This window comes from Bifidobacterium sp. LH_449 (assembly GCF_056356755.1).
On sequence record NZ_JBKEUV010000004.1, the window covers coordinates 173,015 to 230,685 of the forward strand.

Annotated in this window: 38 protein-coding genes and 1 tRNA gene (2 of these 39 running past the window's edge); 21 read left to right on the forward strand and 18 right to left on the reverse strand. The window is 61.4% G+C overall.

The window, feature by feature from the left end; genetic code table 11:
• The 5 genes from trxB to AC1AX7_RS05035 all read right to left on the reverse strand — a co-directional run.
• A protein-coding gene (gene trxB / locus AC1AX7_RS05015) for a thioredoxin-disulfide reductase (RefSeq protein ID WP_476508988.1) crosses the window boundary here: on the reverse strand, window positions 1–605 show its 5' portion. The gene continues 337 nt to the left of window position 1, outside the view; only the first 605 of its 942 coding nucleotides appear in the window; it begins with the start codon at window positions 603–605; its stop codon lies beyond the left edge, outside the window.
• 106 nt (window positions 606–711) lie between these two features.
• A complete protein-coding gene (locus AC1AX7_RS05020; RefSeq protein WP_476508989.1) occupies window positions 712–2,751 on the reverse strand; it encodes a protein kinase family protein in 2,040 nt (679 codons plus the stop codon).
• Window positions 2,752–2,811: 60 nt separating this feature from the next.
• A complete protein-coding gene (gene murJ, locus AC1AX7_RS05025; protein ID WP_476508990.1) occupies window positions 2,812–4,539 on the reverse strand; it encodes a murein biosynthesis integral membrane protein MurJ in 1,728 nt (575 codons plus the stop codon).
• Window positions 4,536–6,761, reverse strand: a complete 2,226-nt coding sequence (locus AC1AX7_RS05030) for a DUF6049 family protein (RefSeq protein WP_476508991.1) — start codon at window positions 6,759–6,761, stop codon at window positions 4,536–4,538. The genes murJ and AC1AX7_RS05030 overlap by 4 nt, the downstream gene beginning before the upstream one ends.
• Entirely contained in the window at window positions 6,719–7,432 is a 714-nt protein-coding gene (locus tag AC1AX7_RS05035; protein ID WP_476508992.1) for an NUDIX hydrolase, read from the reverse strand. The genes AC1AX7_RS05030 and AC1AX7_RS05035 overlap by 43 nt, the downstream gene beginning before the upstream one ends.
• Before the next feature lie 84 nt (window positions 7,433–7,516).
• Here AC1AX7_RS05035 and AC1AX7_RS05040 point away from each other — a divergent pair, with 84 nt between their 5' ends.
• Window positions 7,517–8,938 carry a CCA tRNA nucleotidyltransferase gene (locus tag AC1AX7_RS05040; protein WP_476508993.1) on the forward strand — a complete coding sequence of 474 codons (1,422 nt, stop codon included), beginning with the start codon at window positions 7,517–7,519 and terminating at the stop codon, window positions 8,936–8,938.
• Between the two features lie 64 nt (window positions 8,939–9,002).
• Here AC1AX7_RS05040 and AC1AX7_RS05045 read toward each other — a convergent pair whose 3' ends face one another.
• The 7 genes from AC1AX7_RS05045 to AC1AX7_RS05075 all read right to left on the reverse strand — a co-directional run bounded on the left by AC1AX7_RS05045 (window position 9,003) and on the right by AC1AX7_RS05075 (window position 16,858).
• A complete protein-coding gene (locus AC1AX7_RS05045; protein WP_476508994.1) occupies window positions 9,003–9,671 on the reverse strand; it encodes a LytR C-terminal domain-containing protein in 669 nt (222 codons plus the stop codon).
• A 70-nt stretch (window positions 9,672–9,741) separates the two neighbouring features.
• A complete protein-coding gene (locus AC1AX7_RS05050) occupies window positions 9,742–10,656 on the reverse strand; it encodes a 4-(cytidine 5'-diphospho)-2-C-methyl-D-erythritol kinase (RefSeq protein WP_476508995.1) in 915 nt (304 codons plus the stop codon).
• Window positions 10,657–10,664: 8 nt separating this feature from the next.
• Entirely contained in the window at window positions 10,665–11,588 is a 924-nt protein-coding gene (gene rsmA / locus AC1AX7_RS05055) for a 16S rRNA (adenine(1518)-N(6)/adenine(1519)-N(6))-dimethyltransferase RsmA (protein ID WP_476508996.1), read from the reverse strand.
• A 77-nt stretch (window positions 11,589–11,665) separates the two neighbouring features.
• Complete coding sequence (locus AC1AX7_RS05060; RefSeq protein WP_476508997.1) at window positions 11,666–13,168, reverse strand: aggregation-promoting factor C-terminal-like domain-containing protein; 1,503 nt, start codon at window positions 13,166–13,168, stop codon at window positions 11,666–11,668.
• 352 nt (window positions 13,169–13,520) lie between these two features.
• A tRNA-Thr gene (locus tag AC1AX7_RS05065) sits at window positions 13,521–13,594 on the reverse strand.
• Window positions 13,595–13,756: 162 nt separating this feature from the next.
• Window positions 13,757–14,734 carry a DsbA family protein gene (locus tag AC1AX7_RS05070; RefSeq protein ID WP_476508998.1) on the reverse strand — a complete coding sequence of 326 codons (978 nt, stop codon included), beginning with the start codon at window positions 14,732–14,734 and terminating at the stop codon, window positions 13,757–13,759.
• A gap of 165 nt (window positions 14,735–14,899) precedes the next feature.
• Window positions 14,900–16,858 (reverse strand): serine/threonine-protein kinase, encoded by a 1,959-nt coding sequence (locus tag AC1AX7_RS05075; RefSeq protein WP_476508999.1) that lies wholly within the window; start codon window positions 16,856–16,858, stop codon window positions 14,900–14,902.
• Window positions 16,859–17,157: 299 nt separating this feature from the next.
• Between AC1AX7_RS05075 and AC1AX7_RS05080 the strand changes: the two genes are divergently transcribed.
• From AC1AX7_RS05080 to AC1AX7_RS05100, 5 genes are all read left to right on the forward strand, one after another.
• Window positions 17,158–20,049: a glycoside hydrolase family 3 N-terminal domain-containing protein gene (locus tag AC1AX7_RS05080; RefSeq protein ID WP_476509000.1), complete on the forward strand. Its 2,892-nt coding sequence runs from the start codon at window positions 17,158–17,160 to the stop codon at window positions 20,047–20,049.
• A 466-nt stretch (window positions 20,050–20,515) separates the two neighbouring features.
• Entirely contained in the window at window positions 20,516–23,389 is a 2,874-nt protein-coding gene (locus tag AC1AX7_RS05085; RefSeq protein ID WP_476509001.1) for a glycoside hydrolase family 3 C-terminal domain-containing protein, read from the forward strand.
• Between the two features lie 309 nt (window positions 23,390–23,698).
• A complete protein-coding gene (locus AC1AX7_RS05090; protein ID WP_476509002.1) occupies window positions 23,699–24,868 on the forward strand; it encodes a CTP synthase in 1,170 nt (389 codons plus the stop codon).
• 485 nt (window positions 24,869–25,353) lie between these two features.
• Window positions 25,354–27,780: a beta-glucosidase GluB gene (gene gluB, locus AC1AX7_RS05095; protein WP_476509003.1), complete on the forward strand. Its 2,427-nt coding sequence runs from the start codon at window positions 25,354–25,356 to the stop codon at window positions 27,778–27,780.
• Window positions 27,777–28,433, forward strand: coding sequence for a hypothetical protein (locus AC1AX7_RS05100; RefSeq protein ID WP_476509004.1), 657 nt, complete (start codon window positions 27,777–27,779; stop codon window positions 28,431–28,433). The genes gluB and AC1AX7_RS05100 overlap by 4 nt, the downstream gene beginning before the upstream one ends.
• A gap of 141 nt (window positions 28,434–28,574) precedes the next feature.
• Here the strand turns inward: AC1AX7_RS05100 and AC1AX7_RS05105 are convergent, their stop codons facing one another.
• A complete protein-coding gene (locus AC1AX7_RS05105; protein WP_476509005.1) occupies window positions 28,575–29,927 on the reverse strand; it encodes a GHKL domain-containing protein in 1,353 nt (450 codons plus the stop codon).
• Window positions 29,924–30,640, reverse strand: coding sequence for a LytR/AlgR family response regulator transcription factor (locus AC1AX7_RS05110; RefSeq protein ID WP_476509006.1), 717 nt, complete (start codon window positions 30,638–30,640; stop codon window positions 29,924–29,926). Before AC1AX7_RS05110 ends, AC1AX7_RS05105 begins: the two co-directional genes overlap by 4 nt.
• A 414-nt stretch (window positions 30,641–31,054) precedes the next feature.
• Here AC1AX7_RS05110 and AC1AX7_RS05115 point away from each other — a divergent pair, with 414 nt between their 5' ends.
• From AC1AX7_RS05115 to AC1AX7_RS05125, 3 genes are all read left to right on the forward strand, one after another.
• Complete coding sequence (locus AC1AX7_RS05115) at window positions 31,055–32,182, forward strand: ABC transporter ATP-binding protein (RefSeq protein ID WP_476509007.1); 1,128 nt, start codon at window positions 31,055–31,057, stop codon at window positions 32,180–32,182.
• Between the two features lie 253 nt (window positions 32,183–32,435).
• Window positions 32,436–33,851: a DUF4032 domain-containing protein gene (locus AC1AX7_RS05120; RefSeq protein ID WP_476509045.1), complete on the forward strand. Its 1,416-nt coding sequence runs from the start codon at window positions 32,436–32,438 to the stop codon at window positions 33,849–33,851.
• Between the two features lie 1,129 nt (window positions 33,852–34,980).
• On the forward strand, window positions 34,981–36,327 hold the full coding sequence (locus AC1AX7_RS05125) for an ATP-binding protein (protein ID WP_476509008.1): 1,347 nt from the start codon (window positions 34,981–34,983) through the stop codon (window positions 36,325–36,327).
• Window positions 36,328–36,434: 107 nt separating this feature from the next.
• On the opposite strand, the gene rlmB is transcribed toward AC1AX7_RS05125, so the two are convergent.
• A complete protein-coding gene (rlmB, locus tag AC1AX7_RS05130) occupies window positions 36,435–37,424 on the reverse strand; it encodes a 23S rRNA (guanosine(2251)-2'-O)-methyltransferase RlmB (RefSeq protein WP_476509009.1) in 990 nt (329 codons plus the stop codon).
• Window positions 37,425–37,655: 231 nt separating this feature from the next.
• Here rlmB and AC1AX7_RS05135 point away from each other — a divergent pair, with 231 nt between their 5' ends.
• From AC1AX7_RS05135 to AC1AX7_RS05150, 4 genes are all read left to right on the forward strand, one after another.
• A complete protein-coding gene (locus AC1AX7_RS05135; protein ID WP_476509010.1) occupies window positions 37,656–40,640 on the forward strand; it encodes a cation-translocating P-type ATPase in 2,985 nt (994 codons plus the stop codon).
• A gap of 715 nt (window positions 40,641–41,355) precedes the next feature.
• On the forward strand, window positions 41,356–41,937 hold the full coding sequence (gene dcd, locus AC1AX7_RS05140; protein ID WP_476509011.1) for a dCTP deaminase: 582 nt from the start codon (window positions 41,356–41,358) through the stop codon (window positions 41,935–41,937).
• A gap of 91 nt (window positions 41,938–42,028) precedes the next feature.
• Window positions 42,029–42,880 (forward strand): hypothetical protein, encoded by an 852-nt coding sequence (locus AC1AX7_RS05145; protein WP_476509012.1) that lies wholly within the window; start codon window positions 42,029–42,031, stop codon window positions 42,878–42,880.
• Window positions 42,881–42,914: 34 nt separating this feature from the next.
• Window positions 42,915–43,667 (forward strand): alpha/beta hydrolase, encoded by a 753-nt coding sequence (locus AC1AX7_RS05150; protein ID WP_476509013.1) that lies wholly within the window; start codon window positions 42,915–42,917, stop codon window positions 43,665–43,667.
• A 38-nt stretch (window positions 43,668–43,705) separates the two neighbouring features.
• Here the strand turns inward: AC1AX7_RS05150 and AC1AX7_RS05155 are convergent, their stop codons facing one another.
• The gene (locus tag AC1AX7_RS05155; protein ID WP_476509014.1) at window positions 43,706–45,772 is read right to left on the reverse strand and encodes a cation:proton antiporter; all 2,067 of its coding nucleotides are present in this window, start codon (window positions 45,770–45,772) and stop codon (window positions 43,706–43,708) included.
• A gap of 67 nt (window positions 45,773–45,839) precedes the next feature.
• Here AC1AX7_RS05155 and AC1AX7_RS05160 point away from each other — a divergent pair, with 67 nt between their 5' ends.
• Complete coding sequence (locus tag AC1AX7_RS05160) at window positions 45,840–46,322, forward strand: nucleoside deaminase (protein ID WP_476509015.1); 483 nt, start codon at window positions 45,840–45,842, stop codon at window positions 46,320–46,322.
• A 157-nt stretch (window positions 46,323–46,479) separates the two neighbouring features.
• Window positions 46,480–48,699, forward strand: coding sequence for an alpha-galactosidase (locus AC1AX7_RS05165; RefSeq protein WP_476509016.1), 2,220 nt, complete (start codon window positions 46,480–46,482; stop codon window positions 48,697–48,699).
• 113 nt (window positions 48,700–48,812) lie between these two features.
• Here AC1AX7_RS05165 and AC1AX7_RS05170 read toward each other — a convergent pair whose 3' ends face one another.
• A complete protein-coding gene (locus AC1AX7_RS05170) occupies window positions 48,813–50,018 on the reverse strand; it encodes an ROK family protein (protein WP_476509017.1) in 1,206 nt (401 codons plus the stop codon).
• Between the two features lie 168 nt (window positions 50,019–50,186).
• Here AC1AX7_RS05170 and AC1AX7_RS05175 point away from each other — a divergent pair, with 168 nt between their 5' ends.
• The 3 genes from AC1AX7_RS05175 to AC1AX7_RS05185 are packed head-to-tail and all read left to right on the forward strand — an operon-like array spanning window position 50,187 to window position 53,299.
• On the forward strand, window positions 50,187–51,479 hold the full coding sequence (locus AC1AX7_RS05175; RefSeq protein WP_476509018.1) for an ABC transporter substrate-binding protein: 1,293 nt from the start codon (window positions 50,187–50,189) through the stop codon (window positions 51,477–51,479).
• 15 nt (window positions 51,480–51,494) lie between these two features.
• The gene (locus AC1AX7_RS05180; protein ID WP_476509019.1) at window positions 51,495–52,397 is read left to right on the forward strand and encodes a carbohydrate ABC transporter permease; all 903 of its coding nucleotides are present in this window, start codon (window positions 51,495–51,497) and stop codon (window positions 52,395–52,397) included.
• A 44-nt stretch (window positions 52,398–52,441) separates the two neighbouring features.
• Entirely contained in the window at window positions 52,442–53,299 is an 858-nt protein-coding gene (locus AC1AX7_RS05185) for a carbohydrate ABC transporter permease (protein ID WP_476509020.1), read from the forward strand.
• A gap of 143 nt (window positions 53,300–53,442) precedes the next feature.
• On the opposite strand, the gene AC1AX7_RS05190 is transcribed toward AC1AX7_RS05185, so the two are convergent.
• On the reverse strand, window positions 53,443–54,462 hold the full coding sequence (locus AC1AX7_RS05190) for a LacI family DNA-binding transcriptional regulator (protein ID WP_476509021.1): 1,020 nt from the start codon (window positions 54,460–54,462) through the stop codon (window positions 53,443–53,445).
• Between the two features lie 294 nt (window positions 54,463–54,756).
• Here AC1AX7_RS05190 and AC1AX7_RS05195 point away from each other — a divergent pair, with 294 nt between their 5' ends.
• The 3 genes from AC1AX7_RS05195 to AC1AX7_RS05205 form a co-directional block, all read left to right on the forward strand.
• A complete protein-coding gene (locus AC1AX7_RS05195) occupies window positions 54,757–56,088 on the forward strand; it encodes an ABC transporter substrate-binding protein (protein WP_476509022.1) in 1,332 nt (443 codons plus the stop codon).
• A 90-nt stretch (window positions 56,089–56,178) separates the two neighbouring features.
• On the forward strand, window positions 56,179–57,081 hold the full coding sequence (locus AC1AX7_RS05200; protein WP_476509023.1) for a carbohydrate ABC transporter permease: 903 nt from the start codon (window positions 56,179–56,181) through the stop codon (window positions 57,079–57,081).
• A gap of 4 nt (window positions 57,082–57,085) precedes the next feature.
• Window positions 57,086–57,671, forward strand: partial view of a carbohydrate ABC transporter permease gene (locus AC1AX7_RS05205; RefSeq protein WP_476509024.1) — the 5' portion only. It continues 239 nt past the right edge of the window; 586 of the gene's 825 nt are visible here — the first part of the coding sequence; it begins with the start codon at window positions 57,086–57,088; its stop codon lies off the right edge, out of view.

Sequence of the window (57,671 nt, forward strand, 5' to 3'; positions counted from 1 at the left end):
AGGAATTCGATCTTCCCGTTCGCCTTCGCACGCTCGACCATGATGCGGGAGGCGCGGAATTCGCCGCGACGATGGATCAGCGTCACCGACGAGCCGAAGCGGGACAGGAAATCCGCCTCTTCGAACGCGCTGTCGCCGCCGCCGACCACGACGATCGGCTTGTTACGGAAGAAGAAGCCGTCGCAGGTGGCGCAATAGGAGACGCCCTTGCCGGAGTATTCCGCCTCGCCTTCGACGCCGAGCTTGCGGTAGCGCGAACCGGTGGCGATGATGACGGCGCGCGTCCTGTACACGTCACCCTGATCGCAGGTGACGGTCATCGTCCCGTCCTCTTGCCGGGCGATATCCGTCACATCGTCCCATACGAGCCGTGCGCCGAACTTCTCCGCCTGACGCTGCATGTTGTCCATCAGGTCGGGACCCATAATGCCATCGGGGAAACCGGGGAAATTCTCCACTTCCGTGGTGTTCACCAGCTGTCCGCCCGGCGTCAGCGCGCCGGCGATCACTATGGGCCGGTAGCCCGCACGGCCCAGATAGATGGCCGCGGTATAACCGGCCGGGCCGGAGCCGATGATAATCGTGTCATGAATCTGTTCTGTCATGGTTCCACAATAGGGAATCACGATGACGCGTGGGGCGTTTCTTTCTCACAGCGCATACGAGGCGGGGCCCGTGCTCACCGCACAGGCCCCGCCTTGCAATGCCGCGTCAGAAGATCTCGACGGAATCGATGTAGAGCTGGTTGCCGGGCAGACTGTCCATCGGCACCCAAAGCATGACGTCCTGGGTCTCGACCACCTTGTCGAACTTGATTTCGGTGGTGCCGCTCTCGTCGAAGGTGAACTGGGCGACCTGCTCGCCTTGCGTCGGATCGTTCGTGGCGTTCACGCGGATATAGCCCTGGCCGCCGGAGGAGCGGATCTTGATGACCATGCGATACGGCTTCTGCGGCTGCGACAGGTGCATGTAGTAGCCGAAGCCATCCTGGCCGTTCGGCCTTTGCAGGAAGTTGCGGTTGTCGATCTGGAAGGCGACGGTGTTCTCCGGCTGCTTCGGTTCGGGGACGGCCTTGGCCTGCTTGTCGGCGGTGACCACCTTCGTGTCCTCGTGGGCATCGTCGCCGGAAGCTTCGTCGGACGAATCAGCGGCATCGGCATTGCCCGAGGCGTCATCGGGAGCATCGGCGGAGGAGGCGTCGGAACCGTCCTCACCGGAGGAGGACGCGGTCCCCTCGCCGAACGGCACGTCGTTGAGATTCATCTGCGGCCATGCGCTTTCGCTCTCGTCGATCTCGAAGGTGCCGTCACTGGCGGGTTGGGACAGGCTGTGCAATGCCAATGCCAACGAAACGGCCACAACGACGACCAGAACGATGATCGCGACGACCTTTGTTTTCAGGTTGCCCAGCAATCGGGCGTCGGAGACCTGCTCCGTCTGCTCCTTCCGCGCTTCGGAACGGGTGGCCTGAGGCTCGAACGAAGGCGGGGCCGGCATATTGCGTGTGGGCGAAGGCACGGAGGCCTCCGGAATCAGCCGATCCTCATGCAATTCGCGTTGCGAAGCGGTTTCCGGTTCAATGACCGAACCGTCCGGCGCGATGACGGGCAGACGATGCGTGGATTCCGCGAACGAGGAATCATCCGCCGGCGGGAAAGCCGGCTCGCCCGCCGTCAGGGGGAAGGAGAATTGGCCCGTTTCCCCGGTGCCATTGAGATTCTCCTGACTCCATACCTGCCTGCTTTCCGCCCAAATGGATTTCAATGCGCCCGGAGCGGCGTTTTCGTCGCCTGACATGGACGATTCGATATTGGTCGTCGCAATCGGGGACGTGACGGCGGCCATGCCGTATGGAGACTGGAAATCCATCACCGGCACGCGTTCCGAAGTGACGATGCCGTCAGGAAGATCGTTGACGTCGTCCGCGCGGACGGAGGCCAGCGCGGCCCCGATAATGGAGCATTCCCCATCAATGGACGGAATATCGAGATCGGCGGCGTCCAGATCCTTCACCGGAGTGAACCGGCCAAGAAGCGCATCCAATTCATCCAACGTCGCCAACGCAACCACCGAATCATCGGCGTCGCTCTCCGGCAGCGCCAATCCACGGCGGCAGATCACGCGCAGATCCATCGGCACGCTGTCGTCAATCTGATCAAGGTCGAAATCGCCGATCGCATACGATGGCTTGCGCGTCAGCATCGCATACAGCAACGCCGCCAATTGGCGGATGATATACTGCGCTTCGTTGGAGGTCTCTTCGGCATGCGTGGGGTCCAGCAGCAGCGGGCTGATCGCGGTGTCCGCCAACTGCACGCCGCTGCGCGTGATGCGCACGGTATCGGTCGTGATCGCGTGATGCAGCAAACCTTCGTCAAGCAGAATGCGCGCGCACCGCAGCGTTTCGGACATGATCGAACGCATCGCATCGAAGGTCAGCGGCCTGTGGGACCCGTCCTCGGCATAATCGGACAGGCTGATGCCGGCGTCGAGGCGTGTCACGACGACGACGGCGCCCTCATTGCGATGCACCTGCAGCACGTGCGTGAAATGGTCGTCCTGCGTCAGGGCCTTGGACGAGGCCAGCGCGAACACGGAATCCAGAACCTTGGCGTTATTGACGATGAACACCTGGCAATCGCGCGACAGCAGATAGTCGTTGGCCTTCCATGCTTGAATTCCATCCGCGTCACGCAGCGACGATACCAGAACATACCTGTTGTTGACGGTATCTCCCAATTGAGGTTTCATCGTTTCCCTTGGTCTTACGATTCGTATGTCATGCCGGTCCCACCCGGCGCTGTTGTCATTCTAACGACCGGGATGGTCCTTGGAATTCCGGCCGTTCCCGGCCGGAAGACGGCGGGCGATCATGTCGGAAAACGCCGTGAGCTCCTCGGTCCGGAGCAGCCGGAGCACAAGCATATAAACGCCTGACGTGACGATGCCGAGGATGGCGCATGAGCCCACGGCCTGCAGCCAATTCATGTGCCCGGCGTCGAAGGAGCCCGCCATGGCGGGATCAAGAATTCCCGATACATTCACATGTGCGCCCAGCAACGAGTGCACAGGCTCGCGCAGAACGACCCCGATGATCCCCGCGCACAGGGCGGCGACGACGGCTTTGGCGAAGGTGCGCAGAATGTGCAGGCCGTCCAGATGGCCTTCGAAACGTCGTCGCAGCATCGCGATCAGCGGGGGGAACGACAGGACGTAGCTCAATGTGACGGCGACGCTGAGCATCAGCACCCATTGCGTCGGCGGCAGGAGCGCCGTTCCGGCCAGCAGGATCAGCGCCTGCAGACCGACCTGCAGCGCGGTGAAGATGAACGGGCTGCGCCCGTCCTCGAAGGCGTAGAACGTGCGCTGGATGATCAGATATGAGCTGGACAGCGGCAGTATGCATGATTGCGTCATCAGCGGGAAGGAGATCAGCAGCGCTTCCTTGAGGCTGACGGACGGCAGCAGCGTCAGCGCGATTTCCGTCGGCATCACGATGAACCCCGCCGCGAAAAAGCACATGAGCAGACCCACGTTGCGCAGCGCCTCGCTCAGCGCAACGCGTGCGCCATCCAGATCATGTGCGGCCGCCGAACGTGAAATCATCGGGAAAACGGCTGTCGACACCGACACCGCGATCAGCGAATACGGCAGCATGTAAATCGTATAGGCGTTCTGGAAGGTCGCGTTGCCGGCCACGTCGAACTGCGCCAGACCATACAGCGCCTCCGCCTGCTGCGGCGCCCCCGTCGTGACGCGTGTGGTCACGATATTCGCGATCTGATCGACGATGACGATGCCGACGCTCCACGCCGCGACCGGCCCCATCGAGCGCAGTCCGATGCCGCGCACGCCCCATGTGGGGCGGAAGCGAATGCCGAGGCGGCGCATCGGAACGAACAGGACGAGCGCCTGGAACGCGACGCCCAACGTCCATGTGCCGGCGGTGAGCAGGATCTTGTCGCCGGTCCAAAAACCGATCGGCTGTTCGCCGGCGTTGCCGAACAGCGCGATGAACAGCGCGAAACCGGCGCAGCTGATGATGTTCGCGCCCACCGAACTCCACGCGTATGTGGAGAAATGGTTTTTCGCCGCCAGGATCTGTCCGAGCACGGTGTAGAGGCCGTAGAAGAAGATCTGCGGCATGCACCACAGCGTGAACGCGTTGGTCAGCGCCATCATCGACGGATCGCCGTTCACGTACAGCCGGGTCAGCAGCGGGGTCGCGCATGCCATCAGTATGGTGACGCCTGCGAGCAGCACGGTGGCGAACGTGATCAGACGGTTGAGCTTCGTCTCCGCGTCATCGTCCTGCAGCGTGCGCACGATCTGCGGTACGAGCACCGCATTGAAGATGCCGCCGGAAACGAGCGTGAAAATGACCTGCGGGATCATCGACCCGGCCTGATACGCGTTGGCGGCCATGCCGGTCGTGCCCACCGCCCATGCCAGCAGGATCGTGCGCAGCTGGCCGGTGATGCGGGACGCGGCCGTGCCTCCGGCCATGATCAAGGAATTACGTCCGATTGATGAACTCATTCGTCGGGATCCTTTTTGCGGTTGAATTGGCGCCACAGGCCGAGCACTCCCAGCAATGCCGCGAATGCGATGATGACGAAGCCGCTTTTGTCGCTGATCTGCAGCGCGCTGGTGATGGTGGTGGCCTGTGTCGCCCCGAATGCGTTGCCTTCGCGATCGACCAGCGTGGTCGTCGCGGTCGCCTTGCCCGATGCGATGACTCGGATGTCGAATGTGACCTGGGATTCGGAATTCGCCGGTATGCGGACGTCTTCAAGTCGGGAAGTGACGATCTGCGCCGAATCGGTGATGGACGACACCTGAACGCTGACGGCGAACGGCAGGTCGTTGTGCACGGTGACCGGCATATTGGCCGTTTCGCTGACGACGGACACCGTTTCGGACGGAGTGATATGCACCATGCCGTTGAGCCTGTCCGTCATCGTCTGCAATGCGCCCGTCAGGGACCGCTGCGAGTCGTCATCCGCCTCAAGCGCGGCAAACGTGAGATTCCTGACGGTGGAGGAGAGCCGTGAAGCCCACTGTTTGACGGTCGGCGCGGCATCGCCGCCCGTCGATGATCCAGCCGTTTCCTCCGTCGTGGATGCGGTTTCCGGCGAATCCTCGATGACGGCGTCACGGAAGCGTGCGATCATCGTGCCGGCATTCCGTGCATGTCGTAAAACGGCATCCACCGTCGTCCTGCGCTGCTCGTCAAGTCCGGATTGCGTGGGGACGGCCTGTAACGCGTCGGTGCCGGTCAGATAGGCATCCGTCGAGAGCAGCGTATCCATATCGGTGGTCTCAAGCCAGGACGACTGTTCGATGGTCGTCATCAGTGTGTCGACGAAAGCGGAGTCTGCGTCCGGGGACAGGCAGACCAGCAGATTGCGCGACGTATAGGGCTGTTCCATCTGATAGAACGCGCTTTGCGCGACGAATCGCGCAAGACGTCCCGCATCGGTGGTTTCGCCGTCGGCCTGCCCGCTGGTCGGCTGCGATCTCGCCAATCCCGTAAGTACGTTTTGCGCGGCAAGCACGATGACATCGCCCTTTTCCGTCGGCACGACGTATTTGCCGGTCTCCACGGTGGCGGAATCGTCGGCATCGAAATCATGCGTCGCGATGACGGTGGAATATCCTTGCGAAGCGGCCAGCGTCAAAGCATCCAGCGTCCAGTTGGCGTCGCCCTGCCACGCGTACACGTTCGACTGCGCCTGGTCGTCGCCCAAGGCTTCGCGCAGATCCGCGATCGCCGCGTCGGCGTTCCAATCCCGCTCGTCGATGCCGGCGTCGCGGAATGCGTCGTCGTCGGCATACGCGTCGTAGCCGGTGATGTCGAAATTCGCGGGCTGCATGATGCCGTCGGTCTGCGTCGGCATCGTCATCGTGGTCAGATATGCGGGGTCGCCTATGATCTGCAAGGCATCATGTCTGGCGATGACCTGCTCCAGCGTCCTATGTCGGGACGCAGCGTCCTTGCCGGGGGAGATGACGTCGGAGGCGTCGTCGCCCGCGATCTGCCTGCCGATGGCGTTCTCGTCCACGCTCCAGCCGTCGCCGGTGACCGGCATGGCGACGGTGATGTTCATGGCCGGCGTCTGCGCGGTGTTCAGTCCGGCAGGCGAACGCGTCACAAATGTATGGATTTCGTCGATCGGACCGGCGCCGTCGTTCAAAGACAGCAACACCGGTTTGGGGCCCCACGTGGTGAATGATCGGATGGCCGGCGCGTCGGCTGCGATATCGATGGAGACGGTGGTCGCCTCTCCCGGATCGAGCGGAGCGACCGCGGCCTGTCCAAGCGTGTTCGGCGTGGGGATTCGCGCGACGCCTTCGGCCCATTGCTGGATGTCGGTGCGGGAGACGAACAGGTATGACGCGTTCGCGGATACCGTGAGCGTCGCGTCATCGATGGCTGCATCGGTGATGTTGCTGACGGTGACCCGCAGATGATAGCCGGAATCGCCGGTAATGGTGGATGTCGCTTCTTCGACGCGCAGCATGTCGGTGACGCCGCCAGCGGCGTCCGATGTGTCGGCAGTGCCGACCGAGTCGTCGGCCGACGGGTTTTCGGCATAGGCCGCAGATCCCGGTGCGAACGCCATCATCAGCGCGGTGGACGCGATGATGGCGAATATCGCTCGCCATATCGGGCCGGGGGCGGAACGCCGGTGACATGTCGGTGTGACGCGATGCTTCACTGTTGTGCCTGCCTGTTCATCTTCCTTGCATAAAGCCATGCGATCTTTCGTTCGTTCGGATAGCTCAATACACTATCCAATTCGCGGAAATCCACCCAAATCGCGTCTTCCGCCTCATGATCCGGATCGCCTTCCACGGTCAGTTCGCCGCCGATCTGGCGAAGCGCGAAATGATGCACCAGCTTATGCACGCGCTGGCTGGTGCCGGTGAACCAATAGTCGATCGTGGCGATGGAATCCACTATCTCGCCTCTGATGCCCGTTTCCTCGAACACTTCACGCACTGCGGTCTGCTGCGGCGTTTCGCCTTTTTCGATATGGCCCTTCGGCAGGCACCATTCAAGATGGCCGCTGCGTGAATGCCGCGCGATGATCGCCACACGGCCGCGATCGTCGAATACCAGGCCGCCTGCTGAATATTCGCGGACCACCGGCAGGTCCTGCGCATCGAGGGATGCGAATGTGGTCGGCGCGTCGCTGCTGCGGCGTTGCGGCATAATCGCTGGCGTTGGCGTGTCGGAAGCGTTCTCCGGAGCGTTTTCCGTCCCTGGATCCGGCGGCGGCGTGGAGACGACGGTGCGCTCCATGCCATGCCGGTTTATGGAAACCGACTCGGATGTATACAGTAATTTGTCCGGTTCCAGGCCATTTTGGGTATGCGCGTCCGCAGCATGGGCAAGCATGCGTGCAAGGTCTGCGGGCGTAATCATGCATTCCACCTTACTCAACTCTGTGTGCAGGTGGGGTAACGGTATGCTGGTAAATGCATAAAACTTGTGCCGGAAAGGGTAGGCGTGAACTTCGAAGTATGGCCTGAAGCCATTGAATTAGGGCGGCTGTTCGCCGATGAGGGGTATGAATTGGCATTGGTCGGAGGGCCGGTGCGCGACTTGCTGCTGCACCGCAAGTCTCATGACCTGGATTTTTGCACATCGGCGCGTCCCGAGGAATTCGAACATATTCTGCGCCATTGGGGGCGTGACGGATTCTGGGATATGGGCCGTAAATTCGGCACGCTCGGAGCCATGCGGCGTCGCGATGACGGCACCGAAGTGCAGGTGGAGATCACCACATACCGTTCGGACGTGTATGACCCGGATTCCCGCAAGCCGGAAGTCAATTACGGCGACACGCTGGAAGGCGATCTGTCGCGTCGCGATTTCACGGTCAATGCGATGGCGCTGCGTGTGCCCGATCTGGAATTCGTCGATCCGTTCGGCGGCGCGAACGATCTGGCGAAGGGCGTGTTGCGCACGCCGGTCGATCCACGCCAGTCGTTCGACGACGATCCGCTGCGCATGATGCGTGCGGTGCGTTTCGTCGCCCAGCTGGGATTCCGCATCGAGCCGGAGACGGCGGAGGCGATCGTCGACATGGTCGACCGCATTTCGATCGTTTCCGCGGAGCGCGTGCGCGACGAACTGACGAAGCTGCTGCTGTCGGACCGCCCGCGGGCGGGCATCGAAGCGCTGGTCGATTCCGGGCTCGCCGATATCGTGTTCCCGGAGATTCCGGCGTTGCAGCTGGAAATCGACGAACACCATCGTCACAAGGACGTGTTCCAGCATACGATGACCGTCATCGATCAGGCTGTGGCGCTGGAAACCGACGAGAACGGCCCCGTGCCCGCTCCCGATCTGACGCTGCGCCTGGCGGCGCTGGTGCACGATATCGGCAAGTCGAAGACCCGGCGTTTCGAGCCGGGCGGCAAGGTCAGCTTCCATCATCATGACGCGGTCGGCGCGAAAATGACGCGCAAGCGTCTCAAGGCGCTGCATTTCGACCATCATATGGTCGAGGACGTCGCCAACCTGGTGAATCTGCACTTGCGCTTCCACGGCTATGTGGAAGAGCCGTGGACGGATGCCGCGGTACGCCGCTATGTCAAGGATGCGGGCCACCTGTATGAGCGTCTGAACCGTCTGACCCGCGCCGACGTGACCACGCAGAACCGACGCAAGGCCATGACGTTCGCCGCCGCGATGGACGAAATGGAACAGCGCGTGCGCGACCTGAAGGAGAAGGAGGATTTCGACGCCATCCGCCCGGATGTGGACGGCAACGAAATCATGGAACTGCTTGGCCTGGCCCCCGGCCCGATGGTCGGCCGGGCCTACAAGCACATGCTGGAATACCGTCTCGATAACGGCCCGGTCGAACACGACGTCGCCGTCGCCGAATTGAAGCGCTGGTATGGGGAGATCTCAGCGGCCTGACCTGATACGGATGTGGCCCGCGTCATCGATATGATGCGGGCCACATCCGTCTATAGGACGGCCGTCAGCCTTCCGCGCCCTGCGCGGCGTTGGGGTCCGTGGCCTGGTCGGCGCCGGCGCCCTGCCCGCCGGATGACGGCAGGTCGGTCATCGAATCCGCTGCGACGCAGCCTTCGATGTCCTGGATCTTCGTGCCGGCCTCCGGAACATCCTCCAGATCCTTCAGATCTTCGAAGGTGGCGCCCAGCACCACGTCGATGACGGCATCCTGGCGGTCATCCATTATCATGACCGCGTCGGTGAAGTTGCTGGCCAGCGTATACGCCTGATTGATGGTATTGACGCCGAACAGGATCTGCGTGCGCTTGACGTTCGTGCTGGTGTAGTTGCCGACTTCCTGCATGCTGAATTCACGCAGCTGCAGCGCTTCGCTGACCGCGCCGGCGAAGCCGGAGAATGCGGTGCCGTTCAGCACCCGCACCTGGATGTTGTTGTTCTTCTCATATACGGCGTCGGAGCCGTCCCCGCCTTTGACGCTGCACGGAGCCGTCTGACCGTAGTTCGGCAGCACCCGTTCCGAAGTGGGCCGGCCCAGGCCCCCCACATGGAAGAAGAACAGCGATGCGATGACGAATATCACCGCAAGCAGCGCAGACGTAAGAAGAATCACGCTTTTCTGGCGGCGTTGTACATAGCGTTTGCGAGCCGTGCGCTCATCAAAGATCTGAGTCATGCCATTCCTCCATCCGGCAAGCAATTGTTATCACCATAGCGTCAAAGGATGACGCTGTCGGATGCCGCGATCATCGGACGACCGTGACGATCGGCTTCGCCGGAGCGGCGGCCGTGATGATGCGGTCGACGCAGCGATGCTCCTTCCAGACGTCACGTATCGCGTCGGCGGCGTCATCGGTCGCGAAGGCCACCACCGAAGGGCCCGATCCGGAAACGAACGCGTGTGCGGCGCCGGCCCGCAGAGCCGCATCGATCGCCTGCCCGCTGCGAGGATGCAGCGAGACGGCGGCGCGCTGCAGATGATTGTCGTCGCCTTCGCCCGCGCCCGTCACGTCAAACGTCGCATACACCTCCGGCGTGCGCAATTCGGCCTTGTATGCGCCGACCAACACGGTCCCCGCATATCCTTGCCGGCGCAAATCCGCCACGGCATCGCCGTCGTCCGACAGCATTTCGATGCGCTCGCCGAAACCGGTGCCGCGCGCATACCCGCCGGAAAGGCAGAACGGCATGTCGGCGCCCAATGTCGCGGCGACCTCGCGCAGCCGTTCGATCGGCCAATGCAATCCCCACAATTCATTCAAGCCGAGTATCGTTGCCGCGGCATCGGCGGAGCCGCCGGCAAGACCCGCGCCGACGGGAATGCGTTTCGTGATGCTGATCGACACATCGGGATCATGCCCGCAGGCCTGTGACATGGCGAATAGCGCCAGCACGGCGTGATTGCGGCGCATGTCGCTGCGTGAGGAGGCGAGGTCGCCCAGATGCGCGCCTTCCAATTGCAGCGAAAAGCCCGCTTTTGGCGGTTTCGCTTCGACGGTGACGGTGTCGTAGACGCCGATTGCGCAATACAGCGTGTCCAATTCGTGGCGTCCGCCCCATTCCGTGCGCGCTGTGCCGACATGCAGCGTCAGATTGGTTTTCGCGGGGCAGTCGACGCTGATGATGGAAGGAAGGTCCTGCATGGTGGATTTCGCGGTCATAATGCGCCTCAGCGATCTTCGCGATCTTCGACGGCACGCGCCAACGCGACGAATTCATCGATGGTCAGCGTTTCGCCGCGTCGCGTCGCGTCGATGCCGGCCTTGTCGAAGGCTTCGGCGGGAACGGTTTTCTTCAAAGCCGCATGCAGCGTCTTGCGACGCTGTCCGAAGGCGGCGTCGATCAGCTCGAACACGCGCTTGCGCAGTCGTTCCTCCGCCTGCGCATCCAGGTCGAGGCCGGCCAGCGGGCCTTCGCCGACGGCGTGGCGTTTGAACGAGACCAGCGCGGAATCGACGTTCGGCGCCGGCCAGAACACGTTACGCCCGATGTTGCCGGCCCGCCCGGCTGTGCCGTACCAAGCCAGCTTCACGCTGGGCGTGCCGTAGATCTTGCTGCCGGGAGTGGCCGCAAGACGGTCGGCGACCTCCTTCTGCACCATCACGAGGAAGGTGTCGAGATTGCCGAAGCGTTCCAGCAGCGTCAGCAGAATCGGCGTCGCCACGTTGTACGGCAGATTCGCCACAAGCGTGAAATGCCCGTCGCCATTGAAATCGGGCAGGTTTTCGGGAGTGACGGACAGCGCGTCCATATTGACGACGCGGAAACGGTCGAGCGCTTCCGGCATGTATTCGCCGATGGTGCGTGGAAGACGTTCGGCGACCGGCGGGTCGATTTCGACCGCGGTCATATGCGCGCCGGTTTCCAGGATCGCCAATGTCAGCGAGCCCAGGCCGGGGCCGACCTCCAGCACATGATCGCCCGCGGCGACGCCGGCTTCGCGCACGATGCGACGCACCGTACCGGGGTCGATGACGAAATTCTGGCCGAATTTCTTCGTCGGGCTGATGCCCGCGTCGGCGGCGATGCGGCGGATGTCCGCCGCGCCCAACAGACGGCCTTCGCCGGCTTCGTATTCGTTGGTGTCGGTCATGTCTTCTCTTTCCTGCCGTTTCTCGTCTGCTTTGTCATGTGCTCTATGCGGGTGCGGCCATGCGGGTGCGGCTGTCCTCAGTACCAGCCGACTTCTTCGGAATGCGCCCACGCTTTGGACGGCGAACCGTAGGCCTGGGCGATGTAATTCAAGCCCCAGTCGATCTGCACGGCGGCGTCGTCACGCCACAAAGCGCCGAACGTCGCCATTTTGTTCGCCGGCAGCGACTGGGGGATGCCGTATGCGCCGGAGTATGGATTCTCCGCATACCACAGCCACGACGATTCGCGCGTCCACAATTTGACCAGATCCGTCCAATTCTGACCGGTCCAGCCGTATTGGGCCGCCGCGCCTGCGGCATACGCCTGCGCCTGCGCGGGCGTCGGACGATAGAGGCGGTACTGCGACATGTCGACGCCGCCACCGGAGGAACTGCCATTATCCGTGGCGCCGCCGCTATCGCCGGTATTGCCGTCGGCGTCGCCATTGCCGGAATCGTTCGCGTTATCGGAGCCGCCGTCTCCGGCGTCGCCTGCATCATTGGCGGCGTCACCGCTGTTGCCGGCGTCGTTATCGGCGTCGCCTGTATTGTCGGTGCCGTCGTTCGCGTCATCATCGGCGTCGCCGCCGTCGGCCTCGCCATTGTCTCCGGCGTTGGTGCTGCCGTTTCCGTCATCACCTGTACCTGTGCCGATGCCGCCGTCGGCAGCGCCGCCGCTTGGCGTCGATGCGTCCGGCCCCACCGCGATCACCTGGTCGACGGCGATCTTCGTCGTGGTTTCGCCGGTCATCTTTTCGCTTTCGATCTCGCCATCCACATAGGTGACGTCATACATCTGCTGTACTTCGCCGTTTTCGCCCTGCCGGCGGATGACGACCTGGCCGGGCGCCAGAGCGGGGTCGACGATGGTGATGGTGCCGAACGGCACGGTTTTCGTGCGCGTCTCCTGGCCGTGCGTGACGCGGCGGACGCGCAGAACGGTCCCGCCGTCGTTCTTTTCGACGCTGACGCGATCCTCCCTGTTCAGCACGATGCCTTTGGAATCGAGGATCGAGGCCGCGGGAAGCTTGCCGTTCGGCGCGATCGAGCTTTTTCCGTCGGCGATGACCGTTACCGGACCGTCTTCGTTGATGGACAGGCCGCCGGTGAGCTGGTTGTACACGTTGTCGATATTGACGGTGATGCGTGAGGCCTCGATTTCGTTCGCTTCAAAGAATCCCAGCAGCTGTTCGGCGCTGGTCGCCACCGTCCAGAACGGCACTTCCGTTCCGTCTATCGTGATCGTCGTCTGATACGCGCTTTGCACCGTCACCACCGCATGATCGGCGAGCGTTTCGCCGGATGTGGAGACGACGACGTCATGCGTTTTGACGTCGACGTTCTGTTCGTCAAGCAGCCGGTCGATGCTCATCGCATACGTGGTCACCGTATCGGTTTCGCCGTTGACGGTAAGGGCCACCGTCTTACGTGCGGTAACGCCGAACGTGATGCCCGACGCCAGCACCAGAGCGGCGGCGCATGCGGCCACGCGGACGCGGCGAAGCATGACGAACCGTTGCGGAGTCCACCTACGCGCCATGACACCTCTTTCCAGCGGTCTGATTCAACGCACGTAATTGTATCGTGCAGGTCGCCGCCGCGCCTTACGAGTCGGGAAACACAACCATACCCGCACATCAGGCGCAAGGTTTTACGGAAAGATGCCTCCGGTGCGGGAATGGACGGGGAATGAAAGTAGAAGGGGTGCGGGAGAGAAGGGGATGTCCCGCACCCCATACGGACGAAGCAGGTTGGGGAACGCTTCGTCCGGTTACCAGAAGCCATGAGTTAGGGGGGAAACGGCTTCTGGATTTTGACTTACTCGGGGTAAGACTTGCTGCATGGCGGCAACCATGTATGTATCCATCATACGCGATTGTCTACATCAGGAGAGCCTCCTGTCGGGATCGAACCGACGACCTGCCGCTTACAAGGCGGCCGCTCTGGCCATCTGAGCTAAGGAGGCGCTTGTTCCCTGTTCCTTTCATGCGGTGAAAGGAACAGGGAACAGCTTACCAGCACCTATGACAAGGCCACAAACCGAATCGGATCGGCGGTGCGGGATGCTGCTGCCCCATGCCGTTCAGGCGGTCCGATGCCATCCGGAATCGCCTGAACGGCGTCGAAATCATTCCCCGGTCATATTGGAAATCGGCTCGCCGTCGGCGCCGATGGACGGCATCACATCGGCGTCGCCGACCTCATCGGAGGACAGGCCGATCGATTCCAGCAGGCCGTCGTATATCGTCATGCCGGCGGCGGCGACCTCGTTCAGATCCCAATGCGTGCCGTTGATGGTGAGCGTCGGCGTGGTCATCGACCCCTTGTAGCTGCCGCTGGTGTTCCACAGTTCGGAGCGCTTCGGCGTGTACAGGTTGACGGCGTCAAGCCAATCCTGATATTCGCGGCCGAACGCGGCGTCCGCCACTTGCGGTGAGACGCCGGCGTCGACCATCTGCTGCTTGATCCGGTCGTCGCTTACCGGCTCATAGGCGGAGCCTTCCTCCGGCTGGAAATCCTCGGCGTACAGGTTTTCGACGAAGGTCAGCAGATGCATCGGATCGTCGTCGTGGTCGGCGAGATACAGCGCGGCATTCGCCGCGCGACTGGAATATTCGTCGGTCGACAGGCGGTCCATGAACGACATGAAATGCAGTTCCACATTGATCTGGCCGGCCTTGACCATGTCCATAAGACCCTCATCCAGCGAACGATGCACGCTGCCGCAGCCGGGGCACATGAAATCCATATACAGCGCAACGGTCGGTGCGCCTTCCACCGGCGTGCCGTAGCCGTTCCGGGAAACCAGGATGCCGCCCTTGTCGTCGGCGCGCTCCGGCTTGACGGACACATTCTGCAGCTGGTCGTAGGCCTGTTCGATGGTGACGCTGTCGGTCGCATCGTCGGGATGCGTCGCACGATACACCGAAACCGCGCCGATGATGATCAGGATGGCGACGATGGCGAGGACGATGGCGCCGATCAGCGTCTGCTGCTTGCGCTCCTTCGCCGCCCGCTCGGCCTGCGCCTTCATCGCGGCGGCTTCGGCCGCGCGACGTTCGGCACGGGATTGGCGTTTTGCTGCTTTGCCTGGATCCTGTGGCATATATGGTCCTTTCCCATACGATTCACGCTCATGATAACGGAATGCTGGCATATCCGGATCGCGGCGGTCATTCGCGGATCATGCGCCGATCGTTCGCGGACACGCGCAAACGGAGAACGATTATCGCCGGTAGGACGCGCCTCATATGGCCTTGCCGCACGGCCTTCATACGGCCTTTCCGCGAAGCCGCCCCGCGCCCAATGCCAGCAGGGTTCCGCCGGGGGCGAAAGCCGCTGCCAGCCAGCCCGCCGCGCATGATGCCGCGCGAGCCAGTCCGGTTTGGGAAAACGTGCCATCGACGGGAACGGGCAACCGCACGGTCCAGCCGAACACCCCGATATTCCATATCGCATACGGCAGATGCAGCGCGATCATGAGAACGGCGAACAGCGCGGCGCCGACGCCGGCCATGATCAGCGCGCGCGTAACCGTAATGCCGGCGGCCCGTACGATATGCCATGGCAGCGCGCCGATGCGCAGCAGCCAGTCAAAACCGTGCTTCGCGCCGTCGACGCGGCGTTCCTGCCGCGCCAGCTGCGCGTCCACATTGCATCCGTACGTCGAGACGAGCCATACCGCGATCGCGGCGCACAGAAGGCCCCAATGCAGGCCGATCGCGCCGACGGCCATCACGGGAACCGCCAGCAGCAGACGCGGCAATGTGCTGCGCGACATGTAACGGTTTCTTGCGATGATCGCGGGATTCGGCGACGCCTGTGACGCCGGCGACGGCTGCGGCGGCGTCTGGGGCGTCCCGTATTGCGGGGCCGCGATTCGAGACGCGTCATATTGCGGAGGCTCATACTGCGACGCCATATATGCCGGACGGGAAGCGGATTCGGCGGCCCCGCACGACGGCGGCAATGCGGCGGTCCGCATCACAGCCGTCTGCGGCGGCGGGGATTGCGGCATGACCGAAGTCGCCGTGCCGGGCTTGGCGTTCCCGGCAGGCAATACCGACGTCGCCGCGGACGGCAACACCGATGTCGTGTCCGACGGCGGCGCCGCTGCAACGGCCGGCATCGCGGCGGTCGCGCAGGACATGGCGATTCTTGCGGGACGCGTCGCCGGCGCATCCGATATCGTATCGGCCATGGCGGCGGCGCGACCGACGTCGCTGTCATCGGTATCGTCATCATCGACGTCGACGGCATCGTCAATATCTTCGTTCCCCCATAATCGGCGCGGATTGTCTTCCGATGCGCCGTCAAAAGGGCGCATCATCCCCTCGTCGTCCGCCGCCGGCGCGTCTTCCGTGGTCTGCCAGGCGGCGGGATCAAGCGCATCCAACGAAATCATCCGCAGCAATTCATCCGGCGTGCAGCGCTGCGCGCGATCCGGATGCAGCGCTGCACGGAACGCCGCCATCGTGCGCGGCGGCAAGCCGGCCAGATTCGCATTGCCCGAAGCGGCGCGCTCCAGCACCGCCATCATCGGCTTCGTGCCGAAAACCGGCGCGCCGGTCGCCGCGAACGCCAGCACCGACGCCAGCGACCACCAATCGGTCGTCTCGTCGGAATCCGCGCCCTCGATGATTTCCGGCGCAATGAATCCCGGCGTGCCCATCACCAGGCCGGTGCGCGTCACATGGCTTTCGCCCTCGCCCATCGCAATGCCGAAATCCACCAGCACGGGTCCACTCGCGGCCACCATCACATTCGTCGGCTTGATGTCGCGATGCACGATGCCGGCCGCATGCACCGCCTTCACCGCGGCGATCAGCTTACGGGCCAGCCGTTCCAAATCATCGCCCACATAGCGGCCGTTCGCGGCGACGTCTTCGCGCAGATTCTTGCCCTCGATCAATTCGGTGACGATGAAGGCGAGGGAATCGTCCAATTCCATATCGACGATCGAACACACGCCGGGGTGGCGCACTTTCCGCAACGCCATCGCCTCGCGGCGCAGGCGCTCGCGGGCCGTGCGATGCTCCCGTTCGTCCTGCGCATCGTCCGATGAAAGCGAATCGCGCAGGATCTTCATCGCATACGTCTGCCCGCCGTCGTCGTGCACGCGCCAAACCGAGCCCATCGCGCCAGCCCCCAAGCGCGAAACCAGCGTATAGCCGCCCACGATCTGACCGGGCTCCAAATTCAAGGCATGCATATCGCTCATGGGCTCCATCCTAGCTGTTCGCGTTCTCGGCGCGGCATCATCGCGCGCGTGGACCGCGTCATCGGATATGCAGATTATGCGAGTGAAATGACAGGCTGTGCAGAGCATGATGCGACGGAAAAAGGAATCTGCTGAAATCGAAGCAGCGACATGAGGGCGTGTATGCGCAGCGATCCTCGATGGTGAGTCTGATCAAACACCACCCTTGGCGTCGTCGGAACGGGGCAGTGTTCCGCGATGCCTGCCAGGCGGCGATAGCGAAATCGCGGTCCGTGTCGTCGAAGTATCGAGAACAAGGAGGAGAAAAGATGCTCGGCATCAATTGGAGTGACGTGCTCAATGTCATTGCCTCGCTTACCCCTCAGCTGATCGCCATCGCCGTTGTGCTGGTGCTGGCGCTTGTGCTGACTTTCGCCGTCAACAAGAAGACGGTCAAGGAAGCGGCCACTCGTAAGCTGATCCATTCCGAATCCTGGCTGGTCTTCCTGGTCGCGGTCGTCGTGTCCGTGTCCATGATGCTGTACGGCCCGCTGGCAAGCCTGCTGAACAGCGCCACCGCCACCAGGTACGAACTGAGCGAAGCCACTGTCGCCAACGCAAGCGACCTGGCCAAGGAAATCCAGTCCGAAGCCATCACGATGCTGAAGAACGAAGACGGCAATCTGCCGTTGGCCGACAAGAAGCTCAACGTGTTCGGCTGGGCCTCCACCAACCCGGTCTACGGCGGCACCGGTTCCGGTTCCATGAACGCGAACTATGAGACCACCTCGCTGCTGGCCGGCCTGAAGGAAGCCGGCGTCGAGACCAACGCCGATCTGAGCAAGCTGTACACCGACTATCGCGCCGACCGCCCGGTCGTCGCCATGGCCGAACAGGATTGGACGCTGCCGGAAGTGCCGGCCGCACAGTATTCCGATTCCCTGATCGAAGACGCCAAGGCGTTCTCCGATGAAGCCCTGATCGTCATCGCCCGCGTCGGCGGCGAAGGCGCCGACCTTCCGAAGAACATGAAGGCCGAAGGCATCACCTACACCGACAACTCCACCGACTACGCCGACTTCGAAGACGGCGAAAGCTTCCTGGAGCTCTCCCAGACCGAACGGGACATGATCGACCTGGTCACCTCCAACTTCGACAACGTCACCGTTGTCTACAACGGCGCCAACACCTTCGAACTGGGCTTCGTCGACGAGTACCCGCAGATCAAGTCCGTGCTGTGGTGCCCGCCGGCAGGCCAGACCGGCTTCTCCGCTCTGGGCGATGTGCTCGCCGGAACGACCAACCCGTCCGGCAAGACCTCCGACACCTTCGTCAAGGATCTGACCCAGCAGCCGAGCTACAACAACGCCGGCGACTTCAAGTACGAAAACATGACCGAATTCGGCACCGAGAACTTCGAGGAAGGCGAAACCTCCCCGGCGTTCGTGGACTATGTCGAAGGCATCTACGTCGGCTACAAGTTCTATGAGACCGCCGCCGACGAAGGCGCCATCGATTACGATGCCGTCGTCCAGTATCCGTTCGGCTATGGCCTGAGCTACACGACCTTCTCCCAGGAAATGGGTGATGTGACCTACGCCGACGGCACCGTCTCCTTCGACGTGACCGTGACCAACACCGGTGACGTCGCCGGCAAGGACGTTGTTGAAACCTACTTCAACCCGCCGTACACCGACGGCGGCATCGAAAAGGCTTCCGCCAACCTGGTCGCCTTCGAGAAGACCGACCTGCTGGAACCGGGCGATTCCCAGACCATCACCATCGAATTCGATGACGACGACATGGCCTCCTACGACGACCGGGACGCCAAGGCTTGGGTGCTGGAATCCGGCGACTACGAAATCTCCATCCAGTCCGATTCCCACACGACGATCGCCGACGCCACCGTCAACGTGCCGGAAACCGTCACCTATGATTCCGACGACAACACGCATGATGGCGACGCCGTCGCAGCGACCAACGCCTTCGACGACGCCCGTGGCGATGTGACCTACCTGTCCCGCGCCGACGGTTTCGCGAACTATGCCGAAGCCACCGCCGCCCCGACGAACTACACGCTGTCCGACGAGCTGAAGGCCACCTTCTTCAACGCTTCGAACTACGACCCGACCGTGTACGACAACGATTCCGACGAGATGCCGACCACCGGCGCAAACAACGGTGTTCGACTGGCGGATCTGACCGGCAAGGATTATGACGATCCGCTGTGGGATCAGCTGCTCGACCAGCTGACCTTCGAAGAGATGGACAACCTGATCGCTTTCGGCGGCTACGGCACCCAGGCCATCGACTCCATCGGCAAGGTCGCCCTGACCGACGTCGACGGTCCGGCCTCGCTGAACAACAACTTCACCGGCGTCGGCTCCATCGGCTTCCCGTCCTCCACCTCCGTGGCCTGCACCTGGAACAAGGACCTGGCCCTCCGCTTCGGTGAAGGCATCGGCGATATGGCCCATGACATGCACGTCGCCGGCTGGTATGCCCCGGCCATGAACATCCACCGCAACGCCTTCGCCGGTCGTACCTTCGAGTACTTCTCCGAAGACGCCACGCTCTCCGCGGCCATGGCCTCCCAGCAGGTCGCCGGCGCCGAGTCCAAGGGCGTGTACGCCTTCATGAAGCACTTCGCGCTGAACGATCAGGAAACCAACCGTCTGAGCATGCTCAACACCTGGTCCACCGAGCAGGCGATCCGTGAGATCTACCTGAAGCCGTTCGAGGCCTCCGTGAAGGAAGGCGGCACCGGCGCGGTCATGAGCTCCTTCAACTACATCGGCACCGAATGGGCGGGCTCCCACTCCGGACTGCTCAACACCGTTCTGCGTGACGAATGGGGCTTCCGCGGCATGGTCCTGACCGACTACTTCGGCGGCTACGGCTACATGGACGCCGATCGTGCGATCCGCGGCGGCACCGACCTGATGTTGGCCACCACCGACATCACCAACCACATCGACGACAAGTCCGCCACCTCGGTGATCGCGATGCGCACCGCCACCCACAACATCCTGTACACGGCCGCCAACAGCTGGCTGTACGCGGATGGCGAGCCGGAAGTCGCAACCCCGATCTGGCAGACCATCACCTACGTGGTGTGGGGCGTGACCGCGGTTCTCGTCATCGGTCTGGAAGCGCTGACCATCAAGCGTTACATCGGCCGCCGCAAGGCAGCCAAGGATGCCGCGAAGGTCGAAGCCTGATCCGGTAGCCCTTCCTGGCATAAGGTGATCGCCGCGGCTGCGGAAACGCCCCGGTGACTACCTTCGGCACAAGCGGGCCGGCCATCCCGATGGATGGCCGGCCCGCTTTTCGTATCCCCGCTTTCCCAGTTGTCGGTCCCCCGCGTGTCGCCGCGACAGGTTATGCATCGTGAACGACAGGTTATCGGACGGGGACTGCATATCCCGAAGCCCGCGACGCATTGCGGCGATATATGATGCATCCGCAAATCATTGGAAAATAGCGGAATTTCATATCATGTACGACAAAGGCATGCAATCGTCGCATGGCTGGTCATGCGGCCTGGGCATTACCGCGGAACGTTCTTTTCTTTGACAATGAATGGCGTCGGACGCATCCACAACAGCGTGGATACAAGTAGCGGAAGATCGCTACGGAATCCGCGCAGATGCGAATTTCAGGAAGAGGATCAAGGAAAGGATCGCCATGCTGGAAATCAACATGGATGACGTCAAGGCCGTCATCCAGTCGATTCAGCCCCAGCTCATCGTCATCGCAGTGGCGTTGGCCCTGGGCATTGTGCTTACCGTTGCGGTCAATCGCAAGACCGTGGCGGAGCGGCGGGTACGCAAGCTCGCTCATTCCACCAGCTGGATCATCGTGGCCGTTGCCGCGATCGTCTCCGTCAACATGATGCTGGTGGGGCCGCTGAGCAACATGCTCACCATGGCCACCGCGCAGAAGCAGGAGCTGACGCAGGAGACCATCGACAAGACCAATCAGCTGGCCATCGACATCGAACGCGAAGGCATCACCATGCTGCAGAACAACGATGGTATGCTGCCGCTCGATGCCGGCAGCATCAACGTGTTCGGCTGGGCCTCCACCAACCCCGTGTACGGCGGCACCGGCTCCGGTGCGCTGTCCGATGCCTATCCGACCACATCGCTGTTGGACGGCCTGCATCAGGCCGGCTTCAAGACCAATGAGGAGCTGAGCTCCTTCTACACCGATTACGCCACCGAACGCGGCGTCATCGCAGTCACCTCCGCCGACTGGACGCTTCCCGAGCCGGCCGCCGCGACCTACGGGGACGATCTGATCGCCAATGCGAAGGATTTCTCCGACACCGCGATGATCGTGCTGGGGCGCTTGGGCGGCGAAGGCCTTGACCTGCCGACCGACATGAACGCCGAAGGCGTCACCTACAACGACAACTCCGCCGACTACAAGGACTTCGAGGAAGGCCAGCATTATCTGGAGCTCAGCCGTTCCGAGCGCGACATGATCGATCTGGTCACTTCCAACTTCGACGACGTCGTGCTGGTCTACAATGGCGCGAACGCTTTCGAAATGAGCTTCCTCAACGACTATCCGCAGATCAAGTCCGTGCTGTGGGCCCCCCACCCGGGCCAGGCCGGCTTCGCGGCGCTCGGCGAAGTGCTCTCCGGTGAGGTCAATCCGTCCGGCAAGACCGCCGACACCTTCCTGACCGATCTGACGGCAAGCCCGAATTGGAACAATTTCGGCGCCTTCCAGTACGACAACGTCAGCGAGTTCGAGATCGACTCCGCCCGCGGCCTACGTTCCCCGAAGTTCGTGAACTATGTGGAGGGCATCTACGTCGGTTACCGTTTCTTTGAGACCGCCGCCGACGAGGGGCTGATCGACTACGACGACGTGGTGCAGTATCCGTTCGGCTACGGCCTGTCGTACACGACGTTCTCGCAGGATATGGGTGATGTGACGTATGCCGACGGCACGGTGAGCTTCGACGTGACCGTGACGAACACGGGCGACGTGGCCGGCAAGGACGTCGTCCAGGCGTACTTCGACCCGCCGTACACCGACGGCGGCATCGAGAAGGCCTCGGCGAACCTGGTCGCGTTCGAGAAGACGGACCTTTTGGAGCCGGGCGAGTCCCAGACCGTAAGCGTTTCGTTTGATGACGACGACATGGCATCCTATGACTATCAGGATGCGAAGGCGTGGGTGCTGGAGGCCGGCGACTATCAGGTCTCGATCAACGCCGACTCTCACGAGGAGATTGCTTCCGCGACCGTGAACGTGCCGGAGACCGTCACCTATGACACGGAGGGCAACACGCACAACGGCGACGCGGTCGTGGCGACGAACGTGTTCGACGACGCCCGTGGCGACGTGACGTATCTGTCCCGTGCGGACGGTTTCGCGAACTATGCCGAAGCCACCGCCGCGCCGACCGATTTCAGCATGTCCGACGAGTACAAGGCCACGTTCTACAACAACGGCAACTATGATCCGGCCGAGCATGACAATGCGGATGATGAGATGCCGACCACCGGCGCCGACAACGGCCTGCGTCTGGTGGACCTGCGCGGAGTGGATTATGACGATGCGCAGTGGGACCTGCTGCTTGACCAGCTGACCTTCGACGAGATGGACAATCTGATCGCGAACGCCGGTTACCAGAACGCCGCCATCGAATCGATCGGCAAGATCCGTCTGTCCGACGTGGATGGACCGGCCGCGTTGAAGGACAACTTCACCGGCGTCAGCTCCATCGGCCTGCCCGGCAACATCGTGGTGGCATGCTCCTGGAACAAGGACCTGGCCCGCCGCTTCGGCGAAACCATCGGCGATATGGCCCACGAGATGAACGTGTCCGGCTGGTACGCCCCGTCGGTGAACATCCACCGCAGCGCGTTCGGCGGCCGTAACTTCGAATACTTCTCCGAAGATCCGGTGCTGACCGGCGATCTGGCCGTCGAACAGGTGCTCGGCGCCGCCGACCGTGGCGTGTACTCCTTCACGAAGCATTTCGCGCTCAACGAGCAGGAGACCGAACGCAACGGACAGCTGTGCACCTGGTCGAACGAGCAGGCGATCCGCGAAATCTACCTGAAGCCGTTCGAAACCATCGTGAAAGCCGACGGCGACGCCCAGGCGATGATGGGTGCCTTCAACTACATCGGCAACACCTATGCCAGCGCCCATGTCGGCCTGAACCAGACGGTGCTGCGTGACGAGTGGGGCTTCCGCGGATTCCTCGAGACCGACTACTTCGGCGGTCCGAACTACTCCTATCAGAACGCCGATCAGATCATCCGCGGCCACACCGACGCGATGCTGGCGACGACCGAAACGACGAACCATGTGACCGACGATTCGGCCACGTCGGTGATCGCCATGCGTGATGCCGCGCACAACATCCTGTATACGGCGGTGAACAGCTGGCGGTATGCGGATGGCGAGCCTGACGCGGACATGCCGTCATGGCAGATCGCGACGATCGTGGTCGACGTCGTTCTGGGCGTGCTGCTGGTCGGCCTTGAAGTTCTTGCAGTGAAGCGATTCCTCGCTCGCCGCGCGAACCGATAGCCTTACCTCCTCCCGATAACAAAGGTCACGGTATCCCTGCCCGGATACCGTGACCGTTTTCGTATTCCAGCCGGAAATGTCCAAAAGTGCCGTCTTCAACGAGGCCACTGCGCAAGAAGTGATGTAAAGGCCGTCTGAAACGTCCGATTTTGGGCAGTGTCTTCGTTGAAGACGGCACTTTTGGACATAATCAGAAGTACAAGCGGCTGAAAACAAAGGACAAGCGGCCGCGGAAGCCGTTTGCAGGAGTCCGCATCTGCTACGTCCCAATCAAGTTATCCACAATGGCCGCACAAGATGGCATGCTGCATGATCGTTGCAATATCAAGGGAATCTCGGCATCAATTTCAAGCGCGGCCTCAACCGGGCATCGCAACACGCCGGCATCCTCGTCCATTCGACCACAGTCCCGCTTTTCGCTTGCCCAACATCCCCTTTGCCCTCCACCATAGTGATATGAGCGCGCAGCAACGATTGACGGCAATGATTGCAGAGGCGGAGCGGGAGCGAAGATGCTTCTCCGTGCAGCATAGTGCTGACCGTCATGCAGTGTGCCGTCGTTTGAAGAACGGCCAGCTGACTGCGGCCTACAAAAATACGTATGCCCGCACCGAATATTGGAATGCGCTGAATCCTGTCGACCGTACGCTGCACATCGTTCGCAGTATGGCTATGCGATATCCGCAAAGGGTTTTCGCAGGCAGCAGCGCGGCGGCAATATTCGGTTGGGAACAGCCCTGGTCGCTGCATCGGTCGAACAATATTTATATCGCGGTGGAGAAATCATATCGAGAAAAGCGCTCGCGCGGCCAGCTGAAACGGATATATGTGAATTCGTTGGCGAATCATACGATGACGTGCTCCGTTGCCGGTCTTCCATGCGAGATGCATATGACTTCACCTGCGCGAACATTGGTGGATTGCGGATTGCTGTATTCGTTTGCGGAGGCATTGCCGATATTCGATTCGGCGCTGCGCTTGCAGGCGGCGACCGCAAGCGAGGTCGTAGACATATGCGATCGCCTGAAATGCGACTGCGGGCCGGTTTTTCGTTTGCTGCATTATGCGGATTCGGCCAGTGAGAACGGCGGGGAATCGTTGTGTCGTGCGATGATCATCGAATTGGGATTTGCCGTACCGCAATTGCAGCATGTTTTCGTCGATCCGAATAATTCCTATGACAGGGCGCGCGCCGATTTCGTATGGCATACGCCGGATGGGCGCATTATTGTGCTGGAATATGACGGGATGCGCAAATATGTTGACCCCGCAATGACGAAGCGGCGTGATGTGGCGCAGGTGGTGGGCGAACAGCTGCGGCGCGACGAATTATTGCAGCGTGCCGGTGTCGGCGCAATCATTCATGTGACTTATGACGATGTCGTTGGCGGCGCCGCGCTTGCAGCAAGGCTTGAGCGTGCCGGCGTGCCGGATCTGCAACATTTGTCGCCGTATGAGCGGGTTGGGTATTCGGTGTAGGCATCGCTTTCTCGAGGCCTCTTATGTGTTGTTTGATTGCGCGGCCTCAAAATTTGACGGTTTTCCATGTTGTGTGCATTTGGCGGATGGGGAAACGTCCAAAAACGCAGTCTTGGACGAGGTCACTGCGCAAAAAGTGATGTAAAGGCCGTCTGAAACGTCCGATTTCGGGCAGTGTCTTCGTTGAAGACGGCACTTTTGGATGTTTCAAGGTTGGCTGGGATGAGGTTGGTGAGAGACGACGGATGATTGGATGAGTCTGGATCGATGACTGGTCAGGACGGGGTCGGCTGGGGTTAGGCGGATATCGGGGTGAGGTCGCCGTCGCGTCTGTCATCAACCAATTGTGCGACCAAAATGACAGGTTGTGTAATTCTTCCTTTATTCCGCCCGCAATCCTGATTGAATCAGAATAGCGGCGGAATCGCGTGCGATGCAGCATCGCGGCTTCGCACCGACAGATAGTTCAGTGCAAGGGAGAACGAATGGAATTGGAAGAGCTTTCGGTTGTCGAGAAAGCCGCCATGCTTTCCGGTGCGTCCGAATGGGACTCGCGCGGCAGTGATAAGGCCGGCATTCCAAGCTTTGTCATGAGCGACGGCCCTCACGGCGTACGTCGCCAGCTGGGCGAAGGCGATCACCTGGGCCTGGGCGCCTCCAAGCCGGCCACCTGCTTCCCGACCGCGGGAACGGTCGCAAGCTCCTGGGACCCGGAATTGGCGCAGACCATGGGCGAGGCGCTGGGCAAGGAGGCGCACGACCTGGATGTGAACGTGCTGCTTGGCCCGGGCCTGAACATCAAACGTAATCCGTTGTGCGGCCGTAACTTCGAGTATTATTCCGAAGACCCGATCGTGGCCGGCCGCATGGCCTCCGGTCTGATTCGCGGCATCCAGTCCAACGGTGTGGCCGCCTGCCCGAAGCATTTCGCCGTCAACAGCCAGGAGCTGCGCCGCCAGGCCAGCAATTCCGTGGTCGACGAGCGCACGATGCGCGAAATCTATCTGACGGCCTTCGAAATCGCCGTGCGTGAAGCCAATCCGCTGACGATCATGACCTCCTACAACGAGATCAACGGTGTGTACGCGCACGAAAACAAGCATCTGCTGCAGGATATCCTGCGCGACGAGTGGGGCTTCGACGGCATGGTCGTCTCCGACTGGGGCGGCTCCAATTCCGCAGTCGCGGCGGTGAAGGCCGGCGGCTCGCTGGAGATGCCGTCTCCGGGCTACACCTCCGTGCGCGAGCTGGTCGGTGCCGTCACCGCCGGCACGCTGTCCGAGGCCGATCTGAATGCACGTGCCGCGGAAGTCGCGAAGATCGCGAAACTGACGAAGACCGAAGGCGTCGGCCGCGACGATCTGCTGACCGATGCCGTGGCGAAGTCGCATCACGAGATCGCCCGCCATGTCGCCGAGAACGCCAGCGTGCTGCTGAAAAACGAGGGCGCGACGCTGCCGCTGAAGAAGGGCGTTCGCGCCGCGGTCGTCGGCGACATGGCGAAGGTCGCGCGCTTCCAGGGCACCGGCTCGTCGAAGGTGAACGCCACTCGCGAAGAGAATCTGCTCGACGAACTGAGCAATAGCGATGCCGTGGCCGTCACCGGCTACAGCCAGGGCTATGACCGCCAGGGCGCCGCGAATCCTGCTCTGATCGACGAGGCCGTCACCCTGGCCTCCCGCAATGACGTGGACGTCGTGATCGCAGTCGTCGGTTTGGACGAGCGCAGCGAATCCGAAGGCCTTGACCGTTCCACGATGGCCATTCCGCAGGTGCAGAACGACATGGTCGAAGCCTTGAAGAAAGCCGGCAAGCCGATCGTCATCGTGCTGGTCGCAGGCTCCCCGGTCGAACTGCCATGGCTGAACGATGTGGACGCAGTGCTCTATATCGGCCTGTCCGGCCAGGCCGGCGCCTCCGCCGCCGTCCGCGTGCTGACCGGTGAGGTCAACCCGTCCGGACACCTGGCTGAAACCTGGCCGATGCGCTACGAGGATTGCCCGAGCGCCGGCTGGTATCCGGCGATCGGGCGCGACGCGATCTACCGCGAAGGCCCGTTCGTCGGCTACCGCTACTACGAGACGGCCGACGTGCCGGTGCGTTTCCCGTTCGGCTATGGCCTGAGCTACAGCACGTTCACATATGCGAACATGACCGCCGACGAAACCGGCGTGGAATTCACCGTCACCAACGATTCCGACGTTGCGGGCGCCACCGTCGCCCAGCTGTACGTGAAGGGCGCCGAAGGCGGCGTGCTGCGTCCGGCCCGTGAGCTGAAAGGCTTCAAGAAGGTCTGGCTGGAGGCCCACGAGAGCAAGACCGTGCGCATCGAATTCGATCGCTACACGTTCCGCCATTTCGACGTCGCATCCGATGGCTGGAAGGTCGAATCCGGCATCTGGACGCTGATGGTCGGCGACAATGCGGAGAATCTGCCGCTGCAGACCCGTTTCGCGGTCGCCGGCGACATCGACGCGAAGCCGTCCGATCCGGCGCTGGGCGCATATCTGACCGGCCGCGTCAAGGAGGTCACCGACGCCGAGATGGCGACGTTGTTCGGTCACGAAGTCATCGCCCCGGGCAAGCCGGTGACGTTCGGCGTGAACGACCCGATCTCCTCCTGGGTCGACTCCAAGGGGTTTGTGGCCCGCACCGTCGCCAAGACCTTGGTAAGCCGTGAAGCGAAGGTCCGGCAGAAGACCGGTTCCCCGGATCTGAACACGTTGTTCATCTTGAACATGCCGCCGCGCGCCATGAGCAAGATGACGCAGGGCATGGTCGACTCCGCAATGGTCGATGCCATCGTCCGGATCGCCAACGGGCACACGTTCCGTGGTCTCGGCGGCGTGATTGCGGGATTCTTCCGCAACCAGGCAGCAAACAAGCGCACAGCGAAGGAGCTTGAGAAATGAGTGAGAAGAACAATCAGGAAACCGTGAAGAAGGAGAGCTCCAACGCGCTCGTCGCGTGGTGGCTGGGCGTATGGGGCAAGTTCTCCCATGACCATCCGGTGCTGGCGAAGTGGGTCTATCAGATCTTCTACTTCTTCGTGTTCAGCATGGGCGTGACGATTTTCCAGTATCTGGTGTTCACGTTCATGCCGCCGCTGCTGGGCAAGGGCCTGGCCGGCACGGAATTCATGTGGCCGCAGATCGACATGAACCTGTTCGGCGTGGAATTCACGTGGAGCCTGCTCGGCTATAACGTCATCTACGATTCGGCCGGCGCGGTCGTCATCGGCGGTGGCCTGGGCTATTTCATCAGCTATGAGGTCGGCTCGTTCCTGGCTCAGTGCATCAACTTCCCGCTGCAGCGCAACATCACGTTCAAGAGCCACGGCAACCCGGTCTACCAGGCCATGTGGTACTTCATCGCCTGGATCGTGATCTCTCTGATCTGCAACGGCTTCAACAACCTGTGGATGCCGATCGCTCAGGCATACGTGCCGCTGGCTGTGTATAACCTGCTGGTCACGTTCATCACCGGCGGCGTTTCGATGGTGATCTTCTTCTTCGTCTTCAAGATCATCTTCCCGGAAGGCGAACCGGAGAAGAAGAAGGCCTGACCGGCATCTCGCGATTCCCGAAAGCGCGAATCGGGCTTCCCTACGGGGAAGCCCGATTTCATATCCGAATGTTCCAGGTATTTTTCGCCCGCTATCGTCGGCGTCGCCGCTATCGTCATCGCCATCGCGCGGAGCGTGCCGTCATTGCGACAGCGGATGCTTCCCGGTGTTCTGCGGCAGCAATATGGTCAGGACAAACCAATGGTCTTCCGAATGAATGGTCACTTCGCCGCCGTACTGCTGGGCGATGTGCCGGATTGATTTGACGCCGAATCCATGCCGGTGCGCATCGTTGCGTTTCGTGGTGCGCAGATTGCCTTCGGCGTCCTTTTTCAATGCGGAATCGTAGTAGTTTTCGACGCGGATCACCGTGAAGCGGCCCTGCCCGTAGAGGGCCAGCCGGATGAGCCGCTGCTCGGTGTCGCGCAGCTGCGACGTCGCTTCGATGGCGTTGTCCAATGCGTTGCCGAACAGGGAGGCGATGTCCATGGACGACATGCCGGACAGCAGCTTGCCGTCGGCGACCGCGGTCAAGGTGATGTCATGCTCGGTGCAGACTCGCGTTTTCGTCGTCAGGATAACGTCCAAGACGGGGTTGCCGGTGTGCTGCTGCGCGCTGTATTCCTGCACGGAGGCTTCAAGCTGTTCGAAGCCGGCGGCGACGTGCTCGGGATCGACCTCGGCGCGCAACGCCGCGATCTGATGTTTCAGATCGTGCGCGAGGCGGCCCAACGATTCTATGTTCTCCTTGGATTGCAGATATTCCTGATGCTGGCTGACCAGTTGCGCGTTGATGGACGCCAGTTCGGTTTTCGCGGCCAGCCGCTGCGACTGCTCCTGCTGCGCGTAGAGAATGGCGAATCCGCAGAAATCCACCAGTGTGCGGATGTAGAACACTTCCTGGCCGACGGTGCCGGAGAAGGGCGTGTTGGTGGAGATGAAGCTCAGATTGCTCATGGCGAAGGTCACGATGGTGATGGCCAACGTCATCACCGTGGTCGACGACGTTGGCATGGTCGGCGCGGTGTCGCTGAAATTGCCGCGTTCCGCGAACCATGCCAGCATGAAGCAGATCGCGTATGTCGCGATCAGGATGACGACCGCCTGCAACGCGTATTCGCCGGCATCGTCGTATACGCCGATGAATGTCGCGAGCTGCCAGTGCAGCGATGCCACCAATTCGCCCAATATGAACGCGCGGGCGGTGATGTAGAGTGTTTCGCGTTTGCCGCTGCCTGCACCGAGCAGGATGATCGCGTACATGCCGGCGAAGGCGATGAGCATGCCGAAGACCCAAAACCAGATCGGCATGGCGCCGTTGAAGTATTGGATGCCGATCATGGCCGCAAGGCCGATCGCGCATACGGCGATCGTGCGCCGCCATGGCACGCGGCGGTATATGACGGTGATGTAGGTGATGCAGGCGAGCCATTCGCAGAGCGCGGTGAAAAGGCGGGGGATGTCCGGCAGCGCATTGGTGAGCGTGACGTTCATCGACTGCCTCCCATGTAATCGGTGAGGGCGGCGAGGAACGCCTTCTTGCGCGGCCGGCTGACGCGCAGGCGTTCGCCGTCGGACATGATGCAATCCTGGTCTTCGACGCCGGTGACGTGCCGCATGTTGACGAGATAGCATGAGTTCGACCGGAAGAAGCCCTGCTCCGACAGTTTGGCCTCCAGGTCCTTCAACGTGCTGCTGATGGATATTTTGCCGCCGAGCGTGTGGATGACGATGGTGTGACGGATGGATTCGAGGTAGATGATGTCGGACAGTTCGATGCGGGTCTGCCCGTTGGAGGTGTCGACGAGCAGCGTGGCGTCGGCTTTTTTGCGGATCATGTCGATCGAGCGTTTGAGCTCCTGGGAGAACGCGAACCAGGGAAGCGGCTTGAGCAGGTACGACAACGCCTGCACTTCGTAGCCGCTGATCGCGTATTGCGGCGCCGCGGTGATGAAGATGATGATGACGCTGTCGTCGCGCTGCCTGATGCGTCGGGCGGCTTCCATGCCGTCCATATGGGCCATTTCTATGTCGAGCAGCAGAATGTCGTATATGGGGGTGTATTTTTCGATGATGGCTTCGCCGTCGTCGAAAATGGATACGGTGAATCGCACGTCATTCTCTTGCTGGTACCGGTTGAGGAAGTCGAGCGTCCTTTGGCAGCTTGCCGGGTCGTCTTCAACCACGCCAATTCGAATGTTGAGCATGCTTCACTCCTTTATTTCTGCGTTACCCACTGTACAGGATGGCCGGATTCGGGGTCCGCTCCCTGAGCCCCAGCGATTCCCCGGCATTTCGGATTTCGATGCGGGCCGGTTGTCCGCGGTTATCCACAAGCTCACAATGAGCGGGAAGATGTTCACAACTGTGGATAATTCTGTGGAAAACGCCGATGGAATCATATTTTTCAAGAAAAATCCCGCAAAAACGTCGTTGTCGACATTTTCCCGTGTATAGTTAGTCATGGCTCAAAGAAGAGAACCTTCAATGGACCAGACGAAAAGTTAACGCTGAGGTTTGCGGTTTGTCGAAGTCGTCAAAACGTAGGCTGAAGCACAGACAACAATCCCTTTACAACGGATCGTGAGGCACGTACCTGCCTCTGAAAGGATGACCATATCATGGCAGAAGTCGTATTTGACCATGTCACTCGTATCTACCCGGGCAACGACAAGCCGTCGGTGGATGACTTGAATCTGGATATCAAGGACGGCGAGTTCCTCGTACTGGTTGGCCCGTCTGGCTGCGGTAAGTCCACCACCCTGCGCATGCTCGCTGGCCTGGAAGAGGTCAACAAGGGCCGCATCCTCATCGGTGGCAAGGATGTCACCACGATGCAGCCGAAGGACCGCGACATCGCCATGGTGTTCCAGAACTACGCACTGTACCCGCACATGACCGTCGCCGACAACATGGGCTTCGCCCTGAAGATCGCCGGCACCCCGAAGGACGAGATCCGCAAGCGCGTCGAGAAGGCCGCCGAGATCCTCGATCTGACCGAGTACCTCGACCGTAAGCCGAAGGCTCTGTCCGGTGGTCAGCGTCAGCGTGTCGCCATGGGCCGTGCAATCGTCCGTGAGCCGAAGGTCTTCCTCATGGATGAGCCGCTGTCCAACCTCGACGCCAAGCTCCGTGTGCAGACCCGTACCCAGATCGCCGCTCTGCAGCGTCAGCTGGGTGTCACCACCCTGTACGTTACCCACGATCAGACCGAAGCCCTGACCATGGGCGATCGCATCGCCGTCATCAAGCTCGGCATCCTGCAGCAGGTCGGCGCTCCGACCGAGCTGTACGATCGTCCGGCCAACGTCTTCGTCGCAGGCTTCATCGGCTCCCCGTCGATGAACATCAACACCCACCCGGTGGTCAACGGCAAGGCGAAGATCGGCGAAGACACCGTCGACCTGCCGGCCGAAGCCGTCAACAAGCTGACTCCGGAAGACAACGGCCAGATCGTTGTCGGCTTCCGTCCGGAAGATGCCGGCCTGGCCGCTCCGGATGATCCGAACGCGTTCTCCCTGAAGGTCATGAACGTCGAAGATCTGGGCTCCGACGGCTACATCTACGGCAACATCCTCACCGACGGCTCCGCCGCCGAGGAGAGCCAGCTGATGTCCGATCAGAACAAGCTCACCACGATCCGCGTGAACCCGCGTGCTCTGCCGAAGGTTGGTCAGATCGTCAAGATCAAGATCGATCCGTCCAAGATGCACCTGTTCGCTCCGTCGACCGAGCTGCGTCTGAACTAGTAGATACTTGGCGGGAGCTTGCTCCTGTCAACCATTAAACGAGGCGTTTCTCTTCCTCTCTTAGGCCTCGTTGGAAAAGCCCCGCATGGTTGCGGGGCTTTTCTTTTTCGCGCAGCGCAAGGCTTTTCGCATGTGGCGCGACGCGGCCGCTCGGACGGTCCGGGGCATGGAACGCCGATATGCGCCGATGCGTTCATGGATGACATGTCATCCGTTCTTGAGGGAAGACCCGTAGGTAAAGTAGGACCTTATGATGCAAGCAGGAATGGATTACTCGCAAATGGATCCGCGCGCGATGAAGGCGACGTCGGTGAAGGCGGAAGATGCGTCCGTCAACAATCCCGAGCCGCAGGCGCTGAATATTACCGCCGCGAGCTCGAACCCGAAGATGTTCACGTTGCCGTGGGAGAAGCCGTTGGCGACATGGCCCGCCGAACTGCTCGCCAACCTGCCGCGAGGCATCTCCCGCCACGTCGTGCGTTTCGTCCACGTCGGCGATGAAGTGTACGCGATGAAGGAAATCACCCGCACCGTCGCCGAACGGGAATATGAGCTGCTGCGCCGCCTGCAGAAGCTCGACCTGCCGACCGTGCAGCCGATCGCCGTGGTGACGGGCCGTCACAATCGTGAAGGCGAGCCGTTGGAGGCCATTCTGGTCACCAAGCATCTGAAGTTCTCGCTGCCGTATCGTGCGCTGTTCGCCCGCAATCTGCGCCCGGACACCGCCGAACGACTCATCGACGCGCTGGCCGTTCTGATGGTGCGCCTGCATCTGGCCGGCTTCTACTGGGGCGACGTTTCGCTGTCGAACGTGCTGTTCCTGCGCGATGCCGACGCGTTCACCGCGTTCCTGGTCGACGCCGAAACCGGCGACCTGCAAGTGAATCTGACCTCCGGCCAGCGCGAATACGACGTCGACCTGGCGCGTACGAACATCATCGGCGAACTGATGGATCTGAGCTCCGGCAAGCTGCTGCCGGGCGACGTGGATGAAATCGAAATCGGCAACCGCCTGGCCGACCGCTACCATTCGCTGTGGGCGGCGCTGACCGATACCGACAAGTTCAGCCCGGACGAGATGTGGAAGATCGAAAAGCGCGTCGACAAGCTCAACGAGCTCGGCTTCGACGTCGACGAGCTGGAAATGAAAACCGCCGAGGACGGCAAACGCGTATTGGTGCGCCCGCGAGTTGTGGACGCCGGCTACGCCAACCGTAAGCTGCTGCGCCTGACCGGCCTGGACGTGCAGGAGAACCAGGCCCGTCGTCTGCTCAACGATCTTGACGCCTACCGTGCCTCCACATGGCGTGAAGGCGAGGATCTGGAAATCGTCGCGACCGACTGGATGCGTGAGGTGTTCGAGCCGACCGTACGCATGATTCCGCGCGAATACCGTTCGCAGATCGAACAGGCGCAGTTCTTCCACGAAGTGTTGACGCACCGTTGGTATCTGGCCGAACGAGTCGGCCATGACGTGCCGATGGCCGAGGCCGTGCGCAGTTACGTCAAGGACGAGCTGCCGAAGTACAAGCTCGATTCGAAGGCGCTGGGCGAGCTGCTGGAAGAGGCGGACGCCGGCGTCATCGATGACGAATACACCTACAACGATCCCGACGACGACGGCTACAATCCGGACGACGATCCGGACGCCGCGGTCTGGAGCCACTGAGCCTGATCCGATGCGGGGCCGCCTCATAAGGCGCCCCGCATCGCCATATCCGTCCCGTATTCGTAAAACCCGTGGATATACGGATACGGGGGCCTGCATGCCTCTAAAACCGTTGTTCTTCCGGTTCAGACTTTTCTTTGCCTTGAGTGCGGCGCTCGAATTTCAAGCAAGGCCAGGATATGAACGCAGTGTGGTGATTCGGGGAGGAGCCCATGCTTCCGCTGTCCAAGCAAACTCGTGGAGAAGTCGTTCCGATTGAATATGAGATCACGGGCTGGGGCTGCGAAGACGATATCGACGCATCCTCGAATCGCAAACCCGAAGGCCTGATTGCACGTTTCTTTCAACCGGGAGGCATTTCCGCGAAGCCCTTCCCAAGGTCAAACAGGCCGTTGACAGTCTGACCATGGCAGCGTGCCGCAGCCGGATTCGAGAGGAACTTGCCTGATGCCGACACACGTTGTCAGCCTCGAGCTGTTCATGACACTCTCTTTGACGCGATAAAGCTGGGCGTTGTCCAGTTCGCAGGGGCCGCTTCCGGGAACGGGGGCGGTCGTTGCGCATCTGAATGGGGAAACGCGGATGCATAAACCTTTTATGACAGTCTCCGACCAAGTGGGGCTTCTCTCGCGGCGAGGTTTGACAACGGATTCACGCACCGCGTGGGCACTCGAACGGAGGGATGCCATTCCGTCATCAACGGATATAAGGAACCGTTCCTGGACGCCGAACGAACGCTTTTCGTGCGGCAGCGCATCCATTCGATTCATGGACATATGACACGAAGCGGGACGAAGGACGCTGGTGACAGTTTGGTAGCGGAATCCGAAAACATCACGAACGACGTGATTTAGCGGAACGGGGTTTCCCGGCGAATCAACGTTTCCGCAGTGCCGTGATTGAGAGAAACGACGTTCATGGAGTTCAAGGCCCCTGAACGCGGAAGGACGGTGCGGGATTACGTGTATATGCGCGGCGGCATGTTTCGTTCCGTCCGCCCTGTCGGAATTCTGCTGTTGAAACACACCAAAACATTGGAATTTTGCAACTCAGCCCCCCTGAATTCATGAGAATTTTGCTGTAAAATATAGTAAAAAGATGAGAATTTTGCTAACGAGGATGGCTGGACATGTTGAAACGTAAGGCTTATCAGGTGTTGCTGGATTGGAAGCGGAATCATGGCAATGAAAGCCTGTTGGTATGCGGGGCCCGTCAGGTCGGCAAAACCACCTTGATCAGGCGTTTCGGCGAGGAAATGTACGATTCGGTGGCCGAAATCAATTTCCTGGGCAACCGATCAGCCATCGAGACGGTATCGCAGGCCACTGATGCCCGCGATCTGCTGTTCAGAATATCGGTCGTGTCACGTCAAGAGCTGATTCCCGGCAAGACGTTGGTTTTTCTTGATGAAATTCAGGCATGTGAAGACCTTATTACTTGGGTGAAATTCCTTCGGGAAATTTCCGATATCGATATCATTCTTTCCGGTTCCCTGCTTGGGGTGGACGCATTCAATGTGCGCTCCATCCCGGTGGGCTTTCTGCAGCAGATGACGATGTATCCGTTGGATTTTGAGGAATTCTGCCTTGCCGACGGTATGCCTGCGGGCGCATTCGGCGTAGTCCGTGAAGCCTGCGAACAGCGCAGCGAAGTGCCGGATTTCCTGCATGCTCAGCTGATCGATCTGTTCTACAAGTATCTGATGATCGGCGGCATGCCGAGCGCGGTGCAGGCGTTCGTGGACAGTGGCGATATGAATCGTGTCCGCTCCGTGCACCGCAATCTGTTCGACATGTATGAAGCGGATATTTCGAAATATGTGCGGGACAAGGTGGAAGCCCGTCAGATAAAAGTCGTATACGAGGCGATTCCGGGGCAATTAAACGCGGAGAATAAAAGATTCAAATATGCAAGGCTGAGCAAGACCGCGCGTTTCGCCAATATGGAAACGGCATTTGACTGGTTGGCAAATGCCGGTGTCGCATTGCCTGTGTCGCGGGTCACGGAAATCGCCTATCCGCTTGGTCTCAGCGAAAATCGTAGTCAATTCAAATTATTCATGAACGATGTCGGATTGCTGACTTCGCGTCTTATGGGCGATGTCGATTTACAAATCCTTAACCGTAAGGATGACATCAATTTCGGTTCGATCTATGAAAATGTGGCAGCGCAGGAGCTGCTCAGCCGCGGATTCGATCTGCACTATTACAACACGAAGAAAAACGGCGAAATCGATTTCGTCATGCAGACGAATCGCGGACGCATCATATTGTGCGAAATCAAATCGGGGAAAGATTACCGTCGTCACAGTGCGTTGAATAATTTCATCGCCGAGTTTGAAAGCGGAAAGAAAGAACATGCTGGTTGCGAAGGCGGCATCGAATGCTTGGTATTGTGCAATGACAATCTGCAATCGGACGGACGGATCACATATCTGCCGATATATATGTTGGGATGCCTATCTGCGCAATCCTGATGACTACAGGCGATGAAACGCCAATCCCCGTGCCTTTGCCGTTTCGCAGGTGGTGAAGACGCCTGGAACGGAAACGGTACGGGGATTGTGCGATTCTTCGGAAGCGGTTATTCCTTTGCGGCTTCGCGACGGGCGCGGGCGACGGCGTACAGGCTGATGCCCGCGGCGACGGACGCGTTCAAGGATTCGACCATATTCGACATCGGAATGCCGGCGATCGAATCGCAGGTCTCACGCGTCAGACGGCTCAGGCCGCTGCCTTCGGAGCCAAGCACGACGACCAGCGGATCGGTCTCGAAACCGGTTCCGCCGACCAGCGCATCACCGCCGCCGTCAAGGCCGACGACATAGTAGCCGCGTTCCTTCAAACCGTCCAGCGCCTTGTTCAGGTTGACCACGCGGGCCACCGGCATGTGCGCGGCGGCGCCGGCGGACACCTTCCAGGCGGCGGCATTCACGGAAGCGGAGCGGCGTTCCGGCAGAATCACGCCATTGGCGCCGAACGCCGCGGCGGAACGGATCACCGCGCCCAGATTCTGCGGATCGGTGACGCCATCCAATGCGATGAACAGCGGGCGTGCGGCAAGACGGGCGGCCTTCGAATCGGCGGCTTCCATGGCGCGCGCCTTCTTTTCGGCGCGTTCGGCCAGTTCGATCAGCGAGGAATACTGATACGGCTGCGCCTTCAGCACGACGCCCTGATGATTGCCGGAACGTGCGATGCGATCCATTTCCATACGATCGGCTTCAAGCAGATGCAGACCATGGATGCCGGCAAGACGCACGATCTCACGGGTGCGGTCGTCATGCTCCAAACGCGCCGCGATATACAGCGTCGTCGCGGGAACGCCTACGCGCAACGCTTCGAGAACGGCATTGCGGCCGATGACCAGATCGTCGGAATCGGACGTGAACTTGGCGGCGCGGCGGCGTGCTGCCAGACGCGGATCGGCCATTTTACGACGATCGGCCACCTTCTTGGCTTTGTATGCCTTGTGGTACACGCGATCCTCGGCCTTCGGCGTGGGGCCGTGACCGCGCAGCTTATTGCGATGTTTTCCACCCGACCCCTTGGTCGGACCTTTCTTAGTAGCCATAAAACGTATTGTCCCAGCACCCCTCAACTTGTGGTGCGGGCATGCCGGGGCGTATCCCGTACCGTTTCGCTGCCCGGCAAGGTAAAGGATATATGGAATAATGGGGGAGATGCATCGGCAGCATATGCGCCGATGCCCATGACCGCGCAGTCTTGCCATGCCTTGACGAGGGCCATGCATGCCCCGTCCGCATGAGGACTGACTACTCCGCGGCAGACCGAGGAGATAACTATGGTTGATCGTAGGAAAGATCAACACCGATCCGGATCTGAAGCGAACTCTGTCCGGGAATCCGATGCCACTTTGGCCCAGAAGGCGCTGCTCAACGACGTCGATCCGTCGCTGACCGATGCCGAGGCCGTAGCGAAAGCCCTGAATGTAGACCCGTCCACCGGTCTGAGCTCCGACGAGGCGAAGCGTCGTCTGGAGAAGTTCGGTCCGAACGAGCTGGAAGGCGCTCCGCCGGTTCCGAAGTGGAAGAAGTTCCTGCAGCAGTTCCAGGATCCGCTGGTGTATCTGTTGCTGGCGGCGACGGTGATTTCCGTCATCGCATGGTTCATCGAGAAGATGAACGAAGTTCCGGGCGCCGAAGGCGGCGAAGCGCTGCCGTTCGACGCCATCGTCATCGTGCTGATCCTGATCGTCAACGCAGTGCTCGGCTACATCCAGGAAGCCAAGGCCGAGCAGGCCGTCGAAGCGCTGAGCCAGATGACGGCCCCGCAGACGAACGTGCTGCGCGACGGCAAGATCACACGCGTCAACACCTCCGAAGTGGTGCCGGGCGACATCATCGTGCTGGGTGAGGGCGACACCGTCTCCGCCGACGGCCGTCTGTTCGCCGCCGCATCGCTGCGCATCGCGGAGGCAAGCCTCACCGGCGAATCCGTGCCGGTCGGCAAGAAGCCGGAAACCCTGGAGAGTGCGAAGGCTCTGGGCGACCGCGCCAACATGGTCTTCAACGGCACGTCCGTCACGCAGGGCACAGGCCGTGCCGTCGTGACCGGCACCGGCATGAACACCCAGGTCGGCAAGATCGCCGATCTGCTGTCCGCCACCGAAGACGAGGCGACGCCGCTGCAGAAGGAGATGAACTACGTCTCCAAGATCCTCGGCATCGCCGTGTGCATCATCGCGGTGGTCGTGCTCGTCGCGCTCGCCGTCATGGAAGGCTTCCATGACATCCATGACGTGATCGACTCGCTGCTGCTGGCCGTGTCCCTGGCCGTGGCCGCGGTGCCGGAAGGCCTCGCCGCCATCCTGACCGTCGTGCTCGCCCTCGGCGTGCAGCGCATGGCCATGCACAACGCCATCGTCAAGAAGCTGCATTCCGTCGAAACGCTGGGCTCCGCATCCGTCATCTGCTCGGATAAGACCGGTACGCTGACCCGCAACGAAATGACCGTCGAACGCGTGGTCACCCCGAGCGGCGAAGTGCAGATCACAGGCACCGGCTACGCTCCGGAAGGCAATATGGTCGCGCTCGGCTCCGAGCCGGTCTCCGACGCTCTGGCCGGCGAGGTCGTCGCCACGCTGGGCGCCGGCAACCTGGCCAACGACGGCGAACTGCGCAAGGGCGACAAGCCCGGCACCTGGGAGATCGTCGGCGACCCGACCGAAGTGTCGCTGGTCGTCGCCGCCCGCAAGGTCAAGGCCGACGCCAAGTACGCGCATTTCGAGCGCGTCGCGGAAATCCCGTTCACTTCCGAACGCAAGCGCATGTCCATCGTCGCGAAGGACAATGCCGAAGCCGGCAAGCTGACCGTATTCGCCAAGGGCGCCCCGGACGTGCTGCTGGGCTACTGCACGCGCATCGCCGTGGCCGGCCAGGTCCGTCCGCTGACCGAAGGCGACCGTCAGACCATCCTTTCCACCGTTGAACGCCTGTCCGGCGAAGCCTACCGCACCCTCGGCCAGGCGTATCGTCCGCTGGACGTCACCTCCTTGGGCAGCGTTCCCGGCGTGAAGGCCAACGCCGCCGGCGAAGTCACCGACATCGCCGAGCAGAGCGACGTCATCGAAGCCGATCTGATCTGGAACGGCATGGTCGGCATCATCGACCCGCCGCGTACCGAAGTTCGTGACTCCGTCGCCGAGGCGCACCGCGCCGGCATCCGCACCGTCATGATCACCGGCGACCACCCGCTGACCGCGGCCCGCATCGCCTCCGATCTGGGCATCATCGAAAAGGGCGGCAAGGCCCTGACCGGCGACCAGCTTGACGCCCTGACCGACGAAGCCGCCTTCGACAAGGCGACCTCCGAAGTCTCCGTCTACGCCCGCGTGGCGCCGGAGCACAAGCTCAAGATCGTCGAGTCCCTGCAGCGCCAGGGCAACATCGCCGCGATGACCGGCGACGGCGTCAACGACGCACCGGCCGTCAAGAGCGCCGATATCGGCGTCGCGATGGGCATCACCGGCACCGAAGTGACGAAGCAGTCCGCCAAGATGATTCTGGCCGACGACAACTTCTCCACCATCGTCGCCGCCGTGCGCGAAGGCCGTGGCATCTTCGACAACATCCGCAAGTTCCTGCGCTACCTGCTGAGCTCCAATGTGGGTGAAGTGTTCACCGTGTTCGGCGGCGTCATGCTCGCCGGCTTCCTCGGCATCACCCAGCCGGGCTCCCAGGGCGTGACCGTGCCGCTGCTGGCGACCCAGCTGCTGTGGATCAACCTGCTGACCGACGCCGCTCCGGCGTTGGCCATGGGCGTCGACCCGTCCACCGAAGACGTGATGGACCGCAAGCCGCGCAAGCTCACCGACCGTGTGATCGACGCGCAGATGTGGGGCGACATCATCTACATCGGCATCATCATGGCCGCCGTCACGCTGATCGGCATGGACATGCATCTGGCCGGCGGCCTGTTCACGGATCGTTCCGTGGACGCCTTGGGCCATGACGCGCAGATGGTCGAGGCCCGTACGATGGGCTTCACGATTCTGGTGTTCGCCCAGCTGTTCAACGCGTTGGCCTCCCGTTCGCACCTGCAGAGCGTGTTCGTCGGCATGTTCTCGAACAAGTGGCTGTGGGGCGCGATCGGCATCTCCATCGTGCTGCAGCTGGTCGTCATCTACGTGCCGTTCCTGAACACCGCCTTCGGCACCACGCCGCTGGGCGTCACCGCGTGGCTGGAATGCATCGGCCTGGCCGCGTTCGTGCTGATCGCCTCCGAACTGCGCAAGTGCGTGTTGCGTGCGATGGCGAAAAGCAGGTAATGCACATCTGACATGTCGCTAACGACCAAACCCGCCGGCCGGGGTGAAACCTGCTGGTGGGTTTGGCCGTTTTTTTTTAGGCCGTCTGCGACCAAAATTGTCAGGAAAGACGAAGGCACATGGCGGTTTTGGTCGCTTTAGGGGTCTGTTTGCGACCATATTGGCCAGTGGATTCGTCGAATATGGCAGAAATGGTCGCTGTCGGACGATGAAGGCCTCCTCCTTACGATAGGACGGCGGGACGGGACCGCGAAGGAGGGCGGCTAGGGCTTCAGACAAAAAGAAACCCCGGCGGGGTGACCGCCGGGGAGAGAAAGGAGAGAGAAGAAGAAAGGGGTTCAATTGTCGGGAACTGGTGTTCCTGATCAGCGCGTCTGCTGATGTCTATTATGTAACCACCCTTTGCTGGGCACAGCGCTTGTGTTGTCTGTGAAATTCCTGAGAATTCAGAATTCGGTTTGCGCCATCGGTAGCGTCGGCAGCCAAAATCGTGAAATCTGGCTTCACGTTGTCGAGGCTGACGATTTGGGGATTGACTCGGCCGGCGAGACCGGAACGATGCGGGACGAGGCGATGCGGACGGTGGTTTGGGGTCGTCGTTAGACTGAAGACCAGAGATACATTACATTTGTTCGCCGGACTGTGACCTGAACGATGCAGCAGACATGCGGATGCGCAAGAGGCAGCCGGCGTCACGCATGTGTGGAGGAACGCAATGCTGTTGTCCGATCGCGACATTCTGGCCGCCCGAGCCGATGGTCATATCGATTTGGATCCGTGGACGCCCGAAATGGTGCAGCCGGCGTCCATCGACGTTCGATTGGACCGTTTCTTCCGCCTGTTCAACAACCACGCCTACACGTACGTCGATCCGGCGGAGAACCAGGGTGAGCTGACCGAGCAGTTCGAAGTCGCCCCGGACGAGCCGTGGATCCTGCATCCGGGCGAATTCGCGTTGGGCTCCACCTGGGAATACGTGAAGCTTGACAGCACGATCGCCGCGCGTCTTGAAGGCAAAAGCTCGCTGGGACGCCTTGGCATCCTGACCCATTCCACCGCAGGCTTCATCGACCCCGGCTTTGAAGGGCATATCACGTTGGAATTGTCGAATGTTTCGACGCTGCCGGTGAAGCTGTGGCCGGGCATGAAGATCGGTCAGATGTGCTTCTTCCAGCTGTCCTCTCCGGCCGAGCATCCGTATGGCTCGAAGGAGACCGGCTCCCACTATCAGGGCCAGCGTGGCCCGACCCCGAGCCGCTCGTATGTGAATTTCTACAGGGCGCGGATCACCGACTGACGATACGCCGCTCGGCATTGCCGCGATGCCGCTGTTTTCTGTCTTTTCCCGATACACTGGAGTCAGGTGACGGCACCGAGGGAGCGGGGTGATGGCGATGGCCGATGACGACGAATACGATTTTTTCGCCAATGCCGATGATGAGAACGATGATTTCGGGTCTCCGAAATTCGACCGTGTGCATGGACGAAAAGGTATGCGCGCGCAGGATGTGCGTTTGACGAGCCCGCTGAGCCGGCATTGCAGCGTGTATGCGCTGATCTGCGGTCTGCTGGCGGTGCTTGCCGCGGCGTCTTCGCTGGTGCATGAGGCCGCTCCCGCGATGATCGGCGTTCTGGAGCCGGTCCGCGGCCGCTATATCGCCGGCGTCGCCGCTGCGCTGATAGCGTTGACGCTGCTGCTGGTCGTCATCGCGCGGGCGGCGATGCCGAAGCGCGCAAGCCGTCATGGCGTCGCGTCCGGCGGCATCATGATGCTGCTGTGTTCGACGCTGCTGCTGGTTCTGGGCGTCGTGATCGGCGTCGTATTCCCGCAGGGCGTCATTCAGCCGAAGATGCGCGACGAGGCGCCGGTCGATGATATCGCGGCGATGGAGCGGCAGATTGATCAGGTCGCCGGCGATTGCGCGAGCGGCTGGCAGGCGTTGAGCAGCGGAGGCTTTCCCGGCGTGGCCGGCATTGAATTCTGCGCCGATACACATGTGGCGTTCGCGTCGTTCGATTCGCAGTTCGCCGCACAGACCGCGCGTGCCGCATTGGGGTCTCGTGTCGGCGACGCGATCGGCGCGGTCGCCGGTGACGATGCCGTCGATATGACGCAATGGCGGCTGTTGGGCGGCGAACGTTGGATGGTGTTCGGTGAGGCCGATGCGATGACGTCGTTGCAGGAACTGTGGGGAGGTGAGCTTTCCTCCCTGCAGTCGCAGGACGGAGCCCGGCAATGATCCGCTGGGCGGCCGGCCTCTTATAGTGGCTTGTATGAGTGAAGCTTCGCAGTCCATCATCGGTCGTGAATCCTCTGTCGTGCCGGGTCGTTTCGGAGACCCGTTGAAGATCGAATACGCGCAATGGTCGCGTGGGGGAGGCACGGCCGCGCCGAACCGCCCGCTGTTCCTGTGCCTGCACGGATGGGGGTCGAATGAGGCCGATCTGGCCGATATGATGCGTTACGTCGCCCCGTACAACGACTACGCCTCCCTGCGCGCGCCGCTGGTGCTGCAGGGGCCGGGCGCGGGATTCGGCATGACGCAGGGCGCGTATTCATGGTTCCATGACGCGGTGCCGTCCGGCGATGATCTGGACTGCGATGCGTATGCGGCGGCGCAGGCGATTGACGCATGGGTCGCCGGCAATGTCCCCGAAGACCGCGACATCGTGCCCATCGGCTTTTCGCAAGGCGGCCTGCTGGCCGTGCATCTGCTGCGCGTGCATCCGGAACGCTACCGCGCGGCGGTCAGCCTGTCCGGTTTTGTGGCGCCGGGCAATGTGCCGGGAACCGCGCCTGCGGACGATCGCGTCGCGGCGATGAACATTCCGGTGTTCTACGGATACGGCCAACGCGATACGGTGGTCGCGCGCTATGAGCTGCATGCCGCATCGGCTTGGCTGGAGGAGCACACATGGCTGACCGTCAAGGAATACGCCAGGCTCGATCATGCGGTGAGCCTGGACGAATTCCGCGATCTGGGCCAGTGGCTGGTGACGAACGGCATCGCCTCCGGCGTGATGTGACGCCGGCATGACGTCGGCGTCACATCGATGCGTCGGCGTCACACGTTGGCGTCGGCGTCCACGCTCATCACATACACGTTGCGGCGCAGTCGCTTGGCCTGCGCGCGGTTGATGTCGCCCGCCTCGAGCATGTCCTGGATGATGCCCAATTCGATGCCGTAGCTTTCGCGTTTGACGTCGTTCGTCTGCGCGATCGCCGCCGCGCTGACCCCCATGTCGGGCCGGGAGCGCAACGCCGCCTCGGCGCGACGATAGTCGAGCAGCAGCGACGAGCAGTATTCGGTGTTGTAGGTGCTGTGCCGCATCTCCTCATACAGGCGGTCGATGACATATTCGATGGCGTCCACTTGGATGCGCCGCGTGCAGGCGAAGAGCTCGTCCTCGCTGAACAGGGGCGTGGTATGGCGGATCTTGCTGCCGGCGCGCCGCATCAGCGTCGCCGCCTGACGCTGCATCGCCCGCATGCGCCCCTTGATGCGCCACAACGTCTTGCGCGAATGCCGTTCGGCGTCGACATGACGAAGCGAATTCATGATCTGGTCGAGCATGCGCTCGCAGGCTTCGGTCTCGACGTGCTCCCCGGCCTGGCCCGCCGTCTGCTTGAGGGCGTGGATGCGGTCGATGACGTAATCCTTCTCCCAATTCAATGCATCGATCTGCAGCCGCAGGTAGCCGTCCGGGTCGATGGCGCCGATGCGCTGCTTCAGCCGGGTGATGCGCTTGGTGTAGGAGTCGACGACCATCAGCACGGCGCGCCGGTTGTCCGCGGTGATGCGCCCGGTGAGCTCCTCGACGGTGCGGCGCAGCACCTCGATGGTGATTTCGTCGAGTTCGCGGGACGTTTTGGCGTTGCGGTTGGGGGCGATAAGAGGCAGCAGGAAATTTGCGAGCAGCAACGTGATGACGATGACGCCGCCGGCGATGAAGATGAGTTCGTCGCGCATCGGGAACGGCACGCCGCCGGACATCGCGTAGGGGATGGTGAACATCAATGCCAGGGTGATGGTGCCTTTTGCGCCGCCGAAGGTCATGATGGCGGCCGACCGCCAGCGTTCCGCCGTCATCCTGCGGCGCAGATGCGTGGTCTGGTCGCGGGCGATGCGCAGCATGCCGGCGATCCAGACGAATCGCATGGCGACGACGACGAAGGCGATGACCACGATGGTGCCCAGCAGACGGATGTTGCTGACGGTCGGATCGTCCCAGCTGGCCGACATCGCGTTCGGCAGCAGCATGCCCAGCAGGATGAAGACGATGCCGTTCAATGTGAACGACAGGACCGCCCATACGCTTGACGCGACGATGTTGGTGCGCGCGACGTTCGGGCCGACCGCGCTGCGGTCGAAGCGGGTGGCAAGACCGGCCGTGACGACGGCGAGGATGCCGGATACGCCCAGCGATTCCGCGCCCATGTACAGCATGAAGGGCAGGAACAGTTCCATCAGGATCCGTGTGGTGGTGTTCTCCCAGCCGAAGGCGCGCAATGATTCGAACAGCAGGTTGGCGAGCATGCCGATCAGCAGACCGGATATCGCGCCGCCGATGAACATGATGACGAATCGTCCTGCGGCCTGCCCGACTTCAAAGTCGCCGGTGAAGGCCGCCGCGATGGCGAATTGGAAGCCGATGATGCCGGAGGCGTCGTTGAACAATGATTCGCCTTGCAGCACGCCTTTCTGACGCTGCGTCAACGCGGCGTCCTTGCCCAGGGAACTGACGGCCACCGCGTCCGTCGGCCCCAGGGCCGCGCCCAAGGCCAGGGCCGCGGCCAACGGCACGGCCGGCCATATCGAATGCAGTACGAACCCCACGGCGGCCATTGTGGCGATCGCCAGCCCGATGGCCAGCGACAACGACAGCTGCAGCGTTTTCAGCAATGACTGCTTGTCGATCTCATGCGCTTCCAAATACAGCAGTGGCGCGATGAACAGGACGATGAACAGTTCCGGATCCAATGTCACATCCGGGAAGGTCGGCGTAAGCGCGATCAGCACGCCCAATGCGATCTGGACAAGCGGCGTGGACACCTTGGGAATGAAGCGGCTGAGGAATGACGACAGCACCACCGCCGCGACGATGAACAGAATCAGCGTGAATACGTCCATGGTGCATTCCTCCCTTATAATGGCCCGTTTTCAGGGTAAAGGTTGCCGTGGCCCGTACACTGGAGGCATGTTGTCGAAGGAACGCAGCGCGATGGACGAGGCATTGCGGCTGGCCGAAGAAGCCGCCGAAGAGGGGGAGGTGCCGGTCGGGGCCGTCGTCTTGGATGCCGTCGGCGATGTGATCGGCCGCGGCCGCAATCGGAGGCAGACGCATGGCGATCCGCTGGCGCATGCCGAAGTCGAAGCGATGCGGCAGGCGGCGCGAACGCGCATGGGGGAAAACGGCACCCGTGCCTGGAATCTGGCCGACTGCACGCTCGTCGTCACATTGGAACCCTGCCCGATGTGCGCGGGAGCCTGCGTGCAGACGCATATCGGACGCATCGTCTTCGGCGCATGGGACGCCAAACTGGGCGCCTGCGGATCGGTATGGGACATTCCACGCGATCCGCATATCGGGCACGTCCCCGAAGTATACGGCGGCATCCTCGAACACGAATGCGCCGGGATCCTCACCGCGTTTTTCATTGCGAAACGCGACGGCCGATGATTCTCCCGACACATATGCGACGGCGTATCCCAGGCGCTCCTGCCCGATCGCGCGCGGTATTTCTTTCCATCATCGGGAAACACTCGGTGTCGACGCAAGAAAAACCAATCATCTACTATCGGTACAGGAATGTAACCAATCGAATAAGGATGGGGCGATGACGCACATTCAACTCTTTCACGGAACGGCTTCCGACGGCACCGCATTGACCGCCGTGTACGCGGAACGGCCGCAGGCGGGCGTCGCATACGCGCTGGTCTGCGCGGCCGGCCAGCTGCCGCGCCTTGTGCATTGGGGCCGCCCGCTGCATGCGCCCGAAACCGTGCTCGGCCTGTACGACGCGCAGCGTCCGCAGCGCGTCTCCGGCGCACTTGACGACACCGCATGGCCCAGCATCATGCCGACGCAGGCCGAATCCTGGATCGGGCAGCCTCGCCTGACCCTGCGCCGCGACGGGCGTGAGATCCTATGCAAATTCACCGGCACCGCCATCGAAGCGGACGGCGATACCTGCCGCGTCACCGCAGCCGACGCCGAACAAGGCGTCAGCCTCATCTGGGAAGCACAGTTGGAAGACAACGGCCTGCTCCGCCAGCATGCGACGCTCGCCAACACCGCCGCCGCACCGCTGGAAGTGGGCGGCGTGGAGCTCGGCTTCCCCGTGCCGGCCATCGCAACCGAAATCCTGACCACCACCGGCCATCACTTGCGCGAACGCTCCCCGCAGCGCCAGCCGCTCACCATCGGGCGCTTCTCCAAAGCCAGCCTCGTCGGTCGTCCGGACTTCGATGCCTCCCTGCTGCTGAACATCGGCGAACCCGGATTCGGATTCGAGCACGGCGACGTATACTCCGTACACGTCGCATGGAGCGGCAACAGCGTCCTCTCCGCGGAACGCCTGCCATACACCACCGGTCTCATCGGCGGCGGCGAGGTGCTGTTCGGCGGCGAAATCACACTGGCCGAAGGCGAAGCATATACGACCCCATGGGTGTACGGCTCGTACGGCAACGGCCTGAACGAGGTCGCCGCGCGCTTCCACGCGCACCTGCGCGGCGTCCGCAGCGCCTGGTGCGAACGGTACGGCATCGCCGCCAAGCCGCGCCCGGTCATCCTCAACACATGGGAAGCCGTGTATTTCGAACACAATTACGAGACTCTGGCCGCGCTCGCCGACAAGGCCTGCGAAACCGGCGTCGAACGATTCGTCGTCGACGACGGCTGGTTCGGCTCGCGCCGCGACGACACCTCAGGTCTGGGCGACTGGCGGATCTCGCGGGACGTGTGGCCCGACGGCGACCGCAGCCTGAAGGCGCTGGCCGACTACGTGCACGGCAAGGGCATGGAATTCGGCCTGTGGTTCGAACCGGAAATGATCAACCCGGATTCCGACACGTTCCGTGCGCATCCGGACTGGGTGCTGAAACCCACCGCGAACCGTCTGCCGATGCAAGGCCGCAGCCAGCAGGTCATCGACCTGACCAATCCCGACGCCTATCGATACGTTTACGACGTGATGAACGGCCTGGTCGGCGAACTCGGCATCGACTACATCAAGTGGGATCACAACAAGCTGGTCACCGAAGCGGTGTCGCCGTATTCCGGCCGTCCGGCGGTGCATGGGCAGACGCTGGCCGTCTACCGTATCTTCAGCGACCTGAAGGCGGCGCATCCCGGACTGGAAATCGAAAGCTGCTCTTCGGGCGGCGGCCGCGTCGATCTGGGCATTCTGGAAGTCGCCGACCGCATCTGGGCATCCGACTGCGTCGATCCGGTCGAGCGCGCCGACATCCAGCGCTACACGTCGCTGCTGGTGCCGCCGGAAATGATCGGCGAACATGTCGGCGCCAGCCCGGCGCATTCCACGCATCGCGCCACCAGCCAGGAACTGCGCATGGCGATGACGTTCTTCGGCCATATGGGCATCGAATGGAATCTGCTGAAGGAGCCGCAGTCCGATATCGACAAGCTGCGCATGTGGGTGGACGCCTATAAGGAGCATCGCGACATGTTCGCGTCCGGCGTCGTCGTGCATGGCGACGACGCGGATCCGGCCGTGCGTTTGGACGGCGTCGTCAGCGCCGACAAGTCGAAGGCCATCTACCGGTTCACCCAGCTGACGACGTCGGCCACATATCCGGCCGCTCCTGTGCGCCTGCCCGGACTGGACGGGGACGCCGCCTATCTTGTGCGGCCGCTGCCGGTCAGCCTGCAGGACGGATTGATGGGATCGTGGGCCGCGACAGGGCAGACCCGGCTCGGCTGGTGGAACGAGAACGGCGTGACCATGGACGCGCGGGCCCTGCAGGCCTACGGCATCCGTCCGCCGGCGCTGCATCCGGCGCAGGCCGTCCTGTTCGAAGCCGTACGCATCTGAAAATCATCGGAAAACCGTCGATACGTCATTCGATATGCCGGTGGGCCGGCCTGCAGCAGGAGCAGGCCGGCCCACCGGCATTATTCTCTTTACGAACCGACCGATCGCGACCGCTATCCGATATGCTGCACAATGACTTGGGAGGCCGCGGCCTTCGCCCATAATTGCCAATCATGATCGGCGATGACGAACGGCACGGGCGCGGTCTGGCTATGCCGGTATCGGTTGATGCCGTCCCGAATGGAATCAGTGCCCAATTTGGCGATGAACGCGGATTCGCCGGCGATCATCACTTTCGCCGGCATCGCCAGATTCGCGATGATCGCGATCAGCGTGCCCAAACGGAAGCAGGTGCGATTCACCAACTGCGTCGCCAGCGAACGGTGGTCGCGCGCGTCCTTCGCGAACTCCTCGAATGTGGTGGGGCGTCCCATCATCTGCGAATACTGTTCGGCGATCGCATCATCCGTCAGACACTGCGAGCAGCCGACGTGGCCGGACGGGCAATGCGGGCCTTCCGGATCAAGCGGAATATGCCCGGCCAGACCATAGCTTTTATCCGGATAATCCACCGGCTTGCCGTGCGCGGCCAGCGAATATCCGACGCCTACGCCGAAGGTCACCACGGCGAACATGTCCAAACCCACGCCCGGGCCGAACCAGCAGGCGTCCACCAGCAGCGAATCGATATCGTTATAGACGCCGCACGGCAAGCCCGTTTCGCGCCAAACCATCAGGCCGAGATCGACGGGATTCTCCCAATGCAGGAACGGCGCGAACGTCACGACGGAATCGTCGACGACATGCCCGCCGACGGCGATGCCGACGGCGAACGGCGCCGGCAGCTTCGCGGCGACGACGTCCGCGGCGCATTCCGACGCGAGCTCGGCGACCAAAGAAGAGACATGTTCGGGGGATTGGTCCGTGAACGTGCGCTTATGGCAGTCCGACACCACCTTGCCATGCGCGTCGATCGCGGCGGACGTAATGAGACCGCCATGAATCTTGACGCCGACCACGGTGCGGGCGCGCGCGCAAAGCTGCAACGCGGTCTGCGGGCGTCCCCGCCGGTCGCCGCTTTTCTTCGGCGTGAATCCCTGCGGGAAGCGCGAATCCGAATCGAACGTCACCGACTGTTCCTCGATGACGCCCGCATGGATCAGATCGCTGGTGATCCTCGAAAGGGCGCCCTGCGACAGGTTCAGAATCTGCGCAAGCGTGGTGCGCGATATAGGCCCGTACTGTGCGATGGTCTGGGCGACGTGATGCGTATGCTCCGAGCCGGAAAACCATGGTGGAATCCTGTTTTCTTGTGCCACAGGGCCTCCTTTCCGATTATTTTCTTTCGCTCAGATAAAAATACCGCGTTTTTAGTTTCGTACATGCGCGAACGCGCTGGGAGTGGGAATGAAAAGGCGGGATGGATATATTCGATTGCAACGGAGCGTGGCGATGATGCGCGTCCGGAAGAAGTCGAAGGAGCATTGATGAAGCGCGATTTTCACGGAAGGCAGGGTGGCTGGCGACGCGCGGTACGCAGTGCGGCCGTCGCGTCATGCGCGATCGCAATCGGCGTCGGCGCGGCGGGATGCGGCGGCGACAACGCCGGTACCGTTACGCTGGATTTCTTCCAGTACAAGGCGGAAGCGGGCGAATGGTTCACTAGGAAAGCCAAGGAATTCGAGAAATCCCATCCGGACATCAAGGTGAACGTCAACAATTCCTCCGATGCGACCACCGACCTGCGTACGCGCCTGGTGAAGAACCGCGAACCCGACGTCATCACCATCAACGGCGACATCAATTACGGTCTGCTTGCGGAGACCGGCGTATTCCATGATTTCACCGACGATCCCGTCGTGGACGACCTCAATGAGGGCATGGTGGACATCGCCAAGGCGCTGGTGCAGACCGACGACGCCTCCAAGAAACGCCTGTACGCGATCCCCTACGCCGGCAACGCCAGCGGCTACATCATCAACGTCGATCTGTGGGAGCAGGTCGGGCTTGATCCCGACGATCCTCCGCAGACGTGGAGCGAATTCCTCGATATGCTCGAAACGTTCAAGGCCGCCGGCATCGCGCCGATCGAAGCCAGCTACGCCGATCCGTGGACGCTGCAGGCCCCGCTCTCGTCGTTGAATTCGACGTTGGTTCCGGAAAGCGAATATGCGGGTCTGAAGACCGGAGAGACGACATTCCAGGATCTGTGGCGGCCGGTGAGCGAACAACTGGTCGAACTGTTCGGCAACTACACGCAGGACAATCCGTCCGTCACCTATCAGCAGGCCACGCAGGACTTCGCCAACGGCAAGGCCGGAATCCTGCCGCTCGGCACGTATGCGATTCCACAGGTGCGTCTGATCGACGAAGACATGAATCTGAGCTTCGCGCAGATGCCGGCCACCGATGACGCCGACGAGCAGATGCTGACCGCAGGCGACGACGTGATGCTGACGATCGGCGCGCACACCGACCATTACGACGAAGCTCGGGAATTCGTGGACTTCCTGATGGAACCGGAGAACATCAAGGATTATTGCGACGCCCAGTCCGCGTTCGGGCCGCTGAAGGAAACCTATGTCGGCGACGACGCGTTGACCAATGTGATGCCGTTCTTCGAAGACAACCGCATCACCGACTTCTGCGACCACTATGTGCCGGCCAGCATCAACATCGCAGGCTTCATGCAGTCGCTGGTGTCGTCCGGCGATATCGACGCATTCCTGAACAGCATGCAGTCCGAATACGACAAGGTCCAGGCCCGTAACTTCCGGTAGGAGAGGAGGAATATCATGAGCGCAGACAACAACAAGAAAAAGGTAAGCCGATTCTCCAAGCGCAAGGTCGACAAGGCGTATTACTGGATGACCGTTCCGGCCGCGATCCTGGTGGCGGCCTTCCTGTACTGGCCGTTTCTGCAGGGCGCATTCTATTCGCTGACCAATTCGCAGGGCTACGGCACATGGGATTTCATCGGCCTGAAGAACTACATCGCGATGTTCTCCGACAGCCGCGTCGGACATGCGTATCTGTTCACGATCCTGATCGCCATCGCCATCACCGTCTGCACGAATCTGATCGCCATGTTCCTGGCGGTGCTGCTCAACTCGAAGATCGCCTTCAAGAACGGCTTCCGCGCCATCTTCTTCGTGCCGTACACGCTGTCCGTGCTGGTCATCGGCTACGTGTTCAAATACATCTTCATGGTTCCCCTTCCCGAATTGGGCAAGGCGTTGGGCATCGGCTGGCTGTCCGAATCCCTGCTGACCAATCCGGACTGGGCGTGGCTGCCGATCGTCTTCCTGTCCGTCTGGCAGGGCGTCGCCTATTCGACGCTGCTGTACCTGGCCGGCCTGCAGACCATTGATTCGGAGATCTACGAGGCCGCCGACATCGACGGCGTGAACGCATGGCAGAAGTTCTGGAAGATCACCTTCCCGCTGATCGGACCGTTCTTCACCATCAATATGGTGCTGAGCCTCAAGAATTCGTTGGGCGCCTTCGACCAGGTCGTGGCATTGACCGGCGGCGGCCCGGATTCGAAGACCGAAACCGTGTCCTATCTGATCTTCAAGAATGGTCTGGGCAACGGCGAATACGCCTATCAGATGGCGAACGCCGTCACCTTCTTCATCGTTCTGGCCGTGCTGGCGTTCGTCCAGCTCAAGTTCTTCAGCAGCAAGGAGAAGGTCTGATCCGCCTCCTCCAAGGCGTTTCAGATCGTTAAGGAGCATCGAATATGACTACCTCATCCAACGCAACCGTTGCCAAGCCGAAGTATCGCCGCGACCATAAGATCAACTGGTGGCTCACCGCAGTGGTCGCAGTGCTGTCGCTCACCGTTCTCGTCCCCCTGTATTTCACGATCGTCACCGCATTGAAGACGCCGGCCGAAGCCGGCACCTTCAGCCTGCCCGCCACCTGGGAATGGCATAATTTCGTGGACGCATGGAACAAGGTCAACTATCCGAAGGCCGCACTTAATTCGGCGATCATCACCGTCGCCGCGATCGTGCTGACGCTGCTGACCAACACCTTCGTGGCATACGCCGTGGCCCGCAACATGGACAAGCGGTTCTTCCGCTTCCTGTACTACTTCTTCCTGGCCATGATGTTCGTGCCGTTCACCGTCATCATGCTGCCGATCGCACATCAGATGGGCACGCTGCATCTGGACAACCAGCTCGGCCTGATCGTGCTGTACACGATCCTCGGCCTGGGTACGAATCTGTTCATCGCCATCGGCTTCATCCGCTCCATTCCGGTGTCCCTGGAAGAGGCGGCCCGCATGGACGGCGCCGGCACATGGCGCGTGTTCTGGACGATCATCTTCCCGCTGATGGGGCCGATCAACGCGACCATCGCGATCATGACCGCCCTGTGGGCCTGGAACGACTTCCTGCTGCCGTTGATCACGATCACCGATCAGTCGAACCAGACGATTCCGCTGGCGCAATACGTGTTCCAAAGCCAGTTCACGTCGAACTATCCGATGGCATTCGCCTCCTACCTGATGGCCATGGCTCCGGTGCTGATCGTCTACATCTTCGCCCAGCGTTGGGTCGTCGGCGGCGTGATGCGCGGCGCCGTGAAATAACGCGAGCGGCGCGCGGGCAGGGCGTCCGGATTTTCCGGATCGTTTGATCCCGCGGATGCGAGCGGGGGCGACGGATTCGAATCCGTCGCCCCCGCTCGTTTGTGATTGTGCTGTTGCTGCGCGCTCGTGTTGTGCCGTCCGCATCACTGCGTTGCGATTGGTGCGGTGGACGTGCCGGGCTGCAGCGTCGTCTGGATGACGGTGTGCGTTTGCTCCAACGGCCCGCCATCGATCAAGGCCAGCGCTTTGTACGCCGCGATTCGTCCGATTTCACGTGCCGGCTGCGCCATGGTCGACAGCTCCAGACTGTCTGCCATATCGGAACCGTCATGCCCGATCAGCGACATGTCATCGGGTACGGCGATGCCGTTTTTCCCGAGTTCATGCAGCACGCTGACCGCATAGTAATCGGACCATACGCAGATGGCCGTCGGACGTTCCGGCATGGACAGGATCGCGGCGACCACCTGCCTCACGGTTTTGGGATCCTGCGGGTCGATGGCGAAGATGCCGCAATCGGTGAGGTTGAGTTCGGTGATTGCGTCGCGGTATCCGCGGGTTCGTGCGTCGTAGCCCCACGAGTTGCCATGCAGCGGGTCCACGCGGCCGATGTAGCAGAAGCGGCGGTGGCCGATGGCCGCCAGGTATCGCACCGCCGTCGCCTCCGAGGAGACGTCGTCGATGGCGATGGAGGCCTGGCAGTGGTCGGTATCCGGAGAGTTGACGAAAATGATTGGCATATCCATTTTGGCCAAGGCTTCCTCTTCGTCCTGCGTCGCGGAAAAGCCTGTGATGATCAGTGCGTCGGCATTGCGATTGGCGGGCAGATGATTGAAAAACATCGTTCGTTCCGCATCGCTGCCTGCACGGTATACGGTGATGTCGTAATGCTCGCCGCTGAGTACGTCATACATGCCGTCCAGCAGTTCGCCGATGAACCAACCGGAAATACGCTCGCGCGCAAGCAGCGCGATGCGGTTGGTGCGTCCGCTGGCCAATGATGATGCGGCTTTTGAGGCCGTATAGTTCAACGCCTTGGCTGCACGCAGCACTTTTTCCTTGGTCGCCGCTGCCACGTGGTCTTTTCCTCGGAGGGCGCGGGAGACGGTAAACGTCGATACGCCCGCCGCTTTTGCCACGTCGTCGATGGTTATTCGTGCCATGTCGTCCCCTTTACGGTCCCTTCCGATTCTATCGGCAGCGGTTGGCGTTGGCATCCTTCTCTGTGCCGGCTTTACAATAAGCGTTGATATATTCATGATAGTGCAAAATGATTTTGCGAAAGAAAAATTTGATGTCACATAGGCTGAAGTGTATTGAAACACGCCTATTTTCTGCATGTTTTACGATTATTTGACAAACCGGTTCGATATCGCTTACGCTTATATAAGCGCTTAGCAAATGGCGCTTGGCGCGTCGAAGAAGATGTATTGGAGATTTCAGGAAAGGACCATTCCATGAGGATTGGCAAGACGTTCAAAACAGTCGCAGCCGGCATGATGGCGGCCGCATGCGCGTTCTCCTTCGCGGCCTGCGGCCCGGGCTCGTCGAATAACGCGAACTCCACGGCCAACGACGAGCCGGTGAGCACCGACCTCGGCGATGAGAAATATGAGCTGACCCTGTGGGACGGCGCAGGCCTGAAGGCGTTCGACGATCAGCTGATCGCCGCCTTCGAGGAGAAGTACCCCAACATCAGCATCACGGCCACATACGATCCGGACAACACCTCCCAGCAGAACGGCCCCCGCATCATTTCCGCTGCTGATACGCCCGACATCGCGCGTATCACCGATATCAACTCCGCGGTTCGCGGCGGACACGTGGTCAACCTGGATGAATACGCGGAAGCCTATGGCTGGTCCTTGCCGGAGGCGCAGACCGAGGTCTATCGTGTGGACGACAACGGCAAGATCGGTTCCGGCAGCCTGTATGCGGTGCCGTCCGGCATCTCGATGACCGGCATGTTCTGGAACAAAGACGTGGCGGCGGAGCTCGGCATCACCGAAGCCCCGGCGACCATGGCCGAACTGGAGGAAGACATGCGCAAGGCCAAGGACGCCGGCGTGCTTCCCATGATGATGCCCGCCAAGGAAGGCGGCACCTCCTACATCTATCAGGCGTTGCTCACCAACTATGAAGGACGCGACACGGTGCAGGAGTGGATCGTTCAGAAGGACGGCGCCACCTTCAACACCGAAGGCGCCGTGAAGGCCGCCGAGAAGATCAAGGAATGGGCCGATGCGGGCTACTTCTCCTCGGACGCGCTTGCCCTTGACGGCTCCACCGCGCTGGGCCGCTTCTGCAACGGCGAATCGCTGTTCTTCCCGGCCGGCAGCTGGTACACCGGATCCATCAACGATGCCCTGGGCGACGCCGCTGGCTGGATCGCGTTCCCTGGCGAGAACGAAGGCGACTCCGGCTCCGCCGCCGCCAACGCCGTCACTGCCTTCGGCATTCCGGCCAACGCCAAGAACAAGAACGCGGCCGCTGCGTTCCTCGATTTCCTGCAGAGCGATGAAGCCCGTCAGATCGCCGTGGACAACGGCTATCCGCCGATCGGAGAGGGCGAAACCCCGTCCACCGACAACCAGCTGCTTGGACAGGTGCTGACCGCGTACGAGGGTCTCGTCGAATCCGGGAACACCACCGACTACATCAACAACGCCACTGCAGGCATCCAGGCCAGCGCCATCATTCCGGGATTCCAATCCCTGATCGACGGCACCATGGGCCCGCAGGAGTTCGTCGACTCCATCCAGGCCCAGTACGAAGAGGAAACCAAGTGACAACAGTCGGTGCGCGTTGAACGCATCGCGGGTTCGGGCGGAACGGTGACGTCCCGCCCGAACCATCCAACAGGCAAAGTGTGGTAAAACATGGCTGCTAAACAACCCGACAAGCCGAAGCGCTCCATGTCGCTTGGCGTGGTCAGTCTGCTGTTCCTGGCTCCGGCGCTGGTGTTCTACGCCGCGTTCGAGCTGTGGCCCATCCTCCAGACGATGTGGTACTCGCTGTACGAGTGGAACGGCATCGATGCCAGCACGTTCGTGGCCTTCGACAATTACGTCAAGGTGTTCACCGATCCGGAGCTGTACGGTTCGATTCTGCATTCCTTCTACCTTATTATTTTCTTCTCCCTGATCCCCATCGTGCTCGGACTGATCATTGCTGTGCTGATCAAGGACATGCGTTCCAAGGCCGGTCGTTCCTTCGCGCAGGTCTGCCTGTTCCTGCCGCGCGTCATTCCGGGCGCGGCCGCAGGCGTCGCCTGGACGTGGATGCTTGCCGACAAAGGCACCGTCAACCAGCTGCTGAATGCCGTGGGGCTGGGAAAGTTCGCCCATGTATGGCTGGGCGACCAGTCCACTGCCTTGAACGCTGTGGGTGTCATCGGATTCTGGCTGCAGCTGGGCTTCTGCGTGGTGCTGCTGCTGTCGGGCATCGGCGGAATCGACCAGTCGCTGTATGAAGCGGCGAGCTTGGATGGCGCCGGTTGGTGGCGTCAGCTGTTCTACATCACGCTGCCAGGTCTGCGCGGTCAGATCGGCGTGTGCCTGACCATGACGATTATCGCGGCGCTGGCCAGCTTCGATGTGGTGTACATGTCCACACAGGGCGGCCCGGGAACCTCCACGATGGTCCCTGGCGTGCAGGTGTATCGCTTGGCGTTCACGCAACAGAGCGTCGGTTTGGCCTCCGCTTTGGCGGTCACCCTGATGGTGTTGGTGCTGCTGGTGGTCGGCCCGCTGCAGCGTCTGGTCAACGGTAAGGAGAAGTGACGGCATGAAGCAGTCCAAGACGGTACGCATCACAGGCAACGTGATGCTGGCATTGACGGTTTTGTTCTGTGTGCTCCCGTTTATCAGCATGCTGTCCGCGGCGCTGCAGCCGCAGGGCTCCATGCCGGAGGGCATTCAGTTCACCGCCACTCCGCATTGGGAGAATTTCATTGACGCCTGGAACATGGCGAACATCACCCCGCTGCTGATCAACAGCGCCATATTGGTCGTTGCAGTCGTGCCGTGCGTCGTGATTTTCTCCGCCCTTGGCGGTTATGCATTCGCCCAGCTGCGAGTGCCTTGCAAGGGCCTCATCTATGTGGTGTTCCTGGTCGGTCTGACCATCCCGTTCGAGACCCTGGTCACCCCGCTGTACTACGAAATCAGCGACATGGGATTGCTGAACACCCGTTGGGCGCTGATTCTGCCGCTTATCGGCCTGAACATTCCTTTCGGCATCATTTGGATGCGGTCCTGCTTCGAACAGATGCCTCGCGATCTGATCGAAGCCGCCAGCATCGATGGCGCGGGCCATTTCCGCACTTTCATGTCGATTCAGCTGCCGTTGGCGTTGCCGGCCATTTCATCGC

Coding starts and splice junctions, on each gene's coding strand:
- AC1AX7_RS05020 (WP_476508989.1), bottom strand. CDS start 2,751: ATGAAACCTCAATTGGGAGATACCGTCAACAACAGGTATGTTCTGGTA.
- murJ (WP_476508990.1), bottom strand. CDS start 4,539: ATGAGTTCATCAATCGGACGTAATTCCTTGATCATGGCCGGAGGCACG.
- AC1AX7_RS05030 (WP_476508991.1), bottom strand. CDS start 6,761: ATGGCTTTATGCAAGGAAGATGAACAGGCAGGCACAACAGTGAAGCAT.
- AC1AX7_RS05035 (WP_476508992.1), bottom strand. CDS start 7,432: ATGATTACGCCCGCAGACCTTGCACGCATGCTTGCCCATGCTGCGGAC.
- AC1AX7_RS05045 (WP_476508994.1), bottom strand. CDS start 9,671: ATGACTCAGATCTTTGATGAGCGCACGGCTCGCAAACGCTATGTACAA.
- AC1AX7_RS05050 (WP_476508995.1), bottom strand. CDS start 10,656: ATGACCGCGAAATCCACCATGCAGGACCTTCCTTCCATCATCAGCGTC.
- rsmA (WP_476508996.1), bottom strand. CDS start 11,588: ATGACCGACACCAACGAATACGAAGCCGGCGAAGGCCGTCTGTTGGGC.
- AC1AX7_RS05060 (WP_476508997.1), bottom strand. CDS start 13,168: ATGGCGCGTAGGTGGACTCCGCAACGGTTCGTCATGCTTCGCCGCGTC.
- AC1AX7_RS05070 (WP_476508998.1), bottom strand. CDS start 14,734: ATGCCACAGGATCCAGGCAAAGCAGCAAAACGCCAATCCCGTGCCGAA.
- AC1AX7_RS05075 (WP_476508999.1), bottom strand. CDS start 16,858: ATGGAGCCCATGAGCGATATGCATGCCTTGAATTTGGAGCCCGGTCAG.
- AC1AX7_RS05080 (WP_476509000.1), top strand. CDS start 17,158: ATGCTCGGCATCAATTGGAGTGACGTGCTCAATGTCATTGCCTCGCTT.
- AC1AX7_RS05085 (WP_476509001.1), top strand. CDS start 20,516: ATGCTGGAAATCAACATGGATGACGTCAAGGCCGTCATCCAGTCGATT.
- AC1AX7_RS05090 (WP_476509002.1), top strand. CDS start 23,699: ATGATCGTTGCAATATCAAGGGAATCTCGGCATCAATTTCAAGCGCGG.
- gluB (WP_476509003.1), top strand. CDS start 25,354: ATGGAATTGGAAGAGCTTTCGGTTGTCGAGAAAGCCGCCATGCTTTCC.
- AC1AX7_RS05100 (WP_476509004.1), top strand. CDS start 27,777: ATGAGTGAGAAGAACAATCAGGAAACCGTGAAGAAGGAGAGCTCCAAC.
- AC1AX7_RS05105 (WP_476509005.1), bottom strand. CDS start 29,927: ATGAACGTCACGCTCACCAATGCGCTGCCGGACATCCCCCGCCTTTTC.
- AC1AX7_RS05110 (WP_476509006.1), bottom strand. CDS start 30,640: ATGCTCAACATTCGAATTGGCGTGGTTGAAGACGACCCGGCAAGCTGC.
- AC1AX7_RS05115 (WP_476509007.1), top strand. CDS start 31,055: ATGGCAGAAGTCGTATTTGACCATGTCACTCGTATCTACCCGGGCAAC.
- AC1AX7_RS05120 (WP_476509045.1), top strand. CDS start 32,436: ATGCAAGCAGGAATGGATTACTCGCAAATGGATCCGCGCGCGATGAAG.
- AC1AX7_RS05125 (WP_476509008.1), top strand. CDS start 34,981: ATGTTGAAACGTAAGGCTTATCAGGTGTTGCTGGATTGGAAGCGGAAT.
- rlmB (WP_476509009.1), bottom strand. CDS start 37,424: ATGGCTACTAAGAAAGGTCCGACCAAGGGGTCGGGTGGAAAACATCGC.
- AC1AX7_RS05135 (WP_476509010.1), top strand. CDS start 37,656: ATGGTTGATCGTAGGAAAGATCAACACCGATCCGGATCTGAAGCGAAC.
- dcd (WP_476509011.1), top strand. CDS start 41,356: ATGCTGTTGTCCGATCGCGACATTCTGGCCGCCCGAGCCGATGGTCAT.
- AC1AX7_RS05145 (WP_476509012.1), top strand. CDS start 42,029: ATGGCGATGGCCGATGACGACGAATACGATTTTTTCGCCAATGCCGAT.
- AC1AX7_RS05150 (WP_476509013.1), top strand. CDS start 42,915: ATGAGTGAAGCTTCGCAGTCCATCATCGGTCGTGAATCCTCTGTCGTG.
- AC1AX7_RS05155 (WP_476509014.1), bottom strand. CDS start 45,772: ATGGACGTATTCACGCTGATTCTGTTCATCGTCGCGGCGGTGGTGCTG.
- AC1AX7_RS05160 (WP_476509015.1), top strand. CDS start 45,840: ATGTTGTCGAAGGAACGCAGCGCGATGGACGAGGCATTGCGGCTGGCC.
- AC1AX7_RS05165 (WP_476509016.1), top strand. CDS start 46,480: ATGACGCACATTCAACTCTTTCACGGAACGGCTTCCGACGGCACCGCA.
- AC1AX7_RS05175 (WP_476509018.1), top strand. CDS start 50,187: ATGAAGCGCGATTTTCACGGAAGGCAGGGTGGCTGGCGACGCGCGGTA.
- AC1AX7_RS05180 (WP_476509019.1), top strand. CDS start 51,495: ATGAGCGCAGACAACAACAAGAAAAAGGTAAGCCGATTCTCCAAGCGC.
- AC1AX7_RS05185 (WP_476509020.1), top strand. CDS start 52,442: ATGACTACCTCATCCAACGCAACCGTTGCCAAGCCGAAGTATCGCCGC.
- AC1AX7_RS05190 (WP_476509021.1), bottom strand. CDS start 54,462: ATGGCACGAATAACCATCGACGACGTGGCAAAAGCGGCGGGCGTATCG.
- AC1AX7_RS05195 (WP_476509022.1), top strand. CDS start 54,757: ATGAGGATTGGCAAGACGTTCAAAACAGTCGCAGCCGGCATGATGGCG.
- AC1AX7_RS05200 (WP_476509023.1), top strand. CDS start 56,179: ATGGCTGCTAAACAACCCGACAAGCCGAAGCGCTCCATGTCGCTTGGC.